At 60.9% G+C, this 56889-nt stretch carries 53 protein-coding genes (1 of these 53 only partly in view); 27 read left to right on the plus strand and 26 right to left on the minus strand.

Annotation, left to right across the window (positions count from 1 at the left end):
- From PMI34_RS07340 to PMI34_RS07330, 3 genes are all read left to right on the plus strand, one after another.
- Positions 1-4008, plus strand: a 4008-nt coding sequence (locus tag PMI34_RS07340; RefSeq protein WP_008052334.1) for an alpha-2-macroglobulin family protein, incomplete at its 5' end; no start/stop codon positions are given.
- Complete coding sequence (locus PMI34_RS07335) at positions 3986-5629, plus strand: DUF2300 domain-containing protein (RefSeq protein WP_008052336.1); 1644 nt, start codon at positions 3986-3988, stop codon at positions 5627-5629. The genes PMI34_RS07340 and PMI34_RS07335, both read left to right, overlap by 23 nt.
- Positions 5630-5632: 3 nt before the next feature.
- On the plus strand, positions 5633-6445 hold the full coding sequence (locus PMI34_RS07330; RefSeq protein WP_008052337.1) for a YfaP family protein: 813 nt from the start codon (positions 5633-5635) through the stop codon (positions 6443-6445).
- A 338-nt stretch (positions 6446-6783) separates the two neighbouring features.
- Here the strand turns inward: PMI34_RS07330 and PMI34_RS07325 are convergent, their stop codons facing one another.
- The 9 genes from PMI34_RS07325 to exaC all read right to left on the minus strand — a co-directional run bounded on the left by PMI34_RS07325 (position 6784) and on the right by exaC (position 16203).
- Complete coding sequence (locus PMI34_RS07325; RefSeq protein WP_008052338.1) at positions 6784-7530, minus strand: LexA family transcriptional regulator; 747 nt, start codon at positions 7528-7530, stop codon at positions 6784-6786.
- Between the two features lie 228 nt (positions 7531-7758).
- Positions 7759-8286 (minus strand): inorganic diphosphatase, encoded by a 528-nt coding sequence (gene ppa / locus PMI34_RS07320; RefSeq protein ID WP_008052339.1) that lies wholly within the window; start codon positions 8284-8286, stop codon positions 7759-7761.
- Between the two features lie 113 nt (positions 8287-8399).
- A complete protein-coding gene (locus PMI34_RS07315) occupies positions 8400-9212 on the minus strand; it encodes a zinc-dependent peptidase (RefSeq protein WP_008052340.1) in 813 nt (270 codons plus the stop codon).
- Positions 9213-9216: 4 nt separating this feature from the next.
- Positions 9217-9873, minus strand: a complete 657-nt coding sequence (locus tag PMI34_RS07310) for a DedA family protein (protein ID WP_008052342.1) — start codon at positions 9871-9873, stop codon at positions 9217-9219.
- A 270-nt stretch (positions 9874-10143) separates the two neighbouring features.
- Complete coding sequence (locus PMI34_RS07305; RefSeq protein ID WP_007990572.1) at positions 10144-10605, minus strand: GNAT family N-acetyltransferase; 462 nt, start codon at positions 10603-10605, stop codon at positions 10144-10146.
- A 114-nt stretch (positions 10606-10719) separates the two neighbouring features.
- A complete protein-coding gene (eutC, locus tag PMI34_RS07300) occupies positions 10720-11544 on the minus strand; it encodes an ethanolamine ammonia-lyase subunit EutC (protein ID WP_008052343.1) in 825 nt (274 codons plus the stop codon).
- Positions 11545-11552: 8 nt separating this feature from the next.
- On the minus strand, positions 11553-12947 hold the full coding sequence (locus PMI34_RS07295; protein ID WP_008052344.1) for an ethanolamine ammonia-lyase subunit EutB: 1395 nt from the start codon (positions 12945-12947) through the stop codon (positions 11553-11555).
- 191 nt (positions 12948-13138) lie between these two features.
- Positions 13139-14512: an ethanolamine permease gene (gene eat, locus PMI34_RS07290; protein ID WP_008052345.1), complete on the minus strand. Its 1374-nt coding sequence runs from the start codon at positions 14510-14512 to the stop codon at positions 13139-13141.
- 170 nt (positions 14513-14682) lie between these two features.
- On the minus strand, positions 14683-16203 hold the full coding sequence (gene exaC / locus PMI34_RS07285; protein WP_008052346.1) for an acetaldehyde dehydrogenase ExaC: 1521 nt from the start codon (positions 16201-16203) through the stop codon (positions 14683-14685).
- 432 nt (positions 16204-16635) lie between these two features.
- Here exaC and PMI34_RS07280 point away from each other — a divergent pair, with 432 nt between their 5' ends.
- The 4 genes from PMI34_RS07280 to PMI34_RS07265 all read left to right on the plus strand — a co-directional run bounded on the left by PMI34_RS07280 (position 16636) and on the right by PMI34_RS07265 (position 20941).
- Positions 16636-18552: a sigma-54-dependent Fis family transcriptional regulator gene (locus PMI34_RS07280; protein WP_008052347.1), complete on the plus strand. Its 1917-nt coding sequence runs from the start codon at positions 16636-16638 to the stop codon at positions 18550-18552.
- Positions 18553-18685: 133 nt separating this feature from the next.
- On the plus strand, positions 18686-20035 hold the full coding sequence (gene mpl / locus PMI34_RS07275) for a UDP-N-acetylmuramate:L-alanyl-gamma-D-glutamyl-meso-diaminopimelate ligase (RefSeq protein WP_008052348.1): 1350 nt from the start codon (positions 18686-18688) through the stop codon (positions 20033-20035).
- A complete protein-coding gene (gene ubiX / locus PMI34_RS07270) occupies positions 20032-20664 on the plus strand; it encodes a flavin prenyltransferase UbiX (RefSeq protein WP_008052349.1) in 633 nt (210 codons plus the stop codon). Before mpl ends, ubiX begins: the two co-directional genes overlap by 4 nt.
- Complete coding sequence (locus tag PMI34_RS07265; RefSeq protein WP_008052350.1) at positions 20657-20941, plus strand: YceK/YidQ family lipoprotein; 285 nt, start codon at positions 20657-20659, stop codon at positions 20939-20941. The genes ubiX and PMI34_RS07265 overlap by 8 nt, the downstream gene beginning before the upstream one ends.
- Positions 20942-20989: 48 nt before the next feature.
- On the opposite strand, the gene PMI34_RS07260 is transcribed toward PMI34_RS07265, so the two are convergent.
- The 3 genes from PMI34_RS07260 to PMI34_RS07250 form a co-directional block, all read right to left on the minus strand.
- A complete protein-coding gene (locus tag PMI34_RS07260) occupies positions 20990-21631 on the minus strand; it encodes an oxidoreductase (RefSeq protein ID WP_008052352.1) in 642 nt (213 codons plus the stop codon).
- A 27-nt stretch (positions 21632-21658) separates the two neighbouring features.
- A complete protein-coding gene (locus PMI34_RS07255) occupies positions 21659-23377 on the minus strand; it encodes a C13 family peptidase (RefSeq protein WP_008052353.1) in 1719 nt (572 codons plus the stop codon).
- Positions 23378-23491: 114 nt separating this feature from the next.
- On the minus strand, positions 23492-23947 hold the full coding sequence (locus PMI34_RS07250; protein WP_007979717.1) for a MaoC family dehydratase: 456 nt from the start codon (positions 23945-23947) through the stop codon (positions 23492-23494).
- Positions 23948-24140: 193 nt separating this feature from the next.
- On the opposite strand from PMI34_RS07250, the gene PMI34_RS07245 reads away from it, so the two are divergent.
- The 4 genes from PMI34_RS07245 to PMI34_RS07230 all read left to right on the plus strand — a co-directional run bounded on the left by PMI34_RS07245 (position 24141) and on the right by PMI34_RS07230 (position 26177).
- The gene (locus tag PMI34_RS07245; RefSeq protein WP_008052355.1) at positions 24141-24503 is read left to right on the plus strand and encodes a CidA/LrgA family protein; all 363 of its coding nucleotides are present in this window, start codon (positions 24141-24143) and stop codon (positions 24501-24503) included.
- Entirely contained in the window at positions 24500-25216 is a 717-nt protein-coding gene (locus tag PMI34_RS07240; protein WP_008052356.1) for an LrgB family protein, read from the plus strand. The genes PMI34_RS07245 and PMI34_RS07240 overlap by 4 nt, the downstream gene beginning before the upstream one ends.
- Positions 25217-25226: 10 nt before the next feature.
- A complete protein-coding gene (locus PMI34_RS07235) occupies positions 25227-25817 on the plus strand; it encodes an LON peptidase substrate-binding domain-containing protein (RefSeq protein WP_007998442.1) in 591 nt (196 codons plus the stop codon).
- A 111-nt stretch (positions 25818-25928) separates the two neighbouring features.
- Complete coding sequence (locus tag PMI34_RS07230; RefSeq protein WP_008052357.1) at positions 25929-26177, plus strand: hypothetical protein; 249 nt, start codon at positions 25929-25931, stop codon at positions 26175-26177.
- A gap of 139 nt (positions 26178-26316) precedes the next feature.
- Here PMI34_RS07230 and PMI34_RS07225 read toward each other — a convergent pair whose 3' ends face one another.
- Together PMI34_RS07225 and PMI34_RS07220 are read right to left on the minus strand one after the other, a co-directional pair.
- The gene (locus PMI34_RS07225) at positions 26317-27633 is read right to left on the minus strand and encodes a bifunctional DedA family/phosphatase PAP2 family protein (RefSeq protein WP_008052358.1); all 1317 of its coding nucleotides are present in this window, start codon (positions 27631-27633) and stop codon (positions 26317-26319) included.
- Between the two features lie 194 nt (positions 27634-27827).
- Complete coding sequence (locus tag PMI34_RS07220; RefSeq protein WP_032829803.1) at positions 27828-28526, minus strand: DNA-3-methyladenine glycosylase; 699 nt, start codon at positions 28524-28526, stop codon at positions 27828-27830.
- Between the two features lie 189 nt (positions 28527-28715).
- On the opposite strand from PMI34_RS07220, the gene PMI34_RS07215 reads away from it, so the two are divergent.
- The 13 genes from PMI34_RS07215 (at position 28716) to PMI34_RS07155 (ending at position 41305) form a co-directional block, all read left to right on the plus strand.
- Positions 28716-29987: a glutamate-5-semialdehyde dehydrogenase gene (locus PMI34_RS07215; RefSeq protein ID WP_008052374.1), complete on the plus strand. Its 1272-nt coding sequence runs from the start codon at positions 28716-28718 to the stop codon at positions 29985-29987.
- A gap of 1 nt (position 29988) precedes the next feature.
- Positions 29989-30678 carry a nicotinate-nucleotide adenylyltransferase gene (gene nadD / locus PMI34_RS07210; protein ID WP_008052375.1) on the plus strand — a complete coding sequence of 230 codons (690 nt, stop codon included), beginning with the start codon at positions 29989-29991 and terminating at the stop codon, positions 30676-30678.
- A 73-nt stretch (positions 30679-30751) separates the two neighbouring features.
- Positions 30752-31246, plus strand: a complete 495-nt coding sequence (rsfS, locus tag PMI34_RS07205) for a ribosome silencing factor (RefSeq protein WP_007975896.1) — start codon at positions 30752-30754, stop codon at positions 31244-31246.
- A gap of 9 nt (positions 31247-31255) precedes the next feature.
- The gene (gene rlmH, locus PMI34_RS07200; protein ID WP_008052376.1) at positions 31256-31723 is read left to right on the plus strand and encodes a 23S rRNA (pseudouridine(1915)-N(3))-methyltransferase RlmH; all 468 of its coding nucleotides are present in this window, start codon (positions 31256-31258) and stop codon (positions 31721-31723) included.
- Positions 31724-31733: 10 nt separating this feature from the next.
- Positions 31734-33629: a penicillin-binding protein 2 gene (gene mrdA, locus PMI34_RS07195; RefSeq protein ID WP_008052377.1), complete on the plus strand. Its 1896-nt coding sequence runs from the start codon at positions 31734-31736 to the stop codon at positions 33627-33629.
- Positions 33630-33660: 31 nt separating this feature from the next.
- The gene (rodA, locus tag PMI34_RS07190; protein ID WP_050562109.1) at positions 33661-34764 is read left to right on the plus strand and encodes a rod shape-determining protein RodA; all 1104 of its coding nucleotides are present in this window, start codon (positions 33661-33663) and stop codon (positions 34762-34764) included.
- Positions 34765-34781: 17 nt separating this feature from the next.
- Positions 34782-35792: a lytic murein transglycosylase B gene (mltB, locus tag PMI34_RS07185; protein ID WP_008052379.1), complete on the plus strand. Its 1011-nt coding sequence runs from the start codon at positions 34782-34784 to the stop codon at positions 35790-35792.
- Complete coding sequence (locus PMI34_RS07180; RefSeq protein ID WP_008052380.1) at positions 35792-36802, plus strand: septal ring lytic transglycosylase RlpA family protein; 1011 nt, start codon at positions 35792-35794, stop codon at positions 36800-36802. Before mltB ends, PMI34_RS07180 begins: the two co-directional genes overlap by 1 nt.
- 187 nt (positions 36803-36989) lie before the next feature.
- Positions 36990-38147, plus strand: coding sequence for a D-alanyl-D-alanine carboxypeptidase family protein (locus tag PMI34_RS07175; RefSeq protein ID WP_008052382.1), 1158 nt, complete (start codon positions 36990-36992; stop codon positions 38145-38147).
- Between the two features lie 87 nt (positions 38148-38234).
- On the plus strand, positions 38235-38510 hold the full coding sequence (locus PMI34_RS07170) for a DUF493 domain-containing protein (protein WP_008052383.1): 276 nt from the start codon (positions 38235-38237) through the stop codon (positions 38508-38510).
- The gene (gene lipB / locus PMI34_RS07165) at positions 38510-39157 is read left to right on the plus strand and encodes a lipoyl(octanoyl) transferase LipB (RefSeq protein WP_008052388.1); all 648 of its coding nucleotides are present in this window, start codon (positions 38510-38512) and stop codon (positions 39155-39157) included. Before PMI34_RS07170 ends, lipB begins: the two co-directional genes overlap by 1 nt.
- A gap of 25 nt (positions 39158-39182) precedes the next feature.
- Complete coding sequence (gene lipA, locus PMI34_RS07160) at positions 39183-40181, plus strand: lipoyl synthase (RefSeq protein WP_162130289.1); 999 nt, start codon at positions 39183-39185, stop codon at positions 40179-40181.
- 173 nt (positions 40182-40354) lie between these two features.
- Positions 40355-41305, plus strand: a complete 951-nt coding sequence (locus tag PMI34_RS07155; protein WP_008052390.1) for a S66 peptidase family protein — start codon at positions 40355-40357, stop codon at positions 41303-41305.
- A 131-nt stretch (positions 41306-41436) separates the two neighbouring features.
- Here the strand turns inward: PMI34_RS07155 and PMI34_RS07150 are convergent, their stop codons facing one another.
- The 5 genes from PMI34_RS07150 to leuS form a co-directional block, all read right to left on the minus strand.
- On the minus strand, positions 41437-42759 hold the full coding sequence (locus PMI34_RS07150) for a lytic murein transglycosylase (RefSeq protein WP_008052391.1): 1323 nt from the start codon (positions 42757-42759) through the stop codon (positions 41437-41439).
- Positions 42760-42820: 61 nt separating this feature from the next.
- Positions 42821-42985, minus strand: a complete 165-nt coding sequence (arfA, locus tag PMI34_RS07145) for an alternative ribosome rescue factor ArfA (RefSeq protein ID WP_008052393.1) — start codon at positions 42983-42985, stop codon at positions 42821-42823.
- A gap of 244 nt (positions 42986-43229) precedes the next feature.
- The gene (holA, locus tag PMI34_RS07140; protein WP_008052394.1) at positions 43230-44267 is read right to left on the minus strand and encodes a DNA polymerase III subunit delta; all 1038 of its coding nucleotides are present in this window, start codon (positions 44265-44267) and stop codon (positions 43230-43232) included.
- A 39-nt stretch (positions 44268-44306) separates the two neighbouring features.
- Positions 44307-44912: an LPS-assembly lipoprotein LptE gene (locus PMI34_RS07135; RefSeq protein WP_008052395.1), complete on the minus strand. Its 606-nt coding sequence runs from the start codon at positions 44910-44912 to the stop codon at positions 44307-44309.
- A gap of 87 nt (positions 44913-44999) precedes the next feature.
- The gene (gene leuS / locus PMI34_RS07130; RefSeq protein ID WP_008052396.1) at positions 45000-47606 is read right to left on the minus strand and encodes a leucine--tRNA ligase; all 2607 of its coding nucleotides are present in this window, start codon (positions 47604-47606) and stop codon (positions 45000-45002) included.
- A 281-nt stretch (positions 47607-47887) separates the two neighbouring features.
- On the opposite strand from leuS, the gene PMI34_RS07125 reads away from it, so the two are divergent.
- Positions 47888-48208 carry a hypothetical protein gene (locus tag PMI34_RS07125; RefSeq protein ID WP_008052397.1) on the plus strand — a complete coding sequence of 107 codons (321 nt, stop codon included), beginning with the start codon at positions 47888-47890 and terminating at the stop codon, positions 48206-48208.
- 104 nt (positions 48209-48312) lie between these two features.
- Positions 48313-49071 carry a YdcF family protein gene (locus PMI34_RS07120; protein ID WP_008052398.1) on the plus strand — a complete coding sequence of 253 codons (759 nt, stop codon included), beginning with the start codon at positions 48313-48315 and terminating at the stop codon, positions 49069-49071.
- A 98-nt stretch (positions 49072-49169) separates the two neighbouring features.
- Here the strand turns inward: PMI34_RS07120 and lnt are convergent, their stop codons facing one another.
- From lnt to miaB, 5 genes are all read right to left on the minus strand, one after another.
- Positions 49170-50693 (minus strand): apolipoprotein N-acyltransferase, encoded by a 1524-nt coding sequence (gene lnt / locus PMI34_RS07115; RefSeq protein WP_008052399.1) that lies wholly within the window; start codon positions 50691-50693, stop codon positions 49170-49172.
- An 8-nt stretch (positions 50694-50701) separates the two neighbouring features.
- Positions 50702-51541, minus strand: a complete 840-nt coding sequence (locus PMI34_RS07110; protein ID WP_008022962.1) for an HlyC/CorC family transporter — start codon at positions 51539-51541, stop codon at positions 50702-50704.
- A 5-nt stretch (positions 51542-51546) separates the two neighbouring features.
- On the minus strand, positions 51547-52041 hold the full coding sequence (gene ybeY, locus PMI34_RS07105) for an rRNA maturation RNase YbeY (protein ID WP_008052400.1): 495 nt from the start codon (positions 52039-52041) through the stop codon (positions 51547-51549).
- Complete coding sequence (locus tag PMI34_RS07100) at positions 52034-53041, minus strand: PhoH family protein (RefSeq protein WP_008052401.1); 1008 nt, start codon at positions 53039-53041, stop codon at positions 52034-52036. The genes ybeY and PMI34_RS07100 overlap by 8 nt, the downstream gene beginning before the upstream one ends.
- A 214-nt stretch (positions 53042-53255) precedes the next feature.
- Entirely contained in the window at positions 53256-54584 is a 1329-nt protein-coding gene (miaB, locus tag PMI34_RS07095; RefSeq protein WP_008052402.1) for a tRNA (N6-isopentenyl adenosine(37)-C2)-methylthiotransferase MiaB, read from the minus strand.
- A gap of 136 nt (positions 54585-54720) precedes the next feature.
- On the opposite strand from miaB, the gene PMI34_RS07090 reads away from it, so the two are divergent.
- Positions 54721-55050, plus strand: coding sequence for a DUF1820 family protein (locus tag PMI34_RS07090; protein ID WP_008052403.1), 330 nt, complete (start codon positions 54721-54723; stop codon positions 55048-55050).
- A 111-nt stretch (positions 55051-55161) separates the two neighbouring features.
- Here the strand turns inward: PMI34_RS07090 and PMI34_RS07085 are convergent, their stop codons facing one another.
- Positions 55162-55716 (minus strand): tetratricopeptide repeat protein, encoded by a 555-nt coding sequence (locus PMI34_RS07085; protein ID WP_008052404.1) that lies wholly within the window; start codon positions 55714-55716, stop codon positions 55162-55164.
- 225 nt (positions 55717-55941) lie between these two features.
- Positions 55942-56889, minus strand: the 3' portion of a protein-coding gene (hemL, locus tag PMI34_RS07080) for a glutamate-1-semialdehyde 2,1-aminomutase (protein ID WP_008052405.1). The gene runs 336 nt beyond the window's last position; only the last 948 of its 1284 coding nucleotides appear in the window; the start codon falls outside the window, past its right edge; it ends in the stop codon at positions 55942-55944.

The raw sequence follows: 56889 nt of genomic DNA on the forward strand, positions 1-56889 counted from the left end.
TGGCAGGCCAAGCCGATCCAGCCACCTGCCGGGGTGAACCTGGCCGGTTCTTCCAGTGAATTCGTCAGTGTCGCGCCGGGCAACGTGTACATCCCGTTGGGCAATCTCAAACCGGGTCTTTATCTGGTGGAAGCGCTGATCGGCAAGTACCGCGCGACCACCATGGTGTTCGTCTCCAACACCGTGGCGGTGAGCAAGATCGCCGGTGACGAATTGCTGGTGTGGGCCGCACGCAAACACGAAGGCAGCTCGGTGCCGAAGGTCAATGTGCTGTGGACCGATGGCCTCGGCGTGATGAGCAGCGGCGCCACCGATACCGACGGCTTGCTGCGCCTGAAACACATCAGCCCCGAGCGTTCGTTCGTGATCGGCGAGGACGAAGAGGGAGGGGTGTTCGTCTCCGAGAATTTCTACTACGACAGCGAAATCTACGACACCAAGCTCTATGCCTTCACCGACCGGCCGCTGTATCGGCCGGGGGACTGGGTGTCGCTGAAAATCGTCGGGCGGGAGTTCAAGAACGCGCGGGACTCGGTGCAGCCAAGCGCGGCCGACGTCAATGTGACCGTGCTGGATGCGACCGGCACGGCGCTGCAATCCCTCGATCTGAAGCTTGACTCCAAGGCTGGCACCCAGGGCCGATTCCAGTTGCCCGATAACGCCGTGGCCGGTGGTTATGAACTGCGTTTCAACTACAAGGATCAGGCCTACAGCAGCGCCTTTCGCGTCGCTGATTACATCAAGCCGCACTTCGAGATTTCGCTCAATCTGGCCAAGCAGGATTACCGTACTGGCGAACCGGTCAAGGGCAACCTGGTGCTGCTGTACCCGGACGGAAAACCGGTGGCCAATGCCAAATTGAGCCTGAGCCTGCGCGCCCAACAGCTGTCGATGGTCGACAACGAACTGCAATACCTCGGACAATTTCCGGTGGAGCTGACCAGCACCGAATTGACCACCGACGCCAAGGGCAACGCGTCCCTCGACTTGCCGGCAGCGGACAAACCGAGTCGCTACATGCTCACGGTGTTTGCCAGCGACGGCGCGGCGTATCGGGTCAAGACCACCAAGGAAATCCTCATCGACCGTGGCGCGGCGAACTTCCGCTTGAGCGCACCTCAGCGCTTCAGCGCGGTGGGCGACAAGGTTGCGTTCAGCTACACCCGCGAAGGCGAGCAGGCGCAGGCTGTTACACCGGGCAGCTACGGCTGGGTACGACTGGAAGACCAGAGCACCGGCGAAGGCAAACTCACGGCAACCGACAAAAGCTTCACGCTGGCCTTTGACCGACCGGGCACCTACAACCTGACACTCAAGGATGACCACGGTCGCGTGGTTGGTGCCACCGGGCATTCGGTCACCGGCGACGGTGTCAAAGCCGTACCCGGCACCGTGGAAATCGTCCTCGACAAGCCCGAGTACATCGCAGGCGAGGAAGCGCTGGCACTGATCACTTTCCCCGAGCCAGTGAGCGATGCGCTGCTGTCTCTGGAGCGGGACAAGGTCGAAGCCACTGCGCTGCTGTCCAAGGGCGGCGATTGGCTGAAGATGGAAAAACTCAGCGATACCCAATACCGGGCGCGCATCCCGGTGAAGGACGGTTTCGCGCCGAACCTGACCTTCTCGGTGCTGTACACCAAGGGTGGCCAGTACAGTTTCCAGAACGCCGGCATCAAGGTGGTCACGCCACAGATCGACGTGGCCATCACCACGGATAAGGAAACCTATCAGCCGGGTGAAACCGTCTCGGTGGACCTGACCACCCGGTTCGCCGGCAAAGCGATTCCCGCACACCTGACGGTCAGCGTGGTCGATGAAATGGTCTACGCCCTGCAACCGGAAGTCGCGCCGAGCATCGACCAGTTCTTCTATCACCCACGTCGCAACAACGTGCGCACCAGTGCCAGTTTGTCGTTCATCAGTTATGACGTTGCCTTGCCGGGCAGCCCCGGTGCACCGGGCAAAGCCAATCGCAGTGAGCGCGGCGTGAAAGTGCTGGAGCGGCCGCGTCGCGAGGATGTCGACACGGCTGCCTGGCAACCTGAATTGCTGACTGATGCCAACGGCAAAACCCGCTTCACCTTCAAGATGCCCGATTCCCTGACCCGCTGGCGCATCACCGCCAGGGCCATCGCCGATGACGGTCAGGTCGGGCAGAAGAAGCAATTCGTACGCTCGGAAAAACCGCTGTACCTGAAGTGGAGCGGTCCGACCCGATTCCGCGCCGGCGACAAACCGGAGCTCGGTGTGTTCGCTTTCAGCCAGGCCGAGAAACCGGTCAAGGCCGAACTGGTGACCCGTTACGCCGGCAACGAACAGCGTGTGCCCGTGACCCTGAACAGCGGCATCAACTACATCCCGTTGCCGCCCTTTGAACTGGCCAATGGCGAGTGGAGCGCCGAGCTGGTGCAGGATGGCAAAACCGCTGACGCCCTGGCGGTGCGCCTGAGCGCGACCGGTGAAGGCTGGCAGGTGACTCAAACCCAGAGTCTTGATGCGGGTGAGGGCGATACGCCGCTGACGCTGCCGGCAGACGCCAGTGATATCCGCCTGCGTCTGGACGACAGTCCGCAAGCGTTGTTCCGTTCTGCCCTCGACGATCTGTTGAGCTACCCCTACGGTGGCGTCGAGCAGACCGCCAGCGGCCTGCTGCCGTTGAGCATCGCCTACCCGACGTTGGCGGCGAATCCGCAGGTCCGCGATCGCCTGCGCCTGATCATGCAAAACAGCCGCTTGCGCCTGGTTCACATGGCCGGCCCTTCGGCGAGCTTCACTTGGTGGGGCATGGACGGCGAACCGGATGCCTTCCTCACCGCCTACGCCTATTACGCCGACTGGCATGCCAGCCAGGTGTTGGAACTGAGCCTGCCGCCGGAGCATTGGCAGCGGGTGCTGGAGGTATACGCCAAGCAGGCGAAGAACACGCCGCTGTTGCAGCGGGCACTGATCCTGTCGTTCGCCAAACAGATGCAGTTGCCGGTCAACACCTTGCTCAGTGGCTTGATGGACGACCTGGCGAAAGCGGGCGAGGGCACCGCCGCGAATCTGATGGAAGACGGCGAAGACAGCCTCGTCATGAGCGATCCGGATTCCGCCTTGGGGCTGGCGGCCGCACGGGTGCTGACGGCATCGCTGGCAAGGCAGGCGAAGGTCGCTTTGCCGGACGCGTTCAATCGGCAACTGGCCGACGCGCAGCAACGTCTGGCGGTCAGTTCCCAGCCGATTGCCGAAGCGCTGAACCTGTCGCTGCAACCCTTCGATCAGGCTCACGCCCAGGCCTTGCTGCAACGTCTGTTGCCACAGCAATCGACCCTGGAACGTGCGTTAGCGCTCACCTGGCTGCAACGCAGCATCGAGCAGGCATCGCCCACCATTGCATTGGCCCCGGGTGAAGGCTGGAAGAAGCAGTACGGGGTTTCTGGTGAGATGTATTGGACGTGGCAGGGGCCTGCACCAGTGCCGACGGTATTGACGCTGGCCGGGGTGCAAGAGCGTCCGCTGCGCGCTGCATTGAGCTACCGCAGCCAACAGCCGGCGGTCGATCCGATGGCCGTGAACATCACCCGTCGCCTGTCGCGACTGGTGCCGGGGGATGAGGCTTTCACTTTCAAACTCGAAGCGGTCGGCAACGCGCCGCTGTCCAGCGACAACCTCTATCTTGACGAAGTGATCCTCACCAGCAAAGCCACCAGACCGCTGCGCTACGGCCTGCTGGAAGTGCCGCTGCCGCCGGGTGCCGATGTCGAGCGCACGACCTGGGGCATCAAGCTCATGGGCAAGGCTGGCACCGAACCGACATCGCTGGAGAAGGCGCGATTCGAACCGGGGCAAATGGCTTATGCCGTTCCGGTCGATGCATTGAGTGGCGAATTGCGCCTGCGGCACTTGGTGCGTTTCTCGCAGAAGGGGCAGTTCAACTTGCCGCCGGTGCGTTTCACTCAGGTTTATGCGCCGCAGCATCAGGCACTGGAACAAAAGGCAGCCCTTGGCCAGGTCACGGTTCACTGACGTGCACAGGCTGCTGATAGGTGGGTTGCTGTGTTTGATCCCTGTGCTGGCAACGGCGCAGGACGAACCTTTACGCCTGGCCTTCAAGGGCGATTTGTTGTCGCTCAGCCGAACGCAGGTGATTGCCCGCGAGCCGTTGCCGCCGACTTTGCAGACGCCACTGGGCAGTGTGTGGAAGTTGTTCGTCTACGCCTGGCTGGTGGACACCGGCGCGCGTGAGCCGGCTTATGAATGCCGCGGGCAGTCGAAAGAAGAGGTGTATTGCTGTACGGCGGGCGGCAGGATCGAGCGTGATCAGGCCTTGGTGAAATCATGCGGTCTGTATTTCGAACCTGCGCGGTTGGGCATCGCAGATGCCGACTGGCGAGCCTATTGGCAGACGCGGCAGGCGCCGCAATGGTTGCTCGATTTGCCTTCGTTGCAACCGGCTACCCGGGTTTCGGTAGCAGAACTGTTGAAGGTGTTGGCCGTGCTGCCGGCGCAGGCTCAAGCCCGACGTGTGTTGCTCGATGTGGTGCTCAATGCCGCCGATGGCCATGTCGTCGGCGAACTCGGCAGCCGCCTGCGGGTGAAGACCTGGAGCTGGCTGGCGGATCAGGATGCAACATCGCGTCAGGGCGGGTTTGCCGGTTGGACGGCGGACGGTACACCGGTCTGGGCCGGCGGGCGCGGCACCAGTCAACGGGTCCTTCGAGATTACGCGCAGGCACTGTCTACCGTGATTCCTGTCGCATGGCCTGCGGATGCAGGGCGGTGCGTAGAAGTCGACCTGTTCTCCCGCTATCCACTTCGGCGCGTGTTGTCAGGAGGCACCGCGGTGACTTCCGGGGCATTGCAGGGTGACTACCGCGTTGAATTCGCCAACGGCAATGGGCTGGATATTCATAGCGACGGCGAACTGTTTCTGCTGAACGACAAGCTTGTCGCCCGGCTGGATCGCGAAGAGTACGTTGCCCGCGTTCTCCAGCGCGAAGCCACTGCCGAACCGGTCGAGGCCGCCAAAGCCCTGGCCGTGGCCATCCGCACCTATCTGCTGCAAAACGCTACGCGCAGCGGTGAATGCCTGAGCATCGACGACAGCAGCAGCCGTCAGCGGGTCGCACCGCGACCGGCGTCGTCCGGGTCGCGCGATATCGCCGCGTGGACCAGCGACCTGGTGCTGGCTGGAAGTACCGTTACTTACCATTCCGATCAACCCGGCCCGGACAGGCTGTCCTGGCAGCAAGCCGTCGAACAGGCCCGTGCCGGCCAGCGCTACGATGCCATCTTGCTGCACGCCTACCCGCGCGCCAGTCTCAGTCGCTGGGACAACCCGGTCGCGTCCTGCGAAGCGTTGCCCGCCGCACAAGAATGGCTACAGAAACAACGGCGCGGCTGGCGCGCGCGGTTGGAAGGCGAGGTCGGCTACAACGAAGTCAGCACCTTCGCCGTCTGCCGCCTGGCCTTCGGCCGTCCCTATGTCGACCGCGAACGCCAGCGCATTTACGTGCGTGGCGCGCAGAGTCTGCAAGACCGCCTCGACCTGACCCACGAATACCTGCACCTGGCCTTCGAAGCACACCCCAACGGCCAGGATGAAACCTACATCGAAGGGCTCGCCCGCCACCTCTTGCTGGAATAGTCCATGAAACTCCGTTATCCACAGGTCTTGCTGTGTCTCTGCTCGCTGCTGGCGTTGCCATCAGTGATGGCGGCGGACAGCGTCAAACTCGACACCCCCGCAGGCGGCTGGCGCACCGGCGCACCTGAGGGCGAAGGGGAAAACTTTGGGCAGACCGTCAACTACCCGGCCTCGTCGGTGAATACCCCGGCAGGGCAAGCCAACACCGCTCGCATCAGCGGGCAGATCAAAGCCACAGCCAAATCCACAGAACCCGGCCGTCTGATCGTCAACGGCGTGAGCATGCCGCTGAAAATAGACCCGGCCGGCCGCTTCGATCGCCCGTTCTCATTCCCCAACGGCAGCAACAGCGTTGAGGTTCGCAGCCCCGATGGCCAACAACGTCAGCGCACGCAATTTCTCAACAGCAGCGGCGGTGCAACCCCGGCCAAGTTGCGCGTCTTGCTGGCGTGGGACAGCGACAACACCGACCTCGACCTGCACCTTATCACCCCCGACGGCGCGCACATCTGGTACGGCGACCGCGTCGCCCCCAACGGCGCCGCGCTCGACGTCGACGTCACCACCGGCTACGGCCCGGAAATCTTCGCCATGCCCGCACCGATCAAGGGCCAATATCTGGTCTATGTGAACTACTTTGGCGGCGGCTACAGCAGTGATGAAGAGGGGCAGGAAGACGCGGTGCAAGCGCTGACCACGGCGCAGGTGACGGTGATTACCGAGGAGGGGACGCCGAGCGAGAAGATGGAGACGTTCCTGGTGCCGATGCGCGCGGTGGGGGAGTTGACGTTGGTGAAGGGGTTTAGTTATCCCTGAGGGGAAAGTGACAGCAGTGTTGCGACAAATGCAGGTTCTGGGCGGTTCACTTTCTTTCAGGCATTAAAAAGCCGGCTTGTGGCCGGCTTCTCGGGGACTGGCTTGGATCATTTTTGGTAAACCGCGCCAGCCTTCAAAACGTACACCCGGATCTTGCGTCCGGCTGTGGGACCTGGTGAGAAAGTCATCTGCCAGGCCAGTGCATCTGAGCCGCAGGGCGGTTCGATGCGCAAATGTGGGGCGCAGCATACGCAGGTTTGATGGAAATTCCCAGCGGGAAGTGCCGGGCAGAGCCGTTTGGCCACCCGGGTGGGCGGCCGATGGGCTTTCTGGAGTGCTTAAAGAAATGGCACCGTCGGCCGTCGTTTGTTCAGGGTAGACCACCAGAACACCCAGCCCAGCACCCTGATGTTCTGCTCTTCGATTTGTCCGGCCCTGAAGATTTCATCCGGGTATTCGGCGCGGTTGTGGCTGCGCATTCGCAGGGAGTTGCCCGGTAGACGGTGCAGGTACTTGATGCGCAGCATGCCGTCATGTTCGATGGCGTAGATCTCGCCATCGACAATCTTGGTCAGGCCACGGTCAATCGCCAGGGTCGAACCGTCTTCGATTTTTTCTCCCATGCTGTTGCCGCTCATAAGGGCGCAGACGGCGTCGGCGTGGTTGATTTCCAGGGAGTCGAGGTGGCTGCGGGGCAGGCGGATGGATTGCTCGGGGTCTTCCATGACGTGGGTTTTGTTGGAGCCCGGGGCGGTGACAGCTTCCTTGAGGAATGGCAGTTCGACGTCGACAGGCTCGATGACCGTATAGACACCGCGGATGGTCTGGGCATCGAAGGTGTTGCCGGATTCGTCGAGCAGGCGCAGGTGCTGGGCGTCTTTCGAGCCTTCGCCGGTTTTCAGCCAGTCGCTGCTGACGGAAAGTTTTCTGGCGACCTCTTCCATGCAATGGGCGGGCACACCACGGGTGTACCAGTTATGTACATTTTGCGGAGCCGTATCCAGGAATTCGGCAAATCCGGTGGTCGTGATGTTCGCTGCTTCGAGGAGAGCCTTGAAGCGTGGGCCGCTAGTGTTCTTTTTCATGAGCGCGAGTCTACTGGCGGCTAACAAGGGTTTGAATAAACGCCTCGTTCAAATTTCGCGGGAAATTTACGACCGGATGTAAGACGCTCTTGGGGAATTTTAAACAAACAAAACCGAGATCGAGCATGGTTAAACACTGTGTTTGGCGTACGAATCAAGCACCCACAAAAAACCCCGGATCAACCGGGGTTTTTCTTGCAGCTTGTCGCTTGAAGCTCGCGACTGCTCTTAACCTTTATAGGCAGCAACCGACTTGGTGATTGCGTCGCGGGCGGCATCTGCACCGGCCCAGCCTTCGATCTTCACCCATTTGCCTTTTTCGAGATCTTTGTAGTTCGCGAAGAAGTGCTCGATCTGCTGGATCAGCAGTGGTGGCAGGTCGGTGTATTCCTTCACGTCGACGTACAGCTGGGACAGCTTGTCGTGTGGGACTGCGATGACTTTGGCATCGCCGCCGCCGTCGTCGGTCATGTTCAGGATGCCGACCGGACGGGCGCGGATCACCGAACCTGGAGCAACCGGGTAAGGGGTTACGACCAGCACGTCGAGGGGATCACCGTCGTCAGCCAGGGTGTTCGGGATGTAACCGTAGTTGGCCGGGTAGAACATTGGGGTGGCCATGAAACGGTCAACGAACAGGCAATCGCTGTCTTTGTCGATTTCGTATTTGATCGGCGCGTGGTTGGCCGGAATCTCGATAGCGACGTAGATGTCGTTCGGCAGGTCTTTGCCAGCCGGAATCTTGCTGTAGCTCATTGGGCGTTGCCCCCGTTAGTTGACCAAAAACACTTGGCCGGATTGACCAAAAAGTGGCGGCGATTATAGGCATATTCCTGTGTCGACGCCATGGACCAGAAGTCGTATGGCACTCACTGGTGTGCCTGATAGACAGGGTCGTGCGCCTGAAGTTGCTTCAATCTCGCCAGCGGGTCCTGGCGATAGAACAGCTTCAACTGCTGGTACACCTGTGGATAAGCCTCGTGCAGCAAATCCGGGGCGCTGAAGAAGTATTCGCTGGTGACGGCGAAGAACTCGGCAGGGTTCTCGGCGGCATAAGGGTCGATGGCAGTTTCGGCATCGGGATTGCGTTCCAGTTGCCGGTCGAGGTCGTCGTAGGCTTCTTGCATGACGCTGGCCCAGTCGCTGACGCGCATGTCGGCATGCAGCGGCGGCAGGCCGTTGGCGACGCCGTTGAGCATGTCGAGCTTGTGCGCCAGTTCGTGGATCACCAGGTTGTAGCCTTCCCAGCCACCACTGGCCATTACACCGGGCCAGGCGAGGATGATCGGGCCTTGCTGCCAGGCTTCTCCGCTGTGCTCTGCGTCCCATTCGTGCTCGACGCCGCTGGCATCGCGATAGCGCTGAGGGCTGAGGAAGTCGTCGGGGTAGAGGATGATTTCGTGGAAGCCCTGATACCAGTTCAGGTCGCCGAGGTGCAGCAGCGGCAGTTGCGCCTGGGCAGCGAGCAGCAAGCGTTGTTCCTGATGCAGTTCGACACCGGGCAGGGCGCTCAGGTGCTTGTCTTCGAGGAACAGCACGCAGGCTTCGCGCAGCCATTGGTCTTCGGCGGCGCTGATGCCATCGAGAAAACTCAGGTGATGGCGCACCCGTTGCCACATGTCATCGGCAATCGGGTGCTTTGCCAGGGTGCGCCGGCGACGCCAGGTGCTCAGGGACCACATCGTGTCAGCGCGATTCGGCTTTGGAGTTCGACCCGGCGAGGCGGTTACGCACCATGCCAATGATCATCGGTACCAGGGAGATCAGGATGATGCCGACTACCAGTAGCGACAGATTCTTTTTGATGAACGGTACGTTGCCAAAGAAGTAACCGAGTGTCACCAGGCCGCCGACCCACAGGATGGTGCCCAGCACGCTGAAGGCGAAGAAACGCGGATAAGGCATTTTCCCCACGCCGGCGACGAACGGTGCAAAAGTACGGATGATCGGCAGGAAGCGCGCCAGGGTCACGGTTTTGCCGCCATGCTTGTCGTAGAAGTCGTGGGTTTGTTGCAGGTAGTCACGACGGAAGATCTTCGAGTCCGGATTGCTGAACAGCTTTTCACCCGCCGTTCGTCCGATGATGTAGTTGGTGCTGTCGCCCAGGATCGCCGCCAGCATCAGCAGACCGCCGAGCAGTACCGGGTCCATGCCGCCACCGGCCGCCACGGCGCCGGCGATGAACAGCAGGGAGTCGCCTGGCAGGAAGGGCATGACCACCAGGCCCGTTTCACAGAAGATCACCATGAACAGAATGGCGTAGATCCATGCCCCGTAGTTGGTTACAAGCATGTCGAGGTAGACGTCGAGATGCAGGACAATGTCGATCGGGTTGAAATCCATGGATAGCACCTGTGGTGACGGCCCGACTCGGCAGGCCTGTGCGGATGACTTCGCGTAAGACTACGGATAGGGGTAGTTTTTCTTACAAGCCGGGAATAACGGGATTATACGAGGCGAGTGGTGAAAATCGCGTCGAGATTGTAGCGGGGAATGTCATCACAGGGCTGATGTTTGATAACGATCGGGTGGGAGCGAGCCTGCTCGCGATGCCGTTGCCTCGTTGGACCCGTGTAATCCGGTCGATGCCATCGCGAGCAGGGTGCTGGTGATTCAGAGTTCGTCGCTGATCGGCAGCACATAGTTCTTGAATTCGGTGTCTTCCTTGAATCCGATGGACTCGTAGGTTTTCTGCGCGACTTCGTTGTTGCTGCTGGTGGAAACACGCATGCGCACGGCATTGGTTTCCTTGGCCATTTTTTTTGCGGTGCGGATCAGGTTGTCGGCCACCAACTGGCGGCGGGCGTCCTCGGCGACATAAATATCGTTGAGGATCCATACACGCTTGAGCGAAAGCGAAGAGAAGCTCGGGTACAGCTGGCAGAAGCCCATCAGTTTGTTGCTGTCGTCATCCGACAGCGCCAGATAGATCACCGATTCCTTGCGACGCAGGCGTTTTTCGAGGAACGCCCGGGACGAGTCCGGATACGGCAGGGAACCATAAAACTCGCGATATTTGACGAACAACGGAGTCAGCAGGTCCAGGTGTTCGAGGGTCGCTTGAATAATCCGCATGGTAGGTCTCGTCTTCAAGTGGCTGTCTTGCGTCTCTGACGGCGATGGGAAACCCTTGGCGGCCGCGCAACGATCCTGCCTGAAACTGGTACGAATGTGCAATGCGCAAGCGGTTCAGGCATTCGGCGGGCTGAGCAGGAAATTTCCTTTCATGTCGCCTCCCGTGTCCGATTCCAGTGTTTGAACCTGCGCTTCGTCCTTCAGGTTCACCCCTGACAACTGCCGCCGGCAGGCTTCGCGCATCAAATACAGCAAACGGTGTGCCGCCATGCCGTAGCTCAGGCCTTCGAGCCGGACATTGGAGATGCAATTACGGTAGGCATCGGTAAGGCCGATCTTGGGATTGTAGGTGAAATATAAACCCAGGCTGTCAGGAGAACTGAGGCCAGGGCGTTCGCCGATGAGGATCACGGTCATTTTTGCGCCAAGCAACTCACCGATTTCATCGGCGACGGCCACCCGGCCCTGCTCCACGAGTACGACTGGCGCAACAGTCCAGCTGTCGCAGGCCATTTGCTCTTCGAAACGCGCCAGAAACGGCAGGGTATGGCGATGAACGGCCAGTGCCGACAGGCCGTCGGCGACCACGATCACCAGATCCACGCCTCCCGGATGGGCAGTCGCGTAATCACGAAGGGTCTGCGCCGAGGCATCACTGAGTTTTCGCCCCAGATCGGGGCGTTGCAGGTACGTGTTGCGATCCGTCGCCGCACTGTGCAGCAAAAGACACTCGCGATCACGTTCGGCCAATTGCGCGCCGAGGGAGGAGTGGTCAAACGGCAAGTGCACCGCATCCCGCGCCTGAGCGTGGGCATATTGGAAGTCCAGTTGCGCGTGGGTGGGAATGCTGGTGCCGGTGCGGCCCAGAGCGATTCGCGCCGGCGTCAGGCGCCGCAGTTCCAGCCAGGGGTTGTGTGGATCGAAGGGTAGTTTATCCATGTCAATGCTCATCCCAGTTGCGCCAAGGCCTGCCGGAAGGCTGGCGGCAGGCTGTCGCCGAAGAGAACCCTGCCATCGGCTTGAGTGAAGATGCCCATTTTCGCCAGCCACTGCTCGAATTCCGGTGCGGGCTTCAGGCCCAGGGTCTGCCGGGCGTAGAGCGCATCGTGGAACGAGGTGGTCTGGTAGTTGAGCATGATGTCGTCGGAGCCGGGGATGCCCATGATGAAGTTGATCCCGGCGACACCCAGCAGGGTCAGCAAGGTGTCCATGTCATCCTGGTCGGCTTCGGCGTGGTTGGTGTAGCAGATGTCGCAACCCATGGGCACACCGAGCAATTTGCCGCAGAAGTGGTCTTCCAGGCCAGCGCGGATGATCTGTTTGCCGTTGTACAGGTATTCCGGGCCGATGAAGCCGACGACGGTATTGACCAGGAACGGTTTGAAATGCCGCGCCACGGCGTAGGCCCGGGTTTCGCAGGTTTGCTGATCGACGCCATGATGGGCGTTGGCCGACAGAGCGCTGCCCTGGCCGGTTTCGAAGTACATCAGGTTCTGGCCCAGCGTGCCGCGATTGAGGCTCAATCCTGCGTCGTAACCTTCCTGCAATATATTGAGGTTGATGCCGAAACTGGCGTTGGCTGCTTCGGTGCCAGCGATCGACTGGAACACCAGGTCCAACGGCACGCCGCGATTGACCGCTTCGATCGAGGTGGTGACATGGGTCAGCACGCAAGCCTGGGTCGGAATGTCGTAGCGCTGGATGATTGCGTCGAGCATCTCCAGCATGGCGCAGATCGAGGCGATGCTGTCAGTGGCTGGGTTGATGCCGATCATGGCATCGCCATTGCCGTGCAGCAGGCCGTCGAGAATGCTCGCGGCGATGCCGGCCGGTTCGTCGGTGGGGTGATTCGGTTGCAGGCGCGTGGACAGTCGACCGCGCAGGCCCAGGGTGCCGCGAAACTGCGTAACCACGCGGATTTTTTGCGCCACCAGCACCAGATCCTGCACGCGCATGATCTTCGACACAGCGGCGGCCATTTCCGGGGTGAGGCCGGGGGCGAGGGAGCGCAGAACCTGCTCGTCGGCGGCATCGCTGAGCAGCCAGTCGCGAAAGCCGCCGACGGTGAGGTGGCTGACGACCGCGAAGGCTTGTTTGTCGTGGGTGTCGATGATCAGTCGGGTGACTTCATCGGATTCGTAGGGGATCAGTGCTTCCTGCAGAAAGTGGCTTAGCGGAGTGTCGGCCAAAGCCATCTGTGCGGCCACCCGCTCGCCATCGTTGAGCGCGGCGACGCCGGCCAGAAAATCTCCGGAGCGGGCCGGGCTGGCCTTGGCCATCACTTCCTTGAGGCTGTCGAAGCGGTAAGTCTGGGCGCCGACGGTATGGGCGAATGTGGCCATGGGGCGGTGTCCTCCAATAATTACTGCAATCTGCTCTTCCTGTGGGAGCGGGCTTGCTCGCGAATACGATGTGTCATTCAAAATGGATGTCGACTGACACGACGCCTTCGCGAGCAAGCCCGCTCCCACAGGGGAATTGCGTGCACTTCAATAATGCAGGCGCCGGGCAGCGGGCCCGGCGCCGGTGCATCTCATATACCTTCGAGCATAGCGTCTGCCGGTGCCTCGGAACGTTGCTTGGCGGTCAACTGGAAGTACAGGTAACCGGCAACCATGAAGCCGAGGAAAACCAGGCCGATCAGGGTGTTGAACCAGGCCATCGCCACCAGGCACACCACCGCCAGGAACAACGCGATCCCTGGCACGATCGGATAGCCCGGCGCGCGGAAGGTGCGCTCCAGGTTCGGTTCGGTCTTACGCAGCTTGAACAGGCTCAGCATACTGATGATGTACATCACGATGGCGCCGAATACCGACATGGTGATCATCGCCGCCGTCAGGGTCATGCCTTGCAGGTTGACCAGGCCGTCGCTGTAGATCGCCGCGATGCCGATCACGCCGCCAGCCAGGATCGCCCGATGCGGGGTCTGGAAGCGCGAAAGTTTGGCCAGCCCCTTGGGCAGGTAACCGGCGCGAGCCAGGGCGAAGAACTGCCGTGAATAGCCAAGAATGATCCCGTGGAAACTTGCCACCAGGCCGAACAGGCCGATCCATACCAGCATGTGCATCCAGGTCGAATTATTGCCGACCACGGCTTTCATCGCCTGGGGCAACGGATCGTTGATGTTCGACAGTTGACGCCAGTCGCCGACGCCGCCGGCCATCACCATCACGCCGATGGCCAGGAACACCAGGGTCAGAATGCCGCTGACGTAGGCCTTGGGGATCGTGCGTTTCGGGTCCTTGGCTTCCTCGGCGGCCATGGCCGCGCCTTCGATGGCGAGGAAGAACCAGATCGCAAAGGGGATCGCTGCAAAAATCCCGGGAATCGAGCCCATCGTGAACTCGTTCGAACCTGACCAGCCATTGAGCACGAAGTTACTGAAGCTGAAGCCCGGTGCGACCACGCCCATGAACACCAGCAATTCAGCGACCGCCAGCACGGTGACCACCAATTCGAAGGTGGCCGCGATGCTGACGCCGAGGATATTCAGGCCCATGAATACGAAATAGGCGCCAACGGCGGCGATTTTTGGGTCAAGTTCCGGGTATTGCACGTTGAGGTAGGCGCCGATGGCCATGGCGATGGCCGGTGGTGCAAAGACGAATTCGATCAAGGTGGCGATGCCGGCGATCAACCCGCCTTTCTCGCCAAAGGCACGGCGGCTGTAGGCAAACGGCCCGCCAGCGTGGGGAATCGCCGTCGTCAGTTCGGTGAAGCTGAAGATGAAGCAGGTGTACATCGTCGCCACCATCAACGCGGTGACGAGAAAACCCAGTGTGCCTGCGGTGCCCCAGCCGTAACTCCAGCCGAAGTACTCGCCGGAAATCACCAGGCCGACGGCAATGCCCCATAAATGCAGGGTGCCGAGTGTGGGTTTGAGCTGTGTGGAAGAAGTAGTCATAAGTCCTCTCTAATTTTTATTGTTCGATCTTTTGGACTTTCGGGTGCGAAGGTTTGGGTGGAACGCTAAATAACGGGTACGCAAGGCCCGTGCCAGAGCGGCCAGGCCTTGGGTGTTGGGTCATGGCGGTAGAAAGGGCGACACAGAAATACCTGTGTCGCCCCCGGTTTTTAGAAGAAGCCCAGCGGATTGATGTCGTAGCTCACCAGCAGGTTTTTGGTCTGCTGATAGTGGTCGAGCATCATCTTGTGGGTTTCACGACCGACGCCGGACTTCTTGTAGCCACCGAACGCGGCGTGCGCCGGGTACAGGTGGTAGCAGTTGGTCCATACACGACCGGCCTTGATGGCGCGACCCATGCGGTAGGCGCGGTTGATGTCGCGGGTCCAGAGTCCGGCGCCCAGGCCGAACTCGGTGTCGTTGGCGATGGCCAGGGCTTCGGCTTCGTCCTTGAAGGTGGTGATGCTCACCACCGGACCAAAGATTTCTTCCTGGAACACACGCATCTTGTTGGTGCCCTTGAGCAGCGTCGGCTGGATGTAATACCCGCTTGCCAGGTTGCCCTCGAGTTTTTCCACCTTGCCGCCGGTCAGCAACTCGGCGCCTTCGCCCTTGGCGATTTCCAGGTACGAAAGGATTTTGTCGAATTGCTGCTCGGACGCCTGGGCGCCGACCATGGTGTCGGTGTCCAGCGGGTCGCCACGTTTGATTTGCAGGACCTTCTTCATCACCACTTGCATGAATTCGTCGTAGATCGACTCCTGCACCAGCGCCCGGGAAGGGCAGGTACAGACTTCGCCCTGGTTGAAGAACGCCAGCACCAGGCCTTCGGCGGCTTTTTCGATGAAGGACGGTTCGGCCTTCATGATGTCTTCGAAGAAGATGTTCGGCGATTTGCCACCCAGCTCCACGGTGGACGGAATGATGTTTTCCGCCGCGCATTTCATGATGTGCGAGCCGACCGGGGTCGAGCCGGTGAAGGCAATCTTGGCGATGCGCTTGCTGGTGGCCAAGGCCTCGCCGGCTTCGCGACCGAAGCCCTGAACGATGTTCAACACGCCCGGTGGCAGCAGGTCGCCGATCAGTTCGACCAGCACGGTGATGCCCAGCGGGGTTTGCTCGGCAGGCTTGAGTACCACGCAGTTACCGGCGGCGAGTGCCGGGGCGAGTTTCCAGGCGGCCATCAGGATCGGGAAGTTCCACGGGATGATCTGCCCGACCACGCCTAGCGGTTCATGGATGTGATAGGCCACGGTGTTGCCGTCGATCTCGGCGGCGCTGCCTTCCTGGGCACGGATGCAACCGGCGAAGTAGCGGAAGTGGTCGGCGGCCAGCGGGATGTCGGCGTTGAGGGTTTCACGCACGGCCTTGCCGTTGTCCCAGGATTCGGTGATTGCCAGCAGTTCGAGGTTCTGTTCGATGCGGTCGGCGATTTTCAGCAGCACCAGCGAGCGTGCCTGGGCGGACGTGGCGCCCCAGGCATCGGCCGCCGCGTGGGCAGCGTCCAGGGCCTTGTCGATGTCTTCGGCCGTGGAACGGGGGAATTCGGCAATCGGTTGGCCATTCACTGGCGAGGTATTGGTGAAGTACTGACCTTTGACAGGCGCGACGAACTCGCCGCCGATGTAGTTACCGTATTTGGCTTTGAACGAAACGATAGCGCCTTCAGTACCGGGGTGAGCGTAACGCATGGTGGTCTCTCCTTGCTTTTGTGCTTATAGGGAGTCGCGCATGTGCGCTTGCTTTAAGCGTAGAGCAAGGGCCGGGCCAGTGCCTTGCATGTCAGGTAAATCAAGGTCTTGCGTAGTTTTTGTCGGACAAACGGGGTTGGCTTGTGGCGCTTTCGGTACAGCCCTCGTGACACTTTGTACCGTTTTTGGCACGGTGTGTGACCGAGCGGTCTTGCCGGCATTGCAATGCGGGTCAGGCTGGAGGATGCTCGGCATCACATAACGCAATGCACATGTAGCAGCTGCCGAAGGCTGCGTTCGAGGGCGAAGCACTCGCCTCGGCTAGGCAATGAAATCCGGGACACAGGTTTTACGACCGCTCCGCGCCCGAACGCAGCCTGCGGCAGCTGCTACACGGAGGCGAGCCAGATCTTTCTGGGAGAATAATAATAAATGCACGACAACCATTTGAGTCGCCATGCCCAGCAAGTAATGACGGTGACCCAGGGCAAGACCCACCTGCACGGTCCCGGCAGCGATCCGTCCATCGCCCGCTCATGGCTGCGCTGCCTCGAGGACTATCACCTCGATCCGGCCCTGAGCATCGCGCCAACGGTGCTGGAACATGGCCGTGTCCTGGAAAGCCGCGAGCGCTTGCAGCAGGTTCTGCACATCGCCGGCAATGAAATGACCAGCCTGCATCAACAACTTTCCGGCGCCGGTCATGCAGTGTTGCTGACCGACGCCCGCGGCGTGATCCTCAACTGCGTCACCGCGCCCGCCGAACGGCAGATTTTCGAACGCGCCGGCCTCTGGCTCGGTGCCGACTGGAGCGAGGCCTGCGAAGGCACTAACGGTATCGGCACCTGCCTGGTGGAGCGTCAGTCGCTGACTATCCATCAGGATGAACACTTTCGCGGCCGCCACACCGGCCTGACCTGCTCGGCGAGCCCGGTCTTCGATCCCCATGGCGAATTGCTGGCGGTGCTTGACGTGTCGTCCGCGCGGCGCGATGTGTCGCGGCAAAGCCAGTTCCACACCATGGCGCTGGTCAACCTGTCGGCGAAAATGATCGAGAGCTGCTACTTCCTGCGCTGCTTCGACAACCAATGGTTGCTGCGTTTTCACCTGCAGGCCGAGTCCGTCGGTCTGTTCAGCGAAGGCTTGCTGGCGTTCGACGGGGAAGGGCGCATTTGCGCGGTCAACCAGAGTGCGCTGAACCTGCTGGGACATATTCGCGGCGGCTTACTGGGTAAGCCGGTGGAAGCGTTTTTCGATTGCTCGCTCGATGAGTTGCTCGGTCGCGCGAGCACCAATGCCGCCGCCAGTTGGCCGTTGCGCACCCGTGATGGTCGCAAGCTGTTTGCGGTATTGCGCGGTGAGGCACGGCGGCCGCTGCCGACTCCGTTGGCGCCGGTGGTCGAGGTTGCACAAGCGCCGCGCCTGTCGGGCATTTGCCTGGATGACGCAACGTTGCAGGCGGACTTCCGCAAGGCCTTGCGCGTCTACGAGCGCGACGTGCCGCTGCTGATCAACGGCGAAACCGGGTCTGGCAAGGAGGCTTTCGCCAAAGCAGTGCACCATGCCAGCCAGCGAGCGGACAAAGCCTTTGTCGCCCTCAATTGCGCGGCCATTCCCGAAAGCCTGATCGAAAGCGAGCTGTTCGGATATCGCGGCGGCAGCTTTACCGGTGCGCGCAAGGAAGGCATGCGCGGCAAGTTGCAACAGGCCGATGGCGGGACCTTGTTCCTCGATGAAATCGGTGACATGCCACTGGCCTTGCAGACGCGCTTGCTGAGGGTGCTCGAAGACCGGCAAGTGGTGCCGATCGGCGGCGAGCCGGAATCGGTGAACGTGCGGATCATCAGTGCCACTCACCGCAACTTGCTGGACCGTGTGCAGGACGGCAGCTTCCGCGAGGATTTGTATTACCGCCTCAACGGGCTGGAAGTTGCGTTGCCACCGTTGCGCGAGCGCAGTGACAAATCCCGGTTGCTCGACTTTTTGCTGGCCGAGGAGGCGGGCGGAGAAACTGTGTTGATCGACGGGCCGGCGCGGGAAGCCTTGTTGGGGTTCGCCTGGCCGGGCAACGTGCGGCAGTTGCGAAATGTACTGCGTACGTTGGCGGCGTTGTGTGAAGGCGGGCGGATCGGGCTGGAGGATTTGCCGGCGATGATTCGTTCGGCCAGGCCGGCGGTGGCGCAGGTTATCGAGGAGCCATCGGAGCATCCGTTGGAGGATGCCGAGCGGCTGGCGTTGCTCTCTGCGCTGGAGCAGACGCGGTGGCACATGACGCATACGGCTGAGCAGTTAGGGGTCAGTCGCAATACCCTGTATCGCAAGCTGCGTAAGCACGGTATCGCCCGGTAAACCGTGTCGCGGCCATTCGCGAGCAAGCCCGCTCCGGGCGGCGATCCGACGAAGGCGTCTTCAGATCTGAAACATCAGGTGCGATTTTTCCTACCCTAAGCTAACCTGCGGCCATGTTTTAAGAGGTCGACTAATGCACATTCATATTCTGGGTATCTGCGGGACTTTCATGGGCTCGATGGCGGTTCTGGCCAAAGAGCTGGGCCATCACGTGACCGGCTCCGATGCCAACGTCTATCCGCCGATGAGCACTCAGCTGCAAGCCCAGGGCATTGAATTGACCCAAGGCTACGACCCGGCGCAACTCGATCCGGCCCCCGATCTGGTGGTGATCGGCAACGCCATGTCCCGGGGCAACCCGGCCGTGGAGTACGTGCTGAACAAAGGCCTGCCTTACGTCTCCGGCCCGCAATGGCTGGCTGATCACGTGCTGCAAGGTCGCTGGGTGCTGGCGGTTGCCGGTACGCACGGCAAGACCACCACCAGCAGCATGCTGGCCTGGGTGCTGGAGCATGCGGGCATGGCTCCGGGTTTCCTGATCGGTGGCGTGCCGCAAAACTTCTCGGTGTCCGCGCGCCTGGGTGATACACCCTTCTTCGTCATCGAAGCCGACGAGTACGACAGTGCGTTCTTCGACAAGCGCTCCAAGTTCGTACATTACCGCCCGCGCACCGCAATCCTGAACAACCTTGAGTTCGATCACGCGGACATCTTCCCGGACCTGTCGGCCATCGAGCGGCAGTTCCATCATCTGGTGCGGACCATTCCGAGCGAAGGCCTGGTGATCCATCCGACTACTGAGCCGGCATTGCAGCGCGTTATCGAGATGGGCTGCTGGACTCCGGTGCAAACCACCGGTGCCGGCGGTCAGTGGCAGGTCAAGCTGCTCAGTGAAGATGGCTCGAAGTTCGAAGTGATGTTCGAAGGTGTCGCCCAGGGCGTGGTCGAGTGGGACATGACTGGCCAGCACAACGTCGCCAACGCTCTGGCGACCCTGGCTGCTGCACGCCACGTCGGTGTGGTGCCATCCATGGGCATCGCCGCGTTGAGCGCCTTCAAAAGCGTGAAGCGCCGGATGGAAAAAGTCGCGGAAGTGGGTGGCATCACCATTTATGACGACTTCGCTCACCACCCGACTGCCATCGCCACCACGCTGGATGGCCTGCGCAAGCGCATCGGCGATGCACCGTTGATCGCGATCATCGAGCCGCGTTCCAACTCCATGAAGCTTGGCGCGCACCGTGACGGATTGCCGGAAAGCGTGGTCGATGCCGATCAAGTGATCTGGTACGCACCGGCCAACCTCGGCTGGGATCTGGCGGGCACCGCGGCGCTGTGCACCGTGCCGTCGATTGTCAGCGATTCCCTGGAAGGCATCATCGAGCGCGTGAAGAGCCAGGCCCAACCCGGTACTCACGTGGTGATCATGAGCAACGGCGGCTTCGGCGGCCTGCACGGCAAACTGGCTGAGGCGCTCAAATGAACACCGGCCCGGACCGCATCACCCTGGCAATGACCGGTGCTTCGGGCGCCCAGTACGGTTTGCGCCTGCTCGACTGCCTGGTGCGGGAAGATCGTGAAGTGCACTTCCTGATTTCCAAGGCCGCGCAGTTGGTGATGGCCACCGAAACCGACGTCACGCTGCCAGCCAGGCCGCAGATGATGCAGGCGTTCCTCACCGAATACACGGGGGCTGCCGCCGGGCAGATTCGGGTGTACGGCAAGGAAGACTGGATGTCGCCGGTGGCTTCGGGTTCCGGCTCCCCTGCGGCGATGGTGGTAGTGCCGTGTTCCACGGGCACGTTGTCGGCCATCGCCACCGGTGCCTGCAACAACCTGATCGAACGGGCTGCAGACGTGACGCTCAAAGAGCGTCGGCAGTTGATTCTGGTGCCCCGTGAAGCGCCATATTCGAGCATTCACCTGGAGCACATGCTCAAGTTGTCGAACATGGGTGTGACGATCCTGCCGGCGTCGCCGGGTTTCTATCATCAGCCGCAAACCATCGACGACCTGATCGATTTCGTCGTGGCGCGGATCCTCAACCTGCTGAATATTCCTCAGGACATGTTGCCGCGCTGGGGCGAGCATCATTTGACCGGCGATGAATAAGCTGCTGGTGATGGTGCTGGCGCTGCAATTGGCCGGGTGCGCCACGGCGCGCACCCTTGATGCAGCCAAACCGGGGGCGCCGGTGGTTTACTCGGGGACTCGCCTGGATTTGTACGCGTTGAACGGTGGGTGCTGTGCGATGGACCGTTTCGGTGCCGAAGCGCCGAGCTATCCGGGCGTTGATCTGCCGGCCAGTGCGTTGCTCGACACGCTGCTGTTGCCGTTGTCGTTGCTGACGGTGATAGGGGTGAGTTTTCAGGCGACGGGTGGATTGTAAGAGAGCGTTGTGGCGAGGGTGCAAGCCCCCTCGCCACAGGTTCGCGGTTTACTTGCCCAACTTCCTCAGCTCATCCGACTCGACAATCCTGACCCCGTCCTGCTCTTCCAGCGCCAGACGCCACATCGCGCGAGCCAGTTGGCAGGCTTCGATACCATGGTATTTGCCAGGGATCAGCCGAGACAACGGGCCGGCGACTTTCTCGCCCAGTCGCGGTTCGGTGCGATCACCCAGTAACAGCGAAGGGCGGCAAATGGTCAGCTGCGGCCAATCCTGCGCGCGCAGTGCGTACTCCATTTCGCCTTTGACCCGGTTGTAGAAAATCGAGGATCTGCGATCGGCTCCCAGGGCACTGATCACGATCAGGTGCCGTGCGCCCATCTCCCGTGCGCGTTTGGCAAAGGCCACGACCATGTCCAGGTCCACCGCGCGGAACGCCTGTTCCGAGCCCGCCTGTTTGATGGTGGTGCCCAGGCAGCAGTAGGCGATATCGACACGGCCGTTCAGTTGCGGCAGAAACTCCGCCGGGTCGCCGACGGGGTTTTCAAGGTGCGGGTGCCCGGCCAATGGACGGCGTGAGGGGGCCAATACCCGTGAAATCGTTGGCTCGTTAAGCAGGCGATCGAGCAGATGTTCACCGGTCAGCCCGGTGGCTCCGGCAAGTAATACGTGCTGAGGCGTCAAGTACATAGTGTTTCTCCCTTGATACTATTCAGCTTAGTTGCTGTTTGCATCCTTGCTTTCGATGGACGCACTTTGCAGGGCTTTTCGTGCCTGCTGTTTACGCAGTAGCTGCCAATGCGAGAGGACGGTTTTCGGTGCCCAGATCTGTGGTTCGGACGCTTCGAAACCGTCCGCCAGCTCACGTTCGGCGACGCTGGCCTTGGTCAGTTTGAAGGCTTGTTCCAGGTCATCGGTCTGGTTCAGGGCCCGGGCGAACAGGGCATCGCCGAAGTAAGTGAAGTTGGCTTCCTCCGAGCAACCGAAGGACACTCGGTCGGCCCGCGAGGCCGTCATGATCAGGGTCCGTTCATCCTTGAGGGCGGGGATGAAGCCGCCGGAGTAGCAGGACGAAATCACGATGATCTTGTCGCGGTTTTTCAGCGGGGCGAGAACGGCGGCCAATTCGTCGGCCGGCAGATCGGCCAGTTCCATGCGCGGCTGGTCCAGCACCAGTTCGTGTTCGCTGGTGCCATGGCTGGTCAGGTAGATGAAAATCAGGTCTTCCGGACCGCTGCGTTCGGCCAGTGTCAGGGCGGCGCGGCGCAGGTTTTCCCGGGTAGCCATCGGGCGGTCGGCGAGGTGGTCACGATGGTTCACCAGGCGGATCTGGCCAATGGTGCCGAAACGGGTGCTGAGCATGTTGGCGACGTAGTCGGATTCGCGCAGAAACACGCTTTGCTTGCCATCGCCACCCAGGGTCAACGAATAAAGCTCCACCGTCGGGGTCGAGGGTGGAACGTTGGCCAACGCGGCGTCGAGCAGGCGCCCCTGGGCCAGCAGGCCGAGCTCCAGGGTGTCGGGCAATAATTTGCCCTCGGCGTCGCGTACACGCTGGCCGTTGATCCAGGTGCCGCTGAGCACGGTGCCGTCGGTCAACACCAATGTGCCGCGCCCCTGGTAACTGTCGTTGTCGAACTGGCCGGTGTAAAAGCTGCCGTCGGACAGGTTCAGGCGACCCTGGCCGGAAAAGCGCCAGTCATTGAACTGGCCGATGTAGTGGCTGCCGTCAGTGCCGATCAACTCGCCCTTGCCGTTCAGCGAGCCTTCCTTGAACTGTCCCAGCCAGACATCGCCATCGGCGTTTTCGTAGCGGCCCTTGCCGTGCAGTTGATTGTTCTTGAAGCTGCCGACATAGATGTCGCCATCGGCGCTGTTGAAAGTCCCATTGCCCTCCAGCTGGCCGTCGACGAAGTGTCCGGTGAACTGATTGCCGTTGCCGTCGCCGCGCTGGCCTTCGCCATTGGGTTTGCCGTGGGCGAACTGGCCCTGATAGGAGCTGCCGTCTTCGAGTTCGAGGCGACCCAGGCCGGCGTATTGATCGGCCTTGAATTCTCCGCGATAGCTCATGCCGTTTTCTTTGAGGGTTCCTTCGCCGTTGCGCCGACCGGCCTTGAAGCCGCCGCTGTAGCTGCTGGCGTTGGTGGTCAATGCCCCCTGGCCGTCGAACAGTCCCTGATTGAACTGCCCGCGATAGACTTCGCCATTGCTGCCATGCCATTCGCCCTGGCCCTGCCACTGGCCCTTGTCGAATTCGCCGGCATACCAGCTGCCGTTCGGGTAGTCGATACGCCCCTTGCCTTGCAGCAAGCCATTGACCAGGTCACCACGATAGCGTCCGCCGTCCGGCAGGCGTGCGTCGGGAGGCAATGGCGATTCGCCGTCGCCGCAACCGGTGAGCATCAGGGTCATGACAAGGAGTGCAAGTGGGCGCATAGCGGATTCCGGGCAATTAGGCGAAGGAGTATGCCGCAGCTATGTGACCTTATACAGGGCGAGGTACCGCGTGAGGGCGCGAAACAGCATGAGCTGCTTCGCATCCGGGACGGTTTATACGAAGCACAGGGACAGGGGTTCGGCGATGTACGCCGGTTTGTCCGAACCTTCGATTTCCAGGGTGGTGGTGGCCTTGAGCAGCCATTGGCCGGGTTTCTTCTCGATGACTTCGGTCAGGTCGACCTTCAGCCGTACCCGCGAATTGACCTTGACCGGCTGGATGAAGCGCACGCTGTCGAGGCCGTAGTTGACCACCATCTTCAGGCCTTGTGGCATGACGAGGATGTCTTCCATCAATTTCGGAATCAGCGACAACGACAGAAAGCCGTGGGCGATAGTGCTGCCAAATGGCGTTTGCGCGGCCTTGACCGGGTCGACGTGGATGAACTGAAAATCCCCTGTGGCTTCGGCGAACAGGTTGATGCGGTCCTGATCGATGGTGAGCCATTCGGAACGTCCAAGTTCCTTGCCGACATAATCTTTGAGCTCTGCAACTGGAACATAGGGCATTGAGACTCTCCTTGGGTTCATCGGTTTTATAGTTTTGGCTTGCGGGGATCTGACCTCCCGGCTTACTACTTTAGATCAACATGGCCAAACGCTCCGGTCAACTGACCATGCTTTTGGCGAATGCCGGTCTATAGCGCGAGCATGCTTATAATGCCCTGCCAATGCGGGTGACGGATTTTGTGGGAGATCTTTGATGCTGTTACGGGGCCTGACGTGGCTGGTGCTGTTCCAATTGCTCGGCACTGCGATCAATCATTTGTTCTTGCCGGTGCTGCCGGGGCCGATTGTGGGGTTGCTGCTGTTGCTGGTGTACCTCATCTGCCGCGGACAGGTCGGCGAGCCACTGAACCTGGCGGCCAGCAGCCTGCTGCGCTACCTGCCGCTGTTGCTGGTGCCGCCGGCCGTGGGCGTGATGGTCTACGCCGCTGACATCGCGGCGGACTTCTGGGCCATTGTCGGTGCGCTGGTGTTGTCGCTGCTGCTTTCCATGGCCTTCGCCGGGGTGCTGATGCAGCGCATGGTCAAGGGGCACGCTCGCTCCGAGGACAGCCAATGATCTTCGACTGGCACGGCGCCTGGACGTCGGTGATTCATCATCCCTTGTTTGGTATCGGCATTACCCTGGGCGCCTATCAACTCGTCCTGGCGGCATTCGAGAAAACCCGATGGATCTTTTTGCAGCCGGTGCTGGTCTCCATGTTGCTGGTGATCGGTGTGCTGGTGGGTTGCGGCCTGACTTACGCCGAGTACCGCAAGAGCACCGAGATCCTGAGCATCCTGCTCGGTCCGGCCACTGTTGCGCTGGCGGTGCCGCTTTATCTCAACCTGCGACGGATTCGGCAGTTGTTCTGGCCGATATTTACTACGCTGGTGATAGGTGGGGTGGTGGCCACGGGTATGGGTGTGTTGCTGGGCTGGTGGTTCGGTGCCGAACACATGATCCTGATGACCATGGCGCCGAAGTCGGTGACCTCGCCGATTGCGATGCTGGTGGCTGAACAGATCGGTGGCGTCGCGGCGCTGGCAGCGGTGTTCGTCTTGATTACGGGTGTGATCGGCGCGATCTTCGGCCCGAGCCTGTTGACCCATCTCGGTGTCCACAGTTCCGAGGCGCGCGGCATGGCGCTGGGCATGACCGCCCACGCGGTCGGCACGGCGGTGGCGATGCAGGAAAATGAAGAGTGCGGCGCCTTCGCGGCGCTGGCGATGAGTTTGATGGGCGTGGCCACGGCGGTGTTACTGCCGTTGGCGGTGTCGATGGTGGTGTAAGGAAATGTCTATGAGTCTGCCGCTTTTTCCGCTCAACACAGTGCTGTTTCCCGGTTGCATCCTCGACTTGCAGATTTTCGAGGCGCGTTACCTGGACATGATCGGCCGCTGCATGAAACAGGGCGGCGGTTTCGGCGTGGTGTGCATCCTCGACGGCGAAGAAGTCGGAATCGCCCCGGCCGGCTACGCGCTGGTGGGCTGTGAAGCACTGATCACCGATTTCAAACAGCAGGACAACGGCCTGCTGGGGATTCGGGTCCAGGGCGGTCGGCGCTTTCACGTTTTGCGTACCGAAGTGCAGCGCGATCAGTTGACCGTGGCCGAGGTCGAGTGGCTGGAAGATGAGCCGGAGCAACCGCTGCAAGACGAGGACGCCGATCTGGTGGCGTTGCTCAAGGCCTTGGCTGAACACCCGATGGTCGAAGCCTTGAACATGGGCACCGAAGCGACCGGGCAACAGTCGCTGGCCAATCAGTTGGCGTACCTGTTGCCATTTGCCGAACTGGACAAGATCGACCTGTTGCAACTTGATGATCCGCAGCAGCGACTGGATGCGATCCAGGCATTGTTGGATGAGTTGCAGGGTGAGTTGTTTGCTTAATTATTTTGTTCTAATTTCAAAGCTTAAAGTTCTTGTGGTGGTGAGTTGATTTATTTAAGTTCTCCGTGTGCCCCAGGTTTGGGGTTAATAGTAACAAGGAGGGTTTGAATTATGAGTAATAATGTTGTTGAAGTGAGGTTGGTTCATTCCTCGCAGGAGAAAGAATCTTATTTCATTGAGACCATTGTCTGGCGTCAAATAGGTGATGAGTTGATTAAGATCAATCCGGCTGCCAGGTATGTTGACGTCAGGGATAAGGTAGACAAAGAGCTTAATGCCGTATTCCGAGAATATTATGGGCGCTTGGATAAATACCTTGAGAAGCACGCTGAAGACTTTGTGAATGAGCTTCCGCTTTAGAATTAAACATTTATTGTTTCAGGTTGATGGGTCGCTTCAAAGGTTAAAAGCCAAATAATTACTAGTAAAAATAATCCCGATCATTGCGATTGGGATTATTTTTTTGGGGTTAAGTGGGTGTGCGGTGTAAGTAACTAATTTAATAGGCATATCTCAATATCGTATGCGGCAAATGCCGCAACACGAAGAATCCGAACAATGCCGCCAGTGCCGGCAACAGCAACCACCAGACTTTCGGCGGCATGGCATTGAGTGGTGCCTGACGCTGACTCAGCCACAAACTTGCTGCACATACACAAGCCGCCAGCATCGCCCCGGCCAATACGTCCGTCGGCCAGTGGGCACCGAGGTATACGCGGGAGAGGGAGATGGCCAGCGCTGGCAAACAGCCCACCAGCAACCAAGTCAAGCGCATACGCGGCGGTTGTTCGCGGCCGGCGAGGACGGCGAGGGTCAGGAACAGTGCGAAGGAGCCAGATGCATGACCGCTGGGCATGCTGTAGCTGGTCAGCGGGTCGGTCAACACTTCGGGGCGCACGCGGGCGAAAAAGTACTTGGTCGCGGTATTGGCCAGTGCCGTGAAGAGCAGCGTGCTGCCCGCGAAAATCGCGTGCCGCCATTGCCGCATCAGCAGCAGCAAACCGGTCAGCAGCGCACTGAACAGCAGCATGTTGCGGAATTCACCGATCAGCGTGAATACCACGGCCACTTCATCGAGCATCGGGCTGCGGTGTTCCTGTACCAACGTCATCAGCCCTTGATCGAGGGCGGTCAGGTGCGAGTAACCGATAAACAGCCCCGTCAGAATCAGCAAGCTCATTCCGGTAATGAACAACGTCGCGCGGCGATGCCGGCGCAGGCTGCTGGTCGCGCTCAAGCCGACCATCACTGCAATGCTGCCGGCAACAACCCCGGCCTGGAGCCAGAAACCTTCGGGCAACGGCAAGCGGATTGCCGCGCCCGTGGCCCAGCCAGGCAGCAGATAAGCCACCGACCAACCCGCGCCGGCCAACAGGCTGACAGCGAAGAAGCGTGGGAAAGGCATGTCGCACATTCCGGCCACCATCGGCAGCATTGGCCGCAGGGGGCCGATAAAGCGCCCGACCAGCAGGCTGGCGATGCCGTAGCGCTGGAAGTATGACTCGGCCCCGGCGATCCATTCCGGATGATGGCGCAAGCCCGGCAGGCGCCGGATGTTCTGATGGAAGTGCCGCCCCAGGAAATACGAAATGACGTCGCCCAGTACCCCGGCGACGAACCCCAGCAAGAGCGTCTCACTGAGCGTCAGCGCGCCACTGCCTGCCAGTACCGCCACGGCGAACAGCAACACCGTGCCGGGAACGATCAGCCCGGCAATCGCCAGGCATTCCACAAAGGCCACGATGAATACCGCTGCTGCCAGCCATTGCGGGTTGACCGCCAGCCATCCGGTCACGCTATCGAGCCATGGGCCCATAAAAACCACTCCATCAAATGTTCAATTGCTTCCAGGGGATAAGTGCAACGTTGAATACGCCACTGACCCCTGTGGGAGCGGGCTTGCCCGCGAATAGGCCCTTTCAGTCGATATTGAGGTCGCCTGACACTGCGCCTTCGCGGGCAAGCCCGCTCCCGCAGGGGATTTCTGTTTGCATCAAGTCTGAGTCAATTTCAGGACAGCACAAAATAATCGCGACCTTCGACTTGCCCGCGACGCAGCGGGTTCCGCGTGCAGTAAGCCGCGTAGGTTCCGTCGACGAAGCGGTACATCAAGTGTTCATCGCGTCCGTGGGGGATGCCCAGGCGCGTGGTCTGGATGATGTGGGCGGGCGTCTGGCCGACGTGCTCCACCAGCAGCACTTCATGGTCGAAGCGTTTGGCGTCCCACACCGGCACTTTCAGGCCCAGCGCCTTGCAGAGCAGGGTTTGCCCGGCGCAGAGCTTTTGTGACGGGCGAGGGTGGCCCTGGGCATCGGGATTGTTCAACAGCATCTGTGCCAGGCTGGCCGGCCCGCTCAGTTCATCGACCCACGGATAGGCGGACTTGATCAGCACGGCGTTGCCGGGCCCTTGGGCGCTGAAATTGAGTGAATCGCCGCCCCGGGCGTAATACATATAGATGTGGCCGCCATCCAGAAACAAAGCCTTACGCTTTTCTGTGTAGCCGAGGGACGCGTGGCTACCCTTTTCTGCGCAGTAATAGGCTTCGGTTTCGATGATCCGGGCGCTGAGCCACAGGTCGCCAACCCGATGGCGAATGACTTTGCCCAGTAAATCCCGGGCCAGAATTTGCGCGTCACGGTCGAAAAACGCGTCCGGGAGGCCCGTGGGCAGGTTCGCGGCGGACGCTCGAACAGTCAGATTGGACATGATGACCGGCATTTGTCAGGGCTGAATGAGTCGTGATGATAACAATTTGCAGCTTAATCCCGGCTGAACGTCGGCAAATACCCCTCCATTTCGACCATCCGCCCGTCACCGCTGTTAGTCCCGGGACGCGACAGCTATAATCTGCCGCTTTACTCTTTACCAAGACCTAATCAAAGACCACGCCAGACCATGACTGAGTCCGTTCTTGACTACATGACCCGCCTGGGTCGCGCTGCTCGCGAAGCTTCCCGCGTGATCGGCCGTGCCAGTACCGCGCAGAAGAACCGCGCCCTGCAGGCCGCCGCCAACGCGCTGGACGCTGCCCGCGCCGAGCTGGCGGCGGCCAATGAACAGGATTTGGCCGCCGGTCGCGCCAATGGTCTTGAGCCGGCCCTGCTCGAACGCCTAGCGCTGACCCCGGCGCGTATCGACGGCATGATCGTCGGCCTGCGTCAGGTTGCAGCCCTGCCGGACCCGGTCGGCGCGATCCGCGACATGAGCTTCCGTCCGTCCGGTATTCAGGTCGGCAAGATGCGCGTGCCATTGGGTGTGATCGGAATCATCTACGAGTCGCGGCCGAACGTGACCATCGATGCCGCGAGCCTGTGCCTGAAATCCGGTAACGCGACCATCCTGCGTGGCGGCTCCGAGGCGATTCATTCCAATCGCGCCATCGCCGCCTGCATTCAGCGCGGCCTGGCCGAGGCCGATCTGCCGGCCGCGGTGGTGCAAGTGGTCGAAACCACCGATCGCGCTGCCGTCGGCGCGCTGATCACCATGCCTGAGTACGTCGATGTCATCGTGCCGCGCGGCGGCCGTGGCCTGATCGAGCGCGTCAGTCGTGACGCCCGTGTCCCGGTGATCAAGCACCTGGACGGCATCTGCCACGTTTACGTGAGCGAGCACGCCGACCTGGCCAAGGCCCAGCGCATTGCGTTCAACGCCAAGACTTACCGTTATGGCATCTGCGGTGCCATGGAAACGCTGCTGGTGGATCAAACCGTTGCCAAGGATTTCCTGCCGGCCATGGCTGCGCAGTTCCGCGAAAAAGGCGTCGAACTGCGCGGTTGCGAACGCACCCGGGCGATCATCGAAGCCGTACCGGCCACCGAGGAAGACTGGAGCACCGAGTATCTGGCGGCGATTCTGTCGATCCGCGTGGTCGACGGGCTCGAACAAGCCATCGAGCACATCAACCATTTCGGTTCCCATCACACCGATTCGATTGTCAGCGAACACCAGGGCGACACCCGGTGTTTCGTGGCTGAAGTCGACTCCTCGTCGGTGATGATCAATACCCCGACATGCTTCGCCGATGGCTTCGAATACGGATTGGGTGCCGAGATCGGCATTTCTACTGATAAGCTGCACGCCCGCGGCCCGGTGGGCCTCGAAGGACTGACCTGCGAGAAGTACATCGTGGTCGGCGACGGGCAGTTGCGCGGACAGGAGCCGGCCTGACTTGGGCGACTTCGACCCGTCAGCCCCGGTCACCGCCAGCGAGCCAGCCCCTCGCCGGATTGGCGTGCTGGGCGGAACGTTCGACCCGGTGCATATCGGCCATTTGCGCGGTGCGCTGGAAGTCGCCGAAACACTCGCGCTCGATGAGCTGCGTCTGACACCCAGTGCCAGGCCGCCCCATCGGGACAAGCCGCAGGTGTCGGCAAAAGACCGTCTGGCGATGGTCGAGTGCGCGGTGGCCGGTGTGGCGCCGTTGGTGGTGGACGCCCGCGAATTGCAGCGGGACAAACCGTCCTACACCATTGATACCCTGGAGCTGATGCGCGCCGAACTGGCCGTATCCGACCAGGTTTTTCTGCTTTTGGGCTGGGACGCTTTTTGCGGCCTGCCCACTTGGCACCGCTGGGAAGAGTTGCTCCAGCATTGCCATATCCTGGTGTTGCAACGCCCGGATGCCGACAGCGAACCGCCGGATGCCTTGCGCAACCTGCTGGCAGCGCGCTCGGTGAGCGACCCGCTGGCCCTCAAAGGGCCGAGCGGACAGATTGCATTCGTCTGGCAGACACCGCTCGCGGTATCCGCCACCCAGATCCGTCAACTGCTGGCCAGCGGTAAGTCGGTACGTTTCCTGGTGCCCGACGCGGTCCTGGCCTACATCGATGCGCACGGACTCTACCGTGCGTCGAACTGAATAGGAGTGCCTCAAGGCACGTGGCAACAACGTGTATTGAAGCGCCCGAACAAACGAGCAAAACGAGTTTTATATGACGAGCAACAACGAAAGCAAAGTAAAACGCAAAGGCACATTCAAGAGTGCCCCGCTGCCGGAAAAGGTCCTCGCCGCCGAGCCGCCTAAAGGCGACGAGCTGGTCAAGATCGCCGTAGCCGCCCTGGAAGACGTCAAGGCCCAGGACGTGCTGGTGATCGATGTTCGCGACAAGCAGAGCATCACTGACTACATGATCATCGCCACCGGTACCTCCAACCGCCAGATCGGCGCGATGCTGGACAAGGTCCGCGAGGCCGTCAAAGCCCTGGGCATCAAGCCGCTGGGTGAAGAAGGCAAGGGCGACAGCGACTGGGTGCTGTTGGACATGGACGACGTGATCGTCCACATGATGACCTCCAACGCCCGTCAGTTCTACGACCTGGAGCGTCTGTGGAAAGGTGCCGAGCAGAGCCGTGCGGCCGATGGCAAGCACCACAGCCCTGAAGTTGGTCACGAGCACTTCAACAAGCTCAACAAAGACCAGGAATAAGGGAACGCTGTGCGACTGCGACTGATCGCCGTCGGTTCACGCATGCCCAAATGGGTGGAAGAAGGCTGGCATGAATATGCCAAGCGTCTTCCGTCCGAGCTGGCGCTGGAACTGGTGGAAATACCGCTCAATACCCGTGGCAAGAACGCCGACGTGGCCCGTTTCATCCGTCAGGAAGGCGAAGCCATGCTGGCCAAGGTCGGGCCGAACGAGCGGATTGTCACTCTCGAAGTCCATGGCAAGCCCTGGAGCACCGAGCAACTGGCGGTCGAGCTCGATCGCTGGCGGCTGGACTCGCGTACGGTCAACTTCATGGTCGGCGGCCCCGAAGGGCTGGCGCCGGAAGTCTGTGCCCGGGCCGACCAGCGCTGGTCGTTGTCGCCGCTGACCTTGCCGCACCCGCTGGTGCGGATCCTGATCGGCGAACAGATGTACCGTGCCTGGACCGTGCTGTCCGGTCACCCTTACCACAAGTAGTTCTGCCCTCATGTCCCAGCCGATCCGCATCAAGGACCACGAAAAAGACGCCCGTCTGGTGCGTGGCCGCGTCGTGTTCGGGGCCATTGCAGTGGTGGCGCTGATCGGGGTGCTGATCGCGCGTTTGTATTTCCTGCAGGTGATCCAGTACGAGTACCACTCGACACTCTCGGAAAACAACCGCGTCCATGTGCAGCCGATTCCGCCGCCCCGCGGGCTGATTTTCGATCGCAACGGTGTCGTCATTGCCGACAACCGGCCCAGTTTCAGCCTGAGCATGACCCGCGAGCGCTCTGGCGATTGGCAGCAAGTGCTTGATGTGATCGTCCAGGTTCTGGAGCTGACGCCTGAAGATCGGGTGGTTTTCGAGAAACGCATGCGCCAGGGGCGTCGGCCGTTCGAGCCGGTGCCGATCCTGTTCGAGTTGACCGAAGAGCAGATCGCGCGAATTGCCGTGAACCAGTTCCGCCTGCCAGGCGTGGAAGTGGTCGCGCAACTGGTCCGTCACTATCCGCAGGGTGCGCATTTTGCGCACTCGGTGGGTTACATGGGGCGGATCAACGAGAAAGAGCTGAAGACTCTGGATCCGGTGAGTTACAGCGGCACCCATCAAATTGGTAAAACCGGCATCGAGCGTTTTTACGAGCCGGAGTTGCACGGCCAGGTGGGTTACGAGGAAGTCGAGACCAACGCCCGGGGCCGCGTACTGCGGGTGCTCAAGCGTACCGATCCGATTCCCGGCAAGGACATTGTCCTGAGCCTGGACATCAAATTGCAGGAAGCCGCCGAAGCTGCGCTCGGTGGTCGTCGTGGCGCGGTGGTAGCGCTGGACCCGAAAACCGGCGAAGTGCTGGCGATGGTCAGCCAGCCGAGTTTCGACCCGAACCTGTTCGTCACCGGCATCAGCTTCAAGGCCTATTCCGAGCTGCGCGACTCCATCGACCGGCCGCTGTTCAACCGCGTACTGCGTGGCCTGTACCCGCCGGGTTCGACCATCAAGCCCGCGGTGGCGATTGCCGGTCTGGATGCCGGCGTGGTGACGGCGTCGACCCGAGTGTTCGACCCCGGTTACTACATGCTGCCCAACTACGATCACAAGTACCGAAACTGGAACCGCACCGGCGATGGTTTTGTCGACCTCGACACGGCGATCATGCGTTCCAACGACACCTACTTCTATGATCTTGCCCACAAGCTGGGGATCGATCGGTTGTCGTCGTACCTGTCCAAGTTCGGTATCGGCCAGAAGGTTTCCCTGGACATGTTCGAGGAATCACCGGGTCTGATGCCTACCCGCGAATGGAAGCGCGCGACCCGCCGCCAGGCATGGTTCCCGGGCGAAACGCTGATTCTGGGGATCGGCCAGGGCTACATGCAGTCGACTCCGTTGCAACTGGCCCAGGCCACTGCATTGGTGGCCAACAAAGGCATCTGGAATCGTCCGCACCTGGCCAAGACTATCGAGGGCGTGAAGCCGGTGGATGAGAATCCGATGCCGGACATCATCCTGCGCGACCCGTCGGACTGGACCAAGGTCAACCATGGCATGCAGCAGGTTATGCATGGTGCCCGTGGTACGGCGCGCAAAGCCTCGATCGGCGCGCAATACCGAATCGCCGGCAAGTCGGGTACGGCCCAGGTGGTCGCGATCAAACAGGGTGAGAAGTATGACCGTTCCAAGGTTCAGGAACGCCATCGCGACCACGCCTTGTTCGTCGGCTTCGCGCCGGCCGACGACCCGAAAATCGTGGTCTCGGTGATGGTCGAGAACGGCGAGTCCGGTTCCGGCGTCGCAGCTCCCGTGGTGCGTCAGGTCATGGACGCCTGGCTCCTGGACCAGGACGGTCGGTTGAAGCCCGAATACGCCAGCCCTATCAGTGCAGAGGCTACCGCCCGTGATGAATAACTTCGATCGCATGCTCTCCAGCGAGGATGTGATGCGCCGCCGTGCGACGCTGCTGCAACGCCTGCACATCGACGGCCCGCTGCTGATCCTGCTGTTGACCCTCGCCGCCGGCAGTCTGTTCGTGCTGTATTCGGCCAGCGGCAAGAGCTGGGATCTGCTGGGCAAGCAAGCCACTTCGTTCGGCATCGGCCTGGTGTCGATGATCGTCATCGCCCAGTTCGAGCCGCGATTCATGGCGCGCTGGGTGCCGCTGGGCTACGTGGTCGGGGTGATGCTGTTGCTGGTGGTGGACATCATGGGCCACAACGCGATGGGCGCCACCCGCTGGATCAACATTCCCGGGGTGATCCGCTTCCAGCCCTCGGAGTTCATGAAGATCCTGATGCCGGCGACCATTGCCTGGTATTTGTCCAAGCGCACCTTGCCGCCCCAGCTCAAGCATGTGGGCGTCAGCCTGATGCTGATCGGTGTGCCGTTCATTCTGATCGTGCGGCAACCGGACCTCGGCACTTCGCTGCTGATCCTGGCCGGCGGCGCTTTCGTGCTGTTCATGGGTGGCCTGCGCTGGCGCTGGATTCTCAGCGTGCTGGCCGCCGCCGTTCCCGTGGCGATTGCCATGTGGTTCTTCATCATGCACGACTACCAGAAGCAGCGAATCCTGACGTTCCTCGACCCGGAGAGCGATCCGCTCGGTACCGGCTGGAACATCATCCAGTCCAAGGCCGCCATCGGCTCCGGCGGTGTGTTCGGCAAGGGCTGGTTGCTGGGCACCCAGTCGCACCTGGACTTCCTGCCGGAAAGCCATACCGACTTCATCATTGCCGTAATGGGTGAAGAGTTCGGCCTGGTGGGGATCTGCGCGCTGTTGCTGATCTACCTGCTGTTGATCGGCCGCGGCCTGGTGATTACCGCCCAGGCGCAGACATTGTTCGGCAAGTTGCTCGCGGGCAGCCTGACCATGACGTTTTTTGTTTATGTTTTCGTCAACATCGGTATGGTCAGTGGCCTGTTGCCGGTGGTGGGGGTGCCGTTGCCTTTCATTAGCTACGGAGGAACTTCGCTGGTGACGCTACTGTCAGCGTTTGGGGTTTTGATGTCGATCCATACCCATCGCAAGTGGATCGCGCAGGTTTGAATAAGGTGAAATTTTCAATGCAAGTAATGCGTGGCTGGGCGACTCGATACGCGCCATGGGTCGGCCTGGTAAGCATCCTTGGCACTATGCAGGAAGCGTTGGCCGGCGACTACGAAGGTTCACCCCAGGTGGCCGAGTTCGTCGGTGAAATGACCCGCGACTACGGTTTCGCCGGTGAACAATTGATGGGCGTGTTCCGCGAGGCCGAGCGCAAACAGTCGATTCTGGACGCCATCTCGAAGCCCGCCGAACGGGTCAAGCAGTGGAGCGAATATCGCCCGATGTTCATCACCGATGCGCGCATCGCCCGGGGTGTGGATTTCTGGCGTCAGCACGAAGCGGTGTTGGCCCGTGCCGAACAGGAATACGGCGTGCCGGCCCAGGTGATTGTCTCGATCATCGGCGTTGAAACCTTTTTTGGCCGTAATACCGGAAATTTCCGGGTGATCGATGCCTTGTCGACCCTGGGTTTCGACTATCCTCCCCGTGCCGAGTTTTTCCGCAAGGAATTGCGTGAGTTCCTGCTGCTGGCCCGCGAAGAGCAGGTCGATCCGTTGACGCTCAAAGGCTCCTACGCCGGCGCCATGGGATTGCCGCAATTCATGCCGAGCAGTTTCCGCGCCTATGCGGTGGATTTCGACGGTGATGGCCATATCAATATCTGGACCAACCCGGACGATGCCATCGGCAGTGTCGCCAGTTACTTCAAGCGTCATGGCTGGGTCGCCGGCGAACCGGTGGTCAGTCGCGCCGATGTTCGTGGCGATCAGGTCGACGAAGGCTTGACCACAGGAATCGAACCGACGAAAACCGTCGGGGAGTTGCGAGCCCTGGGGTGGTCAAGTCATGATGCGCTGCGCGATGATATGCCGGTTACTGCGTTCCGCCTGGAAGGCGACAATGGCTCCGAGTACTGGATGGGCCTGAAGAATTTTTACGCGATCACGCGATATAACCGCAGCGTGATGTACGCCATGGCCGTACATCAACTGTCTGAACAGCTGGTCCAAGCACGGGGCGTCAAGTAATGCGGGCATTGCCTATCAATAAACCCCTGAAGCTGATGGCATTCGCCGCGCTGGCAGTGCTGGTCGCCAGTTGTTCGACCAGCCGCGCGCCGGCCCAGAAGACCAGCACCGCCGCTGTGCGCACGACGCCGGGGCTGGACATCAACCGGGCCCACAAGGATGGCGCGCCATGGTGGGATGTCGATGTTTCGCGTATCCCGGACGCCACGCCGACCCTGCACACCGGCCCGTACAAGGCCAACCCGTACACCGTGCTGGGCAAGACCTACTTCCCGCTGCAAGAGTCCAGGACCTATGTGCAGTCGGGTACGGCGTCCTGGTACGGCACCAAGTTCCACGGTCAGAACACCGCCAACGGTGAAGTGTATGACCTGTACGGCATGAGTGCCGCGCACAAGACATTGCCACTGCCAAGTTACGTCCGGGTGACCAACCTGGACAACAACAAGAGCGTGATCCTGCGAGTCAACGACCGCGGGCCGTTCTATTCGGACCGGATCATCGACTTGTCCTACGCTGCCGCCAAGAAACTCGGTTACGCCGAAACCGGCACCGCGCGGGTCAAGGTCGAAGGCATCGACCCGCAGCAATGGTGGGCTGCCAAGGGCCGTCCGGCACCATTAATGCTCAACGAACCGAAAGTCGCGCAGAATAGCGCCCCGGTGATCACGGCTTCGGCCGGCACCGTTGAACAATGGACGCCGCCGCCGCAGCAACACGCCGCCGCGGTGGTGCCGGTGCAGCTTGATGCAAAAAAAAACGCTTCTGTACCAGCCTCTGGCCAGTATCTGCAGGTGGGCGCGTTCGCCAACCCGGACGCTGCAGAACTCCTGAGATCGAAGCTCAGCGGGATGGTGAGCGCTCCGGTGTTCATCAGCTCGATCGTGCGCAATCAGCAGACCCTGCATCGGGTTCGCCTGGGCCCGATCGGATCGCCGGGTGAAATCCAGCAGGTACAGAACAGTGTGCGGCTGGCCAACCTTGGCTCACCAAGTGTGGTCACAGAGTAAGCAGTACGTAGAACTTGATTGACGATTCACCAGCGATTGGGGGGTGAATCAGGTTGTTGGCTCGTCGAAGAACAAAAGCCCGGCAAGGGTGACTGGAGTGAGCAACTGAACACGCGATAACCCGTTAGAAGGTTATTTGATTAGTTTTGCCCTTGGGCAAGTTTCCATTAGCGATTTCGAGAGACGGATGAACATCACCACCTTTGCCAAACGCCTGTTCCTGCTAGTCCCGCTGCTCCTCTCACCTGCCGCCTTCGCGGTCGAGATGATGCCTTCGCCACCACAACTGGCTGCCAAGGCCTATGTGCTCATGGATGCCAGCAGCGGCAACGTGCTGGTCGAGAACAATGGTGACCAGCGTCTGCCACCGGCCAGCCTGACCAAGCTGATGACCGCGTACATCGCGACTCTGGAAATCCGTCGTGGCCAGATCGGCGAAAACGATCCGGTGACCGTCAGCGAAAACGCCTGGCGCACCGGCGGTTCGCGGATGTTCATCAAGGTCGGCTCGCAAGTCACTGTCAGCGACCTGCTTCACGGCATCATCATCCAGTCAGGCAACGACGCCAGTGTCGCGCTCTCCGAGCACATCGCCGGTAGCGAGGACGCCTTCGCCGACCTGATGAACAAGACCGTCGCCGACCTGGGCATGACCAACACCCACTTCATGAACCCGACCGGCCTGCCGAACCCTGAGCACTATTCGTCGGCTCACGACATGGCTGTGCTGGCTCGCGCGATCATCCATGAAGACCCGGCTCACTACGCGATCTATTCGCAGAAAGAGTTCTTCTGGAACGGTATCAAGCAACCGAACCGTAACCTGCTGCTGTGGCGCGACAAGACCGTCGACGGCCTGAAAACCGGCCACACCGACGAAGCCGGCTACTGCATGGTGTCCTCGGCCGTACGTGACGGCATGCGCTTGATCGCCGTGGTCTTCGGCACCAACAGCGAAGTGGCCCGTGCCGCCGAAACCCAGAAGCTGCTGACCTACGGTTTCCGCTTCTTCGAAACCCAGACCTTCTATCAGAAGGGCACCGAGCTGGCTCAGGCTCCGGTCTGGAAAGGCTCCACCAACCAGGTCAAGGCCGGTCTGGCTGAAGACCTGACCATGACCCTGCCAAAAGGCCAGCTGAAAAAGCTCGCTGCCAGCATGACCATGAACCCGCAGCTGATCGCGCCAATCGCCAAGGGCGACGTGATCGGTAAAGTCGAAGTGAAACTGGACGACAAGGTGGTGCACAGCGCTGATCTGATCGCTCTGGACGCTGTCGAGGAAGGTGGTATCTTCCGCCGCATGTGGGATAGCATCCGTCTATTCTTCTACGGCTTGTTCAACTGAATTTAGTGTGCACCTGCATGGCTCCGCGCTGATCTGGCGCGCAGCCATGCCCGTCGCCACGGCTTACGCTTACGAGGCCGTTACGCCATGACCGATACCGAAGTAAAGGCGCCAAAGATCGAGTTCCCTGCCAATGATTACCCGGTTAAGGTGATCAGCGACACCGGCGTGGGCAACAAGGACAGAATCATCGACATCGTGCGCAAATACGCAACGATCAACGATGAGCGCGTTGACGAGCGCCAGAGCAGCAACGGCAAATACACCACCATTCAGTTGCACATCGTTGCGACCGATCAGGACCAGCTGTACAACATCAACAGCGAACTGCGGGCAACCGGTTTCGTGCACATGGTGCTCTGATGTCCGGTGTGCTGGGCTTTCGCGAGCTCGGCCAGATGGCTTACGAGCCGGTCTGGCATGCCATGCAACGCTTCACCAACGAACGCGGCAGCGATGCCGCCGACGAGATCTGGCTGGTTGAGCATCCCGCGGTGTTCACCCAGGGCCAGGCCGGCAAGGCCGAGCACCTGCTGCTCCCCGGGGATATTCCGGTGGTGCAGGTCGACCGTGGTGGTCAAGTGACTTACCACGGGCCCGGCCAGCTGGTGGCTTATCTGCTGCTGGACGTGCGCAAGCTCGGGTTTGGCGTGCGCGATCTGGTCAGCCGGATGGAGCAATGCCTGATCGAGCTGCTGGCCAGTTACGGTGTCACCGCCGTGGCCAAGCCCGATGCACCGGGTGTCTACGTTGACGGAGCGAAAATCGCTTCCCTGGGTCTACGGATCCGTCACGGCTGTTCCTTTCACGGCCTGGCCTTGAACGTGGACATGAACCTGGAACCGTTTCGACGGATTAATCCCTGCGGCTACGCCGGGCTGGCGATGACCCAGCTGAGCGATCACGCAGGATCGATTGAATTTGCCGAGGTAAGTGCCCGGCTGCGCGCGCAGCTCGTCAAACACCTCGACTATGCTGAGCAGACGACCCTGACGGGCGGAATCGACTGATATGACTACTGATGCAGTGCAAACCATGATCCCGACGCTCGATGTCACCGAGCGCCCGGCCCCGCGTCCCAAGGTTGAAGCCGGCGTCAAGCTGCGCGGCGCCGAAAAGGTTGCACGCATCCCGGTGAAGATCATTCCGACCACCGAACTGCCGAAGAAACCTGACTGGATTCGTGTACGCATCCCGGTTTCGCCGGAAGTCGACCGCATCAAGGCCCTGCTGCGCAAACACAAGCTGCACAGCGTGTGCGAAGAAGCGTCCTGCCCGAACCTGGGCGAGTGCTTCTCCGGTGGTACCGCGACCTTCATGATCATGGGTGACATTTGCACCCGTCGTTGCCCGTTCTGCGACGTCGGCCACGGCCGTCCGAAGCCACTGGACGTCAACGAGCCGGAAAGCCTGGCCATTGCCATCGCCGACCTGCGTCTGAAGTACGTGGTAATCACCTCGGTGGACCGTGATGACCTGCGTGACGGCGGTGCCCAGCACTTTGCCGACTGCATCCGCGAAATCCGCAAGCTGTCGCCGAACGTGCAGCTCGAAACCCTGGTCCCGGACTACCGTGGCCGCATGGACATTGCGCTGGAAATCACCGCTGCCGAGCCGCCGGATGTGTTCAACCACAACCTGGAAACCGTGCCGCGCCTGTACAAGGCTGCGCGTCCGGGTTCGGACTACCAGTGGTCGCTGACCCTGCTGCAACGCTTCAAGCAGATGATGCCGCACATTCCGACCAAGTCCGGCCTGATGCTGGGCCTGGGCGAGACCGACGAAGAAGTCATCGAAGTCATGAAACGCATGCGCGAGCACGACATCGACATGCTGACCCTCGGACAGTACCTGCAACCGTCCCGCAGCCACTTGCCGGTGCAGCGCTTCGTGCACCCGGATACCTTCGCCTGGTTCGCCGAGGAAGGCTACAAGATGGGCTTCAAGAACGTTGCCTCCGGTCCGTTGGTACGTTCCTCGTATCACGCCGACGAGCAGGCCAAGCTGGTCAAGGCCGAGCTGATGTCGTCCTGATCGACTGTGAAACATAAAGCGCCCGCAAGGTTTCAAAGCCTTGTGGGCGTTTTTTTGCCTGGCCTACGGCCGCGGCCGTTTTTTCCTACAACCTGCGGGGCGACTGGCCCTCTTCTGTTTGTCCCCGTTCCTGACTACTGTGTGCTGAAGTTCTCACCCAGGGAGATTCACGGATGACCGCTCGACCGACCCTCACCCTTTGCCCTCATGCTCCCGTTCCGGCACTGCCGTCGGAAGGCATGATTGGCGTCATCGCACCCGCCGGTCCCGCGCCGCTGGACACCGACAAGGCGGTGCAATGGATGCGTGCCCGGGGTTATTCACTGAAAGTGTTTCCCGGGGTCTACGAAAAAAACGGCTACCTGGCCGGTAGTGACGAGGTGAGACTCGGCGATCTGCATGCAGCGTTCGCCGACAGTGAGGTGGATGCGATCATCTGCCTGCGCGGTGGTTACGGCACGCCGCGCCTGCTCGACCGCATCGATTTTGATTTGCTGCGTGACAACGCCAAGCCGTTCGTCGGCTACAGCGACATCACTGCGCTGCATCTGGCGATCAGTCGTTATGCCGGCTTCGTGACCTTTCATGGTCCGTTGCTCAATGCCGACCTGCTGGGTGACAAGCAAATACCTACGGAGTCTTCGTTCTTCAACATGCTGCGCGGGCAGGTGAGGGCGGGCACGGTGCTGGCTCATCCGGTGGCCTACCCGCTGACCACGATCGAGCCTGGCGTGGCTCATGGGCGCTTGCTCGGAGGCAATCTGGCCATGATCGCCGCGACCATGGGCACGCCCTACGAGATTGACGCCGAGGGCGTCATTCTGTTGATCGAGGACATCAACGAGCCGCTGTATCGCATCGACCGGTTGCTCACCCATCTGCGGCTGGCAGGCACGTTGCACAAGCTGCGCGGCGTGTTGGTCGGGGATATGGCGGGGGTTGAGGTGCCAGCACTGGACAGGTTGCTCAAGCAGACCTTCGAGCCATTGAAGATTCCGGTGCTGTCTGGGTGGCGCAGTGGGCACTGCGACCCGAACCTGACGCTGCCCATGGGGGCGTTGGTGCGGCTGGATGCGGGGAACAAGGAGTTGGTGCTGGAGCAGGACGTGGTGGTCAGGCGCTAGATTTTCGCTGTCTGTCAGTCAGTCTTCGTCGGATCGCCGCCCGGAGCAAGCCCGCTCCCACAGTGTCCGCGTCGTACACAAATCATGTGAACGCCCCTGAACCTGTGGGAGCGGGCTTGCCCGCGATGCTTTTAGCGGTTACGCAGTCCTTCGAGCAACTTGTGCGTCGGATAGCCATCCGCCGGCCAGCCAAACGACTGCTGGGCGCTGCGGATCGCCTTGCGAGTATTGGCGCCGATGATCCCGTCGGCGGTGCCGGCGTCATAGTTTTGCGCGCTCAGCAGGTTTTGCAGCTCGATCCGCTCGGTTCGGCTCAGAGGCAGGTCATCCTTTGGCCACGTACCGCTGATCAAGCCTGTGCCATTGAAGCGTTCGGACAACAGGCTCACACCCAAGGCGTAGGACGACGAGTTGTTGTACTTGAGAATCGCCCGGAAGTTATCGAGTACCAGGAACGCCGGGCCACGGTAACCGGCCGGCAGCAACAGTGCGGCGGACAACTGCTCGGAGCCGGCCGGGACCTGGCCTCCGTTGGGCAGCGTAACGCCCAGTTGGCGCCATTCGGCGACACTCTTGCGAATCGTGCCATCGGCCAGCACGTAGTTGAAACCGCTCGGCAGCTGGACTTCAAAGCCCCACGGCTGACCTCTCTGCCAGCCGGAGCTTTGCAGGTAATGCGCGGTCGAGGCCAGGGCGTCAGCCGAACTGCCCCAGATATCGCGACGGCCGTCGCCGTCGAAATCGACGGCGTGGGTGTTGTAGGTGGTCGGGATGAACTGGGTCTGGCCCATGGCGCCGGCCCAGGAACCCAGCATCTTCTCGGGTTCGATGTCGCCTTGTTGCAGGATTTGCAGGGCCGCGATCAATTGCGCGTGGGCGAAGCCGGGACGGCGACCTTCGTAGGCCAGGGTCGCCAGCGAGTTGATCACCGACTTGCTGCCCTGGAACTGTCCGAAGTTACTCTCCATGCCCCACACCGCCACCAGTGCCTGGCGATCCACGCCGTAGCGCTGCTCGATGCCTTGCAGGATGTCGGCGTACTGGGCGATCAGCGACTGGCCTTTGCGTACCCGCAGCGGCGACAAGGCACCGTCGAGGTATTCCCACACCGGTTTTGCGAATTCCGGTTGGCTGCGGTCTGCGCGGATCACGCTGGGGTCGAAGCTGACATCGGCGAAGGCGCGGTCGAACAGATCGGCACGGATGCCGGCGGCCAGGGCATCCTTGCGGAAACCTGCCTGCCATTCGGCGAAGGTCTGGGTTGGCTGGATGTCGAGGTTCTCACCGGTCGGAACCACAGGCGGAACAACCGCCGGGGCGGTGGCGACAGGGAGCGTCTGAAGCGGCTGAGCGTCGGCTGCGGTCGGTTTTTCCGCACAGGCGACAAGCAAAACAAGGCTGGAGGCAGCGATCAATTGGCGTAAGTGCCAACGACGGGAAAGACAAAAGGGCATGCACGGGTCCAGGGAATACGAATCAGGTACAGACCTTAACATGTCGAAGGGGGGTTCTGCTTTACGCAGCCAGAAAGTAAGAAGCCTCCCAGCTGTCAGACTGGAAGGCTTCGCGGCGGTAACTGCCTTTGCCCTTGGCGGGGCGTTCCTGGCGGCTGCGGAACAATGGCTGGGCGATGATGGATTTGGCCTTGTTGGGGCCATGCGTTGATGGCTTTTTGCTCATGATGATGCCTCGCAAGTGAGTGGTTTTTGCGGGGCAAATCATCGGCCGAAGTTGGAGGGTTGTCTATAGGGCGGATGGATCAGTGTTTTGCAGAAAGCATCTGTAGCAGCTGGCGAAGCCTGCGTCCGGCTGCGCAGCAGTCGTAAACCCTGAGTTCCGGATTATCCTGATACACCGTGCTTCCTGATTTTGCGACTGCTTCGCAGTCGTACGCAGGCTTCGCCAGCTGCTACAGAAAGTGCGATTACTCTGCGGGCAGCGACAATTTTTGTCCGGCCATCAACAACGTCAACCGGCTCAAGCTCATCCACGGCGAACCGGCCGCCTGGCCCTTGATCTGCGCATCGATGCGCTGCGCTTCGAGCAGCAGTTGCGCCCAGCGTTGGGCCGAGTAGCGTTGCAGGGCTTTGCTCATCAGCGGTTTACGTTTGTCCCAGACTGGCGGTTTGGCCTGGCTGAAGGCCTTGTCCAATGGCGTACCCTGGCTGTATTGCAGAGAAATATTGGCCAGCAGACGCAACTCCCGGGCCAGGGCCCAGAGAATCACCGGCGGCTCGACGCCCTCACCGCGCAACCCTTCGAGCATGCGCAACGCGTGGGCTGCTTCACCGTTGAGCACTGCATCGGTCAGGCCAAAGACGTCGAAGCGCGCACTGTCAGCCACCGCGGCCTGCACGGTTTCAACGGTGATCTGACCGCCTTCGGCCATCAGTTTGAGCTTTTCGATTTCCTGGGCGGCGGCCAGCAAGTTGCCCTCGACCCGCGCCGCGATCAGCTCAACGGCGTCCTGGCTGGCGGAAAGCCCGGCCTGGGACAAACGTTGGCGGATCCAGCTTGGCAACTGGGCGACATCGACCGGCCAGATCTGCACGAACTGGGTCTGCTGTCCTTCGATCAGCGCCTTGCCCCACTTGGTTTTCTGCGCGCTGCCATCGAGTTTCGGCAAGCTGATCAGCAGTATGGTGTCGTCGGCCGGGCGCGAGCAGTACTCGATCAGCGCGCTGGCGCCCTTGTCGCCGGGTTTGCCGGACGGCAGGCGCAGTTCCAGCAGGCGTTTTTCGGCGAACAGGGACATGCTGGCACCCGCTTGCAACAGCGTCCCCCAGTCGAAACTGGCGTCGGCGGCAAACACCTGGCGTTCATCGAATCCCTGCTGACGGGCGGCAGCGCGAACAGCGTCGGCTGCCTCCTGGCACAACAACGGGTCATCGCCGCTGATGATATAGACCGGCGCAAGGGCGCCTTGCAGGTGTTTGGCGAGTTGGGCGGGGGCGAGCTTCATAGGAGAGGGCGAACGGGGCGCCCGGGCGCCCCGTAAGTCTTACTGCTGCGGCAGTTCGACAGGCGACTGACGCGGGGTATCCGCTTCAGCCTTCTTTGCCGCTTCCAGCGCGGCGGCATCAGCCTTGGCCCTGGCTTCGGCAGTCTGCTGCAACTTGGCCAGTTGGGTCGGGCTCAGTTGCTCCAGGCGCAGCATCATGCGCTGGACCATCTCCCGACGGCCTTCTGTACGGGCCGTTTCAGCTTCCTGGTCAGAGCCCACCAGGTTGTTGCCGTCGTGCATGTAGATTTTCTGCACTTCGATTTTGTCGCTCAGCAGTGCCAGATCACCGCGACCAAGGATGTCGTAGTTCAGCACGGTAGTGATCTGGTACTCGCCGGCATGACCGGCACCTGCGTAACTGAGGATGCGCTGGGTTTCCTGTTCATTGGTCAGCACCAGCTTGTATGGGGCGCCGTTATAGACCTTGACGCCGCTGCCAGTCAGTACCTGGCGCAACTGGGTAACCGTTGGGCCATAAGCGTTACGGGCGCTCAGGTCGAGTTCCTTGATCGCCAGTTCATTGGTGCCGGTGCCGCGCAGCTGGAAACCGCAGGCGCTCAGCAGAACCGCGAGGCCCATCACCAGCAGATTGCGTTTGATCATCTTGTTGCTCCCCTTGAAACCATGGGGGCCGATCAGGCGGCCCGAAAGGTTTTACTCGGCGCCAGGCTCACCTGGCGCCTGATCCAATTAGCTGGCGACGATATTGACCAGTTTCCCGGGCACTACGATCACTTTACGAATGGTCAGACCGTCGACGAAGCGCAGCACGTTCTCGTTGGCACGGGCGGCGGCTTCGACTTCTTCACGGCTGGCGCTGGCCGGCATTTCGATGTGGCCACGCAGCTTGCCGTTGACCTGAATCACCAGTTGCAGGCTGTCCTGTACCAAAGCGCTGTCATCCACCACCGGCCAACCGGCGTCGATTACAGGTTCAGCGTGACCCAGTTGATTCCACAGCTCGTGGCTGATGTGCGGCGTGATCGGAGCCAGCAGCAGGGTCACGGCTTCCAGGCCTTCCTGAACCAGCGCGCGATCCTGTTCGGTGGCCTGCGCGGCTTTTTCCAGCACGTTCATCAGTGTCATCACTTGGGCGATGGCGGTGTTGAATTTGTGGTTCTGACCGACGTCCTGGCTGGCCTGCTTGATGGCCAGGTGGATCGAGCGACGAACGGCTTTTTGCTCGTCATTCAGGCCGGCGATGTCCAGTTTGCCCGGGAGGCCCTGAGTGACGTGGGCTTGAGCCAGGCGCCAGACGCGCTTGAGGAAACGGTGCGAACCTTCGACGCCGGAATCGGACCATTCAGCGCTCATGTCAGGTGGCGAGGCGAACATCATGAACAGGCGGCAGGTGTCTGCGCCGAACTGGTCGATCATCGACTGTGGGTCGACGCCGTTGTTCTTCGACTTGGCCATCTTTTCGGTGCCGCCGATTTCCACCGGCAGGCCGTCAGATTTCAATTTGGCGCTGATAACCTTGGCTTTGCTGTCACGCTCAAGCTCGACGTCCGCCGGGTTGAACCAGGTGTAAGCGCCATTGGCTTCGCGGCGATAGTAAGTCTCGGCGATCACCATGCCCTGGGTCAGCAGGTTCTTGAACGGCTCGTTGGAGCTCACCAGGCCTTCGTCGCGCATCAGCTTGTGGAAGAAGCGCGCGTAGAGCAGGTGAAGAATCGCGTGTTCGATACCGCCGATGTACTGATCCACCGGCAGCCAGTGGTCGGCCGCCGATTTTTCCACCAGGCCGCCTTCGAAGTGCGGCGAGGCGTAGCGGGCGTAGTACCACGAGGACTCGACGAAGGTGTCCATGGTGTCGGTTTCACGCTTGGCGGGCTGGCCGCATTTAGGGCAGCTGCACTCGTAGAACTCGGGCATGCGCGCCAGTGGCGAACCGGCGCCGTCGGGTACGACGTCTTCCGGCAGCACGACTGGCAGTTGATCTTCCGGTACCGGCACGTCACCGCAAGTATTGCAGTGGATGATCGGGATCGGGCAGCCCCAGTAACGCTGGCGGCTGATGCCCCAGTCGCGCAGGCGGAACTGGGTACGCGAGGCGCCCAGCTCTTTCTTGATCAGCGCGACTTCGATGGCGTCGAAGGCGCCCGCGAAGTCGAGGCCGTCAAACTCGCCGGAATTGATCAGCGTGCCGTGCTCGCCGTAGGCGTCTTGCCATGGCGCCGGGTTGCTGTCACCGGAGCTGGTGCGCACTACCGATTTGACCGGCAGGTTGTACTTGTGGGCGAATTCGAAATCGCGCTCGTCGTGGGCCGGAACCGCCATCACCGCGCCGTCGCCGTAGTGCATCAGCACATAGTTGGCGACCCAGACCGGCAGTTTTTCGCCGGTCAGCGGGTGCTCGACGAACAGGCCGGTCGGCAGGCCTTTTTTCTCCTGGGTGGCGACGTCGGCTTCGGCCACGCTGCCGCCCTTGCATTCAGCGATGAACGCTTGCAGCTCGGGATTGTTCTGTGCGGCCAGGGTGGCCAGGTGGTGTTCGGCGGCTACGGCGACGTAGGTCGCGCCCATCAGGGTGTCCGGACGGGTGGTGAAGACTTTCAGCGCGCCGGTTTCGCCGATGGAATCGACGTTGTACGGGAACTGCACTTCCATGCCACGGGATTTGCCGATCCAGTTGCGCTGCATGGTCTTGACCTGTTCAGGCCAGCCAGTCAGTTCATCGAGGCTCTCCAGCAGCTCATCCGCGTAGGCGGTGATCTTGAAGTAGTACATCGGGATTTCGCGCTTTTCGATCAGCGCGCCGGAACGCCAGCCACGGCCGTCGATCACTTGCTCGTTGGCCAGGACGGTCTGGTCGACCGGGTCCCAGTTCACCGTGCCGCTTTTCTTGTAAATCACGCCTTTTTCGAACAGGCGGGTGAACAGCCATTGTTCCCAGCGGTAGTAATCAGGCTTGCAGGTGGTCACTTCACGGGACCAATCCACCGCCAGGCCCAGGCTGCGCAGCTGGGACTTCATGTAGGCGATGTTTTCGTAGGTCCACTTGGCGGGCGCCACGTTGTTCTTCATCGCGGCGTTTTCCGCCGGCATGCCGAAGGCGTCCCAACCCATGGGTTGCAGAACGTTCTTGCCTTGCATGCGCTGGTAGCGGGAGATCACGTCGCCGATGGTGTAGTTGCGCACGTGCCCCATGTGTAGCTTGCCGCTGGGGTAAGGGAACATCGACAGGCAGTAGTAAGTCTCCTTGCCTGGCTGTTCACTGACTTCAAAGGACTTTTGCTCGTCCCAGAACGACTGGGCGGCGGCTTCGATTTCACGGGGCTGATATTGTTCGTGCATGGCTACTTTTGAACTGAATAGGGGTGGCCTAATCCTCTTCAATGCAACGCTGGACGCTGATCTCGCCACATTGGCGTTTTCGATGTCCAGCCGAGCTGGAAGTGGAGTTACAGGAAGCGCCGTAGCATACATGACCGCGCTCTACCGAGGGAAACCCTGATTGCTGCCGCGCGTCTCGCGAAAACCGCCGCGAGGGCCGTTGGTCGCGGCGTTCAGCCGGTTTGTTCATGGAAGCTAAGCTCTAACTGGGGAGTAGGTCTTATCTTCCAATGAGGTGAGGGATGGTTGAGTCACAGCAAAAAGCTACGAAACCGGAGCTGTACGAAAGACTGATCGATCGTTTGGCCCTGGCCCTGGAAGCGGCAAGAACTGCTGGCCGGTTGCGTGACGTACGCCCTCTGGAGCTGGAACTGCGTGGCCTCAGCCCCGCAGAGTTTGCACTGGTCAAGGCGTATCTGGATCGCAGTGAGCGTGAGACACACGGATGCTTGTCAGAGGCGGTAAAGCAACTCGACGCACCACGCTCGGCCAAGATCATCTGGCTCAAGGACAAGGTTCCCGGCAGAGACGCGGTAAAGGTCCGGTCTTTGCAGTTCAAATAAGACGCAGAGCCGTGCTCCATGGTTTTTTGAAGCATAGTCCTTCTGTATTGATTGTCGCATTGCGCTAACCCACTTAGGCTTCGGGCATCTCCAGGAGATGCTCGATGCCTTTTCGTTACTTTGTAAAACAACTTCTATTGCCCCCCGGCATTCTATTGCTGCTGCTTTTGCTTGCCTGGTGGTTGCGCCGCTCAAGGCCAAGGCTTGCCGGTGTGTGCTTTGCACTGGGGCTGGGTGGTCTTTGGCTGATGAGCCTGCCGGTGGTGGTGCAGTGGAGTGCCGGCCTGCTCGAGCGGGAGCCACCGCTGGCCCGCGACGAATGGGCGGTGCTGGGGCAGCGCGCGGACGCCATCGTTGTCCTTGGTTCCGGGCGCGAGCGCGGTGACGCGGCCTGGGGCGCCGACCAGCCTACGGGTATCGGCCTGGAACGCCAGCGCTTTGCCGCGCGGCTGGCCAAGGCTTCCGGCCTGCCGGTACTGACCAGCGGCGGCTTGCATTACGGCACTCCGCCAAGCGAAGCGCAGATGATGGCTGACTCCTTGCGCGACGATTTTGGCGTGACCGTGCGCTGGCAGGAAGGGCGCAGCCGAACGACCTGGGAAAATGCGCAGTTCAGCGCCCAGGTGTTGCTGCCACAGGGTGTCAAGCGTGTGGTGCTCGTGACTCATGCCGGGCATATGCCACGGGCGGTCTGGAGTTTCCGCAAGGCCGGGTTTGAAGTGGTGCCGGCGCCGGTAGGGTTTCTGGGCGGCGACAATGCGCGGCCACTGGGTGGCTGGATGCCGGAGTACAAGGCGATCTGGCAGAACGGGCAGTTGATGAACGAGGCGGTGGGGCAGATCGGTTATTCGTTGTTCTACTGAGGTGATGTTTGCGGTGATTGATGAGGTGCCTGTGATGCCGCCTTCGTCGGATCGCCGCCCGGAGCAAGCCCGCTCCGGGCGGCGATCCGACGAAGCTTTTAAACGGTCTTGGCCATCCGGCTCGCAATCAGCGCCCAGCCAAACAACAACACGCAGAGAATGAGCAATGGCCACGAACGCCATTCCAGGTACGGCGTGAGGTTGTGCATCGGCACCACTTCGCCATACAGGATGCCGCGTTCGAACTGCGGGATCTGATCGGTAATCTGACCGAACGGGTTGATCAGGCCGGATACGCCGTTGTTGGTGGCGCGGATCATCCAGCGCCCGGCCTCCAGCGCCCGCATCTGCGCCATCTGCAGGTGTTGCAGCGGGCCGATGGAGGTGCCGAACCAGGTATCGTTGCTGATGGTCAGCAGCAGGTCGCTGCGGGCGGCAAGGCTGGCGGCGAATTCCGGGTAAACCACTTCATAACAGATGTATGGGGCGATCTGATAACCCTTGGCTTGCAGCAGCGGCTGGTCAGCCGGGCCGCGGGCGAAGTCTGACATCGGCAAATCGAAGAAGGCGATCAGCCCGCGCAGCACATCCTCCAGCGGAACATATTCACCAAAGGGCACCAGTTTTTGCTTGAGGTAAGTGCCGTCGCCTTCGCCGACAACGGTGATGCCATTGAAGAAGCGCTTCTCGTGGCGGACCTCCATGCGGACCGGGACGCCGGTAATCAGCGCCGATTTACGCTCGGCCGCGAAGCTGCCCATCATGTTCAGGTAGCCTTCGGCGGACTCCTTGAGCACCGGGATCGCCGTTTCCGGCCAGATGAGAAGATCGACCCGCCTGGAGCTGAAACTCATGTCGCGGTACAACGCCAGTTGCGCGTTGAGCTGCGCCGGGTCCCACTTCATGCTTTGTTCGATGTTGCCCTGAATGGCGGCAACGCTCAGTGGCGGGCCCGACGGGCTGGTCCAGGCGTGGTGCTTGAGCGCCATACCGGCCAACCAGGGGCCAGCCAGCAGCAATGCACCGGCGGCGATGAAGCCTTTGCGCCCCGTGTGAACCAGGCGCAAGCCGTTGTAGATCAGCGCGGCCGTCAGGGCCAGGATGAAGGAAATCAGCCACATCCCGCCGATAGGCGCGAGCCCGGCCAGCGGGCCGTCGAGCTGGCTGTAACCGGAATACAGCCACGGGAAACCTGTCAGGAACCAGCCGCGGAAGGCTTCCTGGCCGACCCACAGTGCCGCGAAGGCCAGGGCGTCGGCCAGCGGCGCCTCATTTCGGCGCAGCCAGCGCGCCCAGATCCAGGCGGGCAGGGCAAAGAACCAGGCAATCGCCGCCGTGAAGAGCAGCATCAGGAAACCGGCCAGCAATACCGAAGCGCCGCCGAAGTGGTGAATGCTGTAGTAGATCCAGCTGGTGCCGGCACCGAACAGGCCGAAACCGAAACACCAGCCGCGGCCCAGTGCCTGGCGCGGGCTCAGCTCGCGCAGGCCAGCATAGAACAGGCCGACGGCAAGCAGTGCCAGTGGCCAGATATCGAACGGCGCCAGGGCCAGTGTGGTGATTGCACCGGCCGCCACGGCCAGCAGGTTACCGGGCCAGCCGGGGCGGGTTGTCCAGCGCATTTCAATCCTTAGCGAGCAATGGGCGTCAGGCGAAGCAAGTGAATCCGACGGCTGTCGGCGTTCAGGATGCGGAAACGGTACGGGCCGATTTCAGTGATTTCGTTGCGTTTTGGCAAGTGCCCGAACGCGCTCATCACCAGGCCGCCAACGGTGTCGAATTCGTCGTCTGAGAACTCGCTGTCGAAAAACTCGTTGAAGTTCTCGATCGGCGTCAGGGCCTTGATCAGGAAATCACCGCTGGGCAGCGGCTTGATGTAACTGTCTTCTTCGACGTCGTGTTCGTCTTCGATGTCGCCGACGATCTGTTCCAGCACGTCTTCGATGGTCACCAGGCCTGCCACGCCGCCGTACTCGTCGATGACGATGGCCATGTGGTTGTGGTTGGCACGAAACTCGCGCAGCAGCACGTTAAGGCGCTTGGATTCCGGCACGAAGGTGGCCGGGCGCAGCAGGTCTTTGATGTTGAAATTGTCGCCATTCTCCTTGAGGATCAACGGCAGCAAGTCCTTGGCCAGCAACACGCCCATCACGTCATCGTGGCTTTCGCCGATCACCGGGTAGCGGGAGTGGGCCGAGTCGACCACGGCAGGCAGGAACTCGCGGGGTGTCTGGGTCGCCTTGATGCTGACCATTTGCGAGCGCGGGACCATGATGTCCCGGACCTGCAAGTCAGCCACCTGGATGGCGCCTTCGACGATGGCCAGCGCTTCGCTGTCCAGCAGTTTGTTCTGGTGTGCATCGCGCAGCAGCTCCAGCAGCTCCTGGCGGTTTTTCGGCTCGTGGGCAAAAGCCTGGGTGAGCTTACCCAGCCATGACTTCTGCCCGTTGCTCGATCGATCTTCGCTCATAGCGATTACTCTGAATCCTTTGTTGTTTCGGTAGGGGATGCGTCGGTTTCGTCGTCCGCGTACGGATCGGGAAAGCCCAGTTCTGCAAGCAACGTTCGTTCCAGTGCTTCCATTTCTTCGGCTTCCTCGTCATCAATATGGTCGTAACCAAGCAGATGCAAGCAGCCGTGAATCACCAGATGCGCCCAATGGGCCTTGAGTGCCTTGCCCTGTTCAGCGGCTTCGCGCTCGACCACGGCCACGCAGATCACCAGATCGCCCAGCAGCGGGATGTCGAGGAACTCATCCGGCACGTCGGCCGGGAATGACAAGACGTTAGTTGCGTAGTCCTTTTGCCGCCAGGTGTGGTTCAGCTCGCGCCCTTCGGCTTCGTCGACCAGACGAATGGTCATCTCCGAGTCGGCGGTGCGCTGGCGCAGGGCCAGTTCGCACCACTGGCGGAACTCCGCTTCGCTGGGGGCGCAGGCTTTGGTAGCGATTTGCAGGTCAAGCTCAAGCATCGCGGCGGCTATCCTTGGCGGCGGCATCATCGGCCGCGCGGGTTTCGAAGCGCTCGTAGGCTTCGACGATGCGCTGCACCAGTGGATGGCGAACGACGTCCTTGGGCTGGAAATGGGTGAAGCTGATCCCCGGCACATCCTTGAGCACTTCAATCACGTGGTGCAGGCCGGACTTGGTGCCGCGTGGCAGGTCGACCTGGGTGATGTCCCCGGTGATGACGGCGGTGGAACCGAAACCGATTCGGGTCAGGAACATTTTCATTTGCTCGACCGTGGTGTTCTGGCTTTCGTCGAGAATGATGAAGCTGTTGTTCAGCGTACGGCCGCGCATGTAGGCCAGCGGCGCGACTTCGATCACCTGGCGTTCGATCAGCTTGGCGACGTATTCGAAGCCGAGCATTTCGTAGAGCGCGTCGTAGAGCGGGCGCAGGTACGGGTCGATTTTTTGCGACAGGTCGCCGGGCAGGAAGCCGAGTTTTTCACCTGCTTCAACCGCCGGACGAACCAGCAGGATGCGGCGAATCTGCTCGCGCTCCAGTGCGTCCACCGCGCAGGCCACGGCCAGGTAGGTCTTGCCGGTACCGGCCGGGCCGATGCCGAAGTTGATATCGTTACCGAGGATTTCCTTCACGTAGCGCACTTGATTCAAGCCGCGTGGGCGAATCATGCCTTTCTTGGTGCGCAGGGCCACGGACGGTTCGGCGGGGGAGTGGTTGTCCAGCTGCTCGACGGCCGATTCCTGCAGGAACAGGTGCACCATGTCCGGCGACAGCTCGGTACCCTTGGTTTCCCGGTACAGGCGGCGCAGGAGGTTTTCCGCGGAGGTGGTGTGTTTGGGTTCGCCGATCAGCTCGAACTGGTTTCCGCGGTTGCGGATCTCAATGGTCAGGCGCTGTTCGATCAAGCGCAAATGCTCGTCGAATTGCCCGCACAGATTGGCGAAGCGGCGAGCTTCAAAAGGCTCGAGGATGAAACGATGTGGTTCTATGGGTGCGTTCAAGGTCGTATTTAGCCGCCCTGGGGCAATAGTGATGAATCAAGGATAGCGCCAGTGGGCTGGGTGCGAAAGCTCTTAAATATTGCAATCCGATCCCCGCCTCTGGCGCTGTACCTGTGGGAGCGGGCTTGCTCGCGAAGAGGGAGTGTCAGTCGACATTAATGGTGCTGACAGACCGCCTTCGCGAGCAAGCCCGCTCCCACAGGGGTATTCGGTGTTATTGAATCAGCGAACCCCGCAGAGAGTGCGGTTGTGCTGCATCGATGTGCACATCCGCGAACTGCCCGATCAGGGTCGGATTGTCGCAGCGGAAGTTGACGATACGATTATTCTCGGTCCGGCCTTGCAACTCGCCCGGGTCTTTTTTCGAGTAATCGGTCACCAGGATCCGCTGGATCGAACCGACCATTTGTCGGCTGATCTCGAAACCTTGCTGGTTCAATCGATGTTGCAGCGCGTTCAGGCGTTCTTTTTTCAACTCTTCCGGAGTGTCGTCCGCCAGGTCGGCGGCCGGAGTGCCCGGGCGCTGGCTATAGACGAACGAGTAGGAAAAGTCGAAGCCGACGTCGGCAATCAGCTTCATGGTTTGTTCGAAATCTTTCTCGGTCTCGCCCGGGAAGCCGACGATGAAGTCCGAGCTGATGCAGATCCCCGGCACGGCGGCGCGCAGCTTGCGCAGCTTGGATTTGTATTCCAGCGCGGTGTGGTTGCGCTTCATCGCCGCGAGGATGCGGTCCGAGCCCGATTGCACCGGCAAGTGCAGGTGCTTGACCAGTTCCGGTACGTCGGCGTGGGCCTGGATCAGGCTGTCGGAGAATTCCAGGGGGTGCGACGTGGTGTAGCGGATGCGGTCGATGCCCTCGACCGCAGCGACCACGCGGATCAGCTCGGCCAGATCAGCCAGGCGCCCATCATGAGTGGTCCCGCGATAGCCGTTGACGTTCTGCCCCAGCAGCGTCACTTCGCGCACACCGTTTTCGGCCAGGTGAATGATCTCGGCAAGCACGTCGTCGAACGGGCGGCTGACCTCTTCGCCGCGGGTGTAGGGCACCACGCAGAAGGTGCAGTACTTGCTGCAACCTTCCATCACCGACACGTAAGCGCTCGGGCCGTCGATGCGGGGCTCGGGCAAGTGGTCGAACTTTTCGATTTCCGGGAACGAGACGTCGACTTGCGGCAGCTTGCTGATGCGCGCGGCGTCGATCATTTCCGGCAGGCGGTGCAGGGTCTGCGGGCCGAAGACCACGTCGACGTACGGCGCGCGATCGCGAATGGCCGCGCCTTCCTGGCTGGCCACGCAACCGCCGACGGCGATCACCATGTCCGGGTTGGCCAGTTTCAATTCACGCCAGCGACCGAGCTGGGAGTAGACGCGATCCTGGGCGCGTTCGCGGATCGAGCAGGTGTTGAGCAGGATCACGTCGGCGTCTTCAGCGCGGGCGGTGACTTCCAGGGCCTGATGTTCGCCCAGCAGATCGACCATGCGCGAGCTGTCGTACTCGTTCATCTGGCAACCGTGGGTTTCGATGTAAAGCTTCTTGGCCATGGAATAGAGTCATCACGTGATTCAAAGAACCGCGCATTATAGGGAACATGTACCCAGGTTCCTACCGCTGTGCGTCCGATGGCTATGCTATAGTTCGCGCCCTCATTTTTATCCCCCGATGTGTTGCTCGCCTGCCATGACCAAACGTGAAGCTCCAATCTACAAGGTGATTTTCCTCAACCAGGGCCAGGTGTTCGAAATGTATGCCAAGCAGATCTATCAAAGTGATCTGTGGGGCTTTCTGGAAGTGGAAGAGTTCGTCTTTGGCGAGCGTACGCAAGTGGTCGTCGATCCGAGCGAAGAAAAGCTCAAGGCTCAGTTCGAAGGCGTGGTGCGCAGTTTTGTGCCGATGCATTCGATCGTGCGCATCGATGAAGTCGAGCGTATGGGAACACCGAAAATCAGCGAAGCCCGTGGCGCGGTCGGCAATGTCATGCCGTTTCCGATGCCGATGCCTGAGAAGTAAGGCACAAAACCGGGTTGCTTCATTCGCGAGCAAGCCCGCTCCCACAGGGTACTGCATTCCAATGTGGGGGCGGGCTTGCTCGCGAAGAGGCCGGAAAAAGCGCCGCAGAATTCAAGGTAGAGGCGCGAAAGGCGTACGCCCGTCAGCGCTCTGCAATTCCATCAAATATTTACGGAAGATTTGCCCGAGCACCTGGGTAGCAAGCTCCAGTTCTTCGCGGGGCATCTTTTCGGTGACTTCGTCGGCGGTGTCCAGTGCATCTTCGGCGCCGTTGACCGCCGCCATCTTCAGCAGGATGTACGCCTGAACGTTATTGGCCGGCACGCCTTCGCCGTGGAAGAACATGGTGCCGAGTTTGAATTGTGCCTGGGCGTGGCCTTGCAGCGAGGCTTTTTCGAAATAGCTCAGGGCTTGATTGAGGTCGCGCGACGTGTTTTTGCCTTCGTAGTAGAACTCACCCAACTCGTATTGCGCTTGCGCATCCCCTTCTTCCGACGCTTTCTGGCAGGCGGCGAGCGCCTGTTCCAGGTCTTGCGGCTGGGTATTGAGGGTGCAGCGACCCATCGCTGGGATTAACAACGAGTTGCCGCCTGCCTGTGCGTGCGCGAGCAGGGGCTGAAGAAGCAACAGGCAGCCCAGTGCAAGGGTGCGGCCGGTGCGGTTCATGGGAATCGACTTACCTCTGAAGGGCGCGCGGACCCATCGAGGGATCCAATAAGCGCGCATTATGAAATAAGCAGGGCCAACCTTACAAAGTCTTTACTCGTTTTTCTGCTGCGCGGGAAATTTATCGCCCGCTTTGCGGGGGGATTATCAGCAGCGGCGCAGGAAAAAACGTGGGAATGCAGGCCAAAGCTGACGCTGGCAAGGGCCGGCGTCAGCATTTGAGCGTTACTTCAAGGCCGCGAAGGCGCGCTCGGCGGCGTCCAGGGTCAGCTTCAGTTCAGCTTCGCCGTGGGCGATCGAAGTGAAACCGGCTTCGAATGCGCTCGGTGCCAGGTACACGCCACCTTCGAGCATCAGGTGGAAGAAACGACCGAACAGGGCAGCGTCGCTGGCCATGACGTCATCGAAAGTAACGATATCGTCGGCACCGCTGAAATACAGGCCGAACATGCCGCCGGCCTGGGTGGTCACGAACGGAATGCCGGCCGCATCGGCGCGCTGTTGCAGGCCGTCGAGCAGGCGAGTGGTGTAGTCGGTCAGCTCGGCGTGGAAGCCCGGGCGGCTGATCAGGCGCAGGGTGGTCAGGCCGGCGGCCATCGCCAGCGGGTTGCCGGACAGCGTACCGGCTTGGTAGACCGGGCCCAGCGGGGCGATGCGCTGCATGATTTCACGCTTGCCGCCGAAGCAGCCGACCGGCATGCCGCCACCGATGATCTTGCCGAAGGTGGTCAGGTCCGGCGTCACGCCGTAGTACGCCTGTGCACCGCCGAGAGCGACACGGAAACCGGTCATCACTTCGTCGAAAATCAGCACCACGCCGTGCTTGTCGCACAGGGTCCGCAGGCCTTCGAGGAACCCCGGTGCCGGCGGTACGCAGTTCATGTTGCCGGCCACGGGCTCGACGATGATGCAGGCCACGTCCTGGCCGACTTCGGCAAGCATGGCTTCAACGGCATCGATGTCGTTGAAAGGCAGGGTCAGGGTGTGTTTGGCGAATGCCGCCGGTACACCGGCCGAGCTCGGTACGCCTTGGGTCAGTGCACCGGAACCGGCCTTGACCAGCAGGCTGTCGGAGTGACCGTGGTAGCAGCCTTCGAACTTGATGATGCTGTCGCGGCCGGTGAAGCCGCGGGCCAGGCGAATGGCGCTCATGGTCGCTTCGGTGCCGGAGCT

The sequence above is a fragment of the Pseudomonas sp. GM74 genome (genome assembly GCF_000282455.1).
In the GTDB taxonomy this organism is placed as follows: Bacteria; Pseudomonadota; Gammaproteobacteria; order Pseudomonadales; family Pseudomonadaceae; genus Aquipseudomonas.

What these genes read in the sequence shown, in the direction of transcription:
- holA (WP_008052394.1), bottom strand. Translation starts at nt 44,267, where the DNA reads ATGAAGCTCGCCCCCGCCCAACTCGCCAAACACCTGCAAGGCGCCCTT.
- PMI34_RS07225 (WP_008052358.1), bottom strand. Translation starts at nt 27,633, where the DNA reads ATGGGCCCATGGCTCGATAGCGTGACCGGATGGCTGGCGGTCAACCCG.
- rodA (WP_050562109.1), top strand. Translation starts at nt 33,661, where the DNA reads ATGCGCCGCCGTGCGACGCTGCTGCAACGCCTGCACATCGACGGCCCG.
- mltB (WP_008052379.1), top strand. Translation starts at nt 34,782, where the DNA reads ATGCAAGTAATGCGTGGCTGGGCGACTCGATACGCGCCATGGGTCGGC.
- eutC (WP_008052343.1), bottom strand. Translation starts at nt 11,544, where the DNA reads ATGGATAAACTACCCTTCGATCCACACAACCCCTGGCTGGAACTGCGG.
- PMI34_RS07240 (WP_008052356.1), top strand. Translation starts at nt 24,500, where the DNA reads ATGATCTTCGACTGGCACGGCGCCTGGACGTCGGTGATTCATCATCCC.
- miaB (WP_008052402.1), bottom strand. Translation starts at nt 54,584, where the DNA reads ATGGCCAAGAAGCTTTACATCGAAACCCACGGTTGCCAGATGAACGAG.
- arfA (WP_008052393.1), bottom strand. Translation starts at nt 42,985, where the DNA reads ATGAGCAAAAAGCCATCAACGCATGGCCCCAACAAGGCCAAATCCATC.
- PMI34_RS07135 (WP_008052395.1), bottom strand. Translation starts at nt 44,912, where the DNA reads ATGATCAAACGCAATCTGCTGGTGATGGGCCTCGCGGTTCTGCTGAGC.
- PMI34_RS07255 (WP_008052353.1), bottom strand. Translation starts at nt 23,377, where the DNA reads ATGCGCCCACTTGCACTCCTTGTCATGACCCTGATGCTCACCGGTTGC.
- ppa (WP_008052339.1), bottom strand. Translation starts at nt 8,286, where the DNA reads ATGAGCTACAGCAAGATTCCGGCTGGCAAAGACCTGCCGAACGACATC.
- PMI34_RS07170 (WP_008052383.1), top strand. Translation starts at nt 38,235, where the DNA reads ATGACCGATACCGAAGTAAAGGCGCCAAAGATCGAGTTCCCTGCCAAT.
- PMI34_RS07280 (WP_008052347.1), top strand. Translation starts at nt 16,636, where the DNA reads ATGCACGACAACCATTTGAGTCGCCATGCCCAGCAAGTAATGACGGTG.
- lipA (WP_162130289.1), top strand. Translation starts at nt 39,183, where the DNA reads ATGATCCCGACGCTCGATGTCACCGAGCGCCCGGCCCCGCGTCCCAAG.
- PMI34_RS07305 (WP_007990572.1), bottom strand. Translation starts at nt 10,605, where the DNA reads ATGCGGATTATTCAAGCGACCCTCGAACACCTGGACCTGCTGACTCCG.
- lnt (WP_008052399.1), bottom strand. Translation starts at nt 50,693, where the DNA reads ATGCGCTGGACAACCCGCCCCGGCTGGCCCGGTAACCTGCTGGCCGTG.
- ybeY (WP_008052400.1), bottom strand. Translation starts at nt 52,041, where the DNA reads ATGCTTGAGCTTGACCTGCAAATCGCTACCAAAGCCTGCGCCCCCAGC.
- mrdA (WP_008052377.1), top strand. Translation starts at nt 31,734, where the DNA reads ATGTCCCAGCCGATCCGCATCAAGGACCACGAAAAAGACGCCCGTCTG.
- exaC (WP_008052346.1), bottom strand. Translation starts at nt 16,203, where the DNA reads ATGCGTTACGCTCACCCCGGTACTGAAGGCGCTATCGTTTCGTTCAAA.
- PMI34_RS07325 (WP_008052338.1), bottom strand. Translation starts at nt 7,530, where the DNA reads ATGAAAAAGAACACTAGCGGCCCACGCTTCAAGGCTCTCCTCGAAGCA.
- PMI34_RS07315 (WP_008052340.1), bottom strand. Translation starts at nt 9,212, where the DNA reads ATGTGGTCCCTGAGCACCTGGCGTCGCCGGCGCACCCTGGCAAAGCAC.
- PMI34_RS07125 (WP_008052397.1), top strand. Translation starts at nt 47,888, where the DNA reads ATGGTTGAGTCACAGCAAAAAGCTACGAAACCGGAGCTGTACGAAAGA.
- PMI34_RS07330 (WP_008052337.1), top strand. Translation starts at nt 5,633, where the DNA reads ATGAAACTCCGTTATCCACAGGTCTTGCTGTGTCTCTGCTCGCTGCTG.
- PMI34_RS07215 (WP_008052374.1), top strand. Translation starts at nt 28,716, where the DNA reads ATGACTGAGTCCGTTCTTGACTACATGACCCGCCTGGGTCGCGCTGCT.
- PMI34_RS07265 (WP_008052350.1), top strand. Translation starts at nt 20,657, where the DNA reads ATGAATAAGCTGCTGGTGATGGTGCTGGCGCTGCAATTGGCCGGGTGC.
- leuS (WP_008052396.1), bottom strand. Translation starts at nt 47,606, where the DNA reads ATGCACGAACAATATCAGCCCCGTGAAATCGAAGCCGCCGCCCAGTCG.
- PMI34_RS07295 (WP_008052344.1), bottom strand. Translation starts at nt 12,947, where the DNA reads ATGGCCACATTCGCCCATACCGTCGGCGCCCAGACTTACCGCTTCGAC.
- PMI34_RS07235 (WP_007998442.1), top strand. Translation starts at nt 25,227, where the DNA reads ATGAGTCTGCCGCTTTTTCCGCTCAACACAGTGCTGTTTCCCGGTTGC.
- PMI34_RS07245 (WP_008052355.1), top strand. Translation starts at nt 24,141, where the DNA reads ATGCTGTTACGGGGCCTGACGTGGCTGGTGCTGTTCCAATTGCTCGGC.
- PMI34_RS07120 (WP_008052398.1), top strand. Translation starts at nt 48,313, where the DNA reads ATGCCTTTTCGTTACTTTGTAAAACAACTTCTATTGCCCCCCGGCATT.
- rsfS (WP_007975896.1), top strand. Translation starts at nt 30,752, where the DNA reads ATGACGAGCAACAACGAAAGCAAAGTAAAACGCAAAGGCACATTCAAG.
- PMI34_RS07155 (WP_008052390.1), top strand. Translation starts at nt 40,355, where the DNA reads ATGACCGCTCGACCGACCCTCACCCTTTGCCCTCATGCTCCCGTTCCG.
- PMI34_RS07250 (WP_007979717.1), bottom strand. Translation starts at nt 23,947, where the DNA reads ATGCCCTATGTTCCAGTTGCAGAGCTCAAAGATTATGTCGGCAAGGAA.
- PMI34_RS07310 (WP_008052342.1), bottom strand. Translation starts at nt 9,873, where the DNA reads ATGGATTTCAACCCGATCGACATTGTCCTGCATCTCGACGTCTACCTC.
- PMI34_RS07175 (WP_008052382.1), top strand. Translation starts at nt 36,990, where the DNA reads ATGAACATCACCACCTTTGCCAAACGCCTGTTCCTGCTAGTCCCGCTG.
- PMI34_RS07085 (WP_008052404.1), bottom strand. Translation starts at nt 55,716, where the DNA reads ATGAACCGCACCGGCCGCACCCTTGCACTGGGCTGCCTGTTGCTTCTT.
- PMI34_RS07230 (WP_008052357.1), top strand. Translation starts at nt 25,929, where the DNA reads ATGAGTAATAATGTTGTTGAAGTGAGGTTGGTTCATTCCTCGCAGGAG.
- PMI34_RS07260 (WP_008052352.1), bottom strand. Translation starts at nt 21,631, where the DNA reads ATGTACTTGACGCCTCAGCACGTATTACTTGCCGGAGCCACCGGGCTG.
- PMI34_RS07090 (WP_008052403.1), top strand. Translation starts at nt 54,721, where the DNA reads ATGACCAAACGTGAAGCTCCAATCTACAAGGTGATTTTCCTCAACCAG.
- PMI34_RS07150 (WP_008052391.1), bottom strand. Translation starts at nt 42,759, where the DNA reads ATGCCCTTTTGTCTTTCCCGTCGTTGGCACTTACGCCAATTGATCGCT.
- PMI34_RS07180 (WP_008052380.1), top strand. Translation starts at nt 35,792, where the DNA reads ATGCGGGCATTGCCTATCAATAAACCCCTGAAGCTGATGGCATTCGCC.
- ubiX (WP_008052349.1), top strand. Translation starts at nt 20,032, where the DNA reads ATGAACACCGGCCCGGACCGCATCACCCTGGCAATGACCGGTGCTTCG.
- PMI34_RS07110 (WP_008022962.1), bottom strand. Translation starts at nt 51,541, where the DNA reads ATGAGCGAAGATCGATCGAGCAACGGGCAGAAGTCATGGCTGGGTAAG.
- PMI34_RS07220 (WP_032829803.1), bottom strand. Translation starts at nt 28,526, where the DNA reads ATGTCCAATCTGACTGTTCGAGCGTCCGCCGCGAACCTGCCCACGGGC.
- eat (WP_008052345.1), bottom strand. Translation starts at nt 14,512, where the DNA reads ATGACTACTTCTTCCACACAGCTCAAACCCACACTCGGCACCCTGCAT.
- mpl (WP_008052348.1), top strand. Translation starts at nt 18,686, where the DNA reads ATGCACATTCATATTCTGGGTATCTGCGGGACTTTCATGGGCTCGATG.
- lipB (WP_008052388.1), top strand. Translation starts at nt 38,510, where the DNA reads ATGTCCGGTGTGCTGGGCTTTCGCGAGCTCGGCCAGATGGCTTACGAG.